This window comes from Methylosinus sp. RM1 (assembly GCF_011378635.1).
In the GTDB taxonomy this organism is placed as follows: domain Bacteria; phylum Pseudomonadota; class Alphaproteobacteria; order Rhizobiales; family Beijerinckiaceae; genus Methylosinus; species Methylosinus sporium.
Genome location: NZ_WOVC01000010.1, coordinates 55,087 through 112,757 on the forward strand (window position 1 = coordinate 55,087; position 57,671 = coordinate 112,757).

Below are 57,671 nucleotides of genomic sequence, written 5' to 3' on the forward strand. Positions count from 1 at the left end.
GTTCCGTGCGCCCAAGCCTTCGGAAGCGATCGGATCTTGCACGCGAAAGCCCAGGATTCGCGGGTCTGAATGCGCCTCGGGACGTCGACGAGAAGGCGAAGCCGCGTTTCGGGACGCTCCGAAACCGACAGAAATTTTATAGCGCTGCGGCCAAAGGGGCCGGAGCGTCCCGAACCGCCCCTCCTCTCCCGCCGCCGCGAGGCGCCGGGCGCTTCGGCGCGCCTTTGCGGCGCGCGGCGAAAAGGCGTAAACGGGGCCCGTCGCCCACAGCCGCAGATCGCTCCCCCATGAAGACTCGCCTCTCCGCCGCTCTGGCTCTCGCTCTCTGCTGCGCCTTTGCTGCGCGCGCCCAGCCGCAGGCGCAGGGCGATTGGCCCTGCCGTCAGGTGAAGGTGCAGAGCGTCGCCGTCGCCGGCGTCTGGACCGGCCCCTCGCTCGAGGGCGCGAAGGCCTGGCGCGACGATTTAGCGCTCGCCGATCTCGTCGCCCGCGTCAGCGCCCGGCGCACGCCGATCGAGACGGCGCAAAAGCTCGTCTCCGACTTCGCCGCGGCCGCCGGCGCCGGGCGCAAGGCGCGGCTGACGACGCTGTTCGCCGGCGTCTATGACACGCTGGAGGCCGAGCGCCGCGAGGTGCTCTCCGGGCTCGATCGCTATGGCGCGAAGCAGAAGCTGCTCGCCGAAAGACTGCGCGATGAGACGCAGGCGATGCGCGCCGAGCAGGACAAGAACCCGCAAGACGCGCAAAAGATCAAGGACGCCAGCGAGGCGCTGCAATGGGATTTGCGCGTCTTCGACGAGCGGCGCCATGCGCTGTCCTATGTCTGCGAGACGCCCGCGCTGATCGAGCAGAGGCTCGGCGCTCTGGCGCGCGTCATAGAGGCGGCGATCGATTAGAGCGCGGGTGGGGAAACGGCTCGCGCCCCGGCCCTGCCCTGCTGCGCGGGAGAGGGAGAAGATTCGGCGCTTCATCGAGATTTCGCGCCGCTCGGCGCCAGGGAGAATTGCGATGCAGGATCATAAAGACGCGCCTTCGCATCATCTCGTTTTCGCCGAGCGCTACGCCGCCGGCAAGGAGCGGCGGCGCTTCGTCCCGCGCGAGAGCCTCGCGGAATTCTCGCCCGTGGAGCGCGATCCCACCGCCATTCTCGCCGCGACGGACGAGGGCCGCGTCGCCTCGCTGCTGCCCATTCGCTATGAGCGCATGGCGCAATCCTCCTTCGCCTTTCTGCGCGGCGCGGCCTCGATCATGGCGGAAGACCTCGCCGCTCTGCCGACGCCGGGCCTTTCGACGCAATCTTGCGGCGACTGCCATTTGATGAATTTCGGCGCGCTCTTGTCCTCCGAAGGCAATGTGCTCTTCGACATAAACGATTTCGACGAGACATTGCCCAATGTCGATTTCACCGTCGATCTGCGGCGCCTCTGCGCGAGCTTCGCCGTCGCGGCGCAGGACGCCGGGCGCTCCGACAAGCGCGCGCGGCAAGCGGCCGAGCGCGCGGCGCGCGCCTATCGGCAACATATGCGCGGCCTCTCGCGCCTGTCGCCGTTGAAGGCGTGGCGCGACCGCATCGATCTCGTCCATGTCGCGGATGGGCTGGACGAGCGGCTCGCGCGCAAATTGCGCGGCCTCGTCGCGGCGACGCGGCCCGATCGCGAGGATGATAATTTCCCGCATCTCGAATCGACGCCCATAGGGCTGCGCATAGAGGAGCGGCCGCCGCTCATCTATCACATCGGCAATGGCGGCGGGGCCGCGACGCGTTTCGACATACCCGCGACCTTCGCGAGCTGCGGCGCGACGCTCAATCCGGAAGTCGTCGCGCTGCTGCGCCGCTATGCGCTGGCGGATACGGCGTTCAAGGTCGTCGGCATCGGCAGCGTCGGCACATTCTGCGCCATCGGCCTCTTCGCCACCGCGGATAGCGAGCCTTTGTTCCTGCAATTGAAGGAAGCGCGCCCCTCCGTGCTGGCGCGGCTCGCGCCGGAGGCCGCCGCGCAATGGAAGGACGCCGAGGGCAAGCGCGTCGTGCATGGCCAGCGCGTGATGCAGGCCTCGACCGATCTCTTCCTCGGCTGGGCCAAGGACGAATCGACGGGCCGTCACTTCTATGTGCGCCATTTGAAGAATCGTCGCCTCGGCTCGGTGGCGGAGCTGTTCGAGGAGCACGCGCTCGACGATTACGCCGCGCTCTGCGGCCGCGTGCTGGCGCGCGCCCATGCGCGCTCCGCCGATCCCGCCATCATCTGCGGCTATATGGGCAAGAGCGGCGCCTTCGACGACGCGATGGCGTCCTTCGCCATGCTCTACGCCGCGCGCAACACATGCGATCACGCGGAGTTTCTGGCTTGGCGCGCGCGGGCGAAAGACGAATCCGAAGGGAGCGACAAAGGCCGATGAATGATTCGACATCGAAGCTGCGCATCATCGTCGAGGACGGCGTCGCGCGCATCCTCATCGACAACGCCGAGCGCCGCAATGCTTTCGACTTCTCCATGTGGCGGGCGCTTCCCGATCTGCTCGCGTCGCTCGACGCGAACGAGACCGTGCGCGTCATCGTGCTGACCGGCGCGCCGAATCTGCCTTTCTGCTCCGGCGCCGATATTTCGGAATTCTCCACTGTCCGCGCGACGGCGGAAGGGGGACGCGCCTATGAGCAGGCCAATGTCGAAGCCTTCGACGCGTTGTCGCGATCGGGCAAGCCGGTGATTGCGGCGATCGCCGGCTTTTGCATGGGCGGCGGCATGGGGCTCGCGGCCGCCTGCGATCTGCGCATAGCGGCGGAGGCGTGCGTGTTCGGCATTCCGGCGGGACGGCTCGGCGTCGGCTATCCGCCGGAAGCGATGAGCTATGTCGTCGCCGCCGTCGGCCCGCAGAACGCCATGGATCTCTTCTTCACCGCTCGGCGCATAAACGCCGAGGAAGCGCGCGCCGCGGGCTTCGTCTCGCGCGTGCTGCCGAAGGACGGATTCGACGCGGCGATCATGACGATCGCGCGCGGGATCGCCGCCAATGCGCCGCTCACGCTGTGCGCCGCCAAGGCCGCGATAAGACGCGCCGCCGGCCTTCCTCACGCGCTCTCGGCGGAAGATTGCGAGAAGCTCACAGCCGCCTGTTTCGACAGCGCCGATTATGCGGAAGGCCGCACGGCTTTTCTCGAGAAGCGCGAGCCGAAATTCACTGGGAAATGAGCTGGGGAAATGACATGAGCGCGCCGCTCGCACTCGCCGATGTGGAAGCCGCAGCAGCGCGTATCGCTCCGCATGTGGAGGCGACGCCTCTGCTCGCGGCGCCGCTGCTCGACGAGGAGATCGGCTTTCGCCTTTTGGTGAAGGCGGAGAATCTTCAGCCGATCGGCGCCTTCAAGCTGCGCGGCGCCTTCAATCAAATATTGCAATTGACGGAAGAGGAACGGCGCCGCGGAATCATCGCGGTTTCTTCCGGCAATCATGCGCAGGCCGTCGCCTTCGCCGCGCGGGCCATGGGCGTTTCCGCGACGATCGTGATGCCGCGCGACGCGCCGCGCGTAAAGCTCGAGCGCACAAAGGCGCTGGGCGCGCGCGTCGAATTCTATGATCGGCTGAGCAATGATCGCGACGCGCTGACGCGCCGCCTCGCCGAGCAGGACGGGCTGCGCTTCATCCATCCTTACGACGATCCGCGCACCATCGCGGGCCAGGGAACCATCGGCCTCGAGATTTTCGCGCAGACACGCGCGAAGGACATTGCGCCGGATGCGATCATCGCCTCCTGCAGCGGCGGCGGGCTCGCCTCCGGCATAGCGCTGACCTTGCCGCTCTTTGCGCGCCCGCCGCAAATGTTCACGGCGGAGCCGGCGGGCTTCGACGATATGCGACGCTCGCTCGACAGCGGCGAGCCGCAGGTGAACGCCGCGCTCACCGGCTCGATCTGCGACGCGCTGCTGGCGCCGACGCCCGGCCGCCACACGCTGCCGATTCTGCTGGCCTGCGGCGCGCAAGGGATGACGGCGACAGATGCGCAAGTCGAAGCGGCGATGCGCGTCGCGGCCGAGCATTTCCGCATCGTGCTGGAGCCCGGCGGCGCCGCGGCGCTCGCCTGCGCGCTGATCGAGCGCGAGCGCTTCGCGGGAAAGACAGTGGTCGTCGTCGCCTCCGGCGGCAATGTCGATCGCGCGGATTTCGCGTCGATTCTCGATCGTTCGCGCTGAGGCGAGCGGCGCCGCGCGTCACGAATCCAGGCGCGCCGCGCCGCTCCTCCGCGCGCCGCGCGCGGGCGCTGTAAAGGTTTTCCCTTTCTCCTGCGCGGCCTCCTCCAAAAACCCCTCGAGCGCGCGGGCGAGGCGGCGGAAGGTCTCCTTGCGCGCCGAGGAGGCGCGAAAGACGAGGCCGATACGGCGGAAGGGCGCCTCGCCCGAGAGCGGCCGCACCACGAGATCGAGCCCGCGCAATATTCCGGCGTCCAGCGCCATTTGCGGCAGCAGCGTCACGCCGAGCCCATTGGCCACCATTTGCGCGAGGGTATAGAGGCTCGTGCCCTGAAAGGCGACATTGCGGCGCGCGCCCTCGAGCGCGCAGGCGGCGAGCGCATGATCGCGCAGGCAATGGCCTTCCTCGAGCAGCAGCAGATCCTCGGCCGCCATATCGTCATGGCCGACCGCCGACAGGCGGCTCAACCGGTGTCCCGGCGGGCAGACGACGACGAAAGGATCGACGCCTATGTCGATCGTCTCCATGCCGCGCGAGGGATAGGGCAGCGCCAGCACGGCCGCGTCCAGCTCGCCGGCGTCGAGACGCGCGAGCAGAGGCTCGGTCTGCTCCTCGCGCAGATAGAGCTTCAATTCTGGAAAGGCGGAGCGCAGCCGCGGCAACACGCGCGGAAACAGAAACGGCCCTATGGTCGGGATGACGCCGAGCCGCAGCGGCCCGGACATGGGCGCCTGGGCGGCGCGCGCCAGCTCGACGATATCCTGCGCCTCGCGCAGCAGCGTGCGGGCGCGCTCGGCCAATTCGCGCCCCACCGGCGTCGGCGAGACCTTGCGCTTGGTGCGCTCGAACAAGCGGACGCCGAGCAATTGCTCGAGCTCCAATATTCCGGCGCTGAGAGTCGATTGGCCGACGAGACAGACCTCGGCCGCGCGGCCGAAATGCCGCTCGTCGATGACAGCGACCAGAAAACGCAGCTGCCGAAGTGTGGGCAAAACCGCCATCGGTCCAATATAATCGCTAAATTCGATTAGTGAAGCCGGTTTTTTTCGCTTTTATCGATGATGAAACCCCTCTAGTTTCCGCGCGTCTTCCCCGAGGGCCCACGGACGATTTTTCTCCGGCGCGCCTTCACCATGAAGAGGAAAAATCGAATGTCTCTCATCGGCTCCGAAATCAAGCCGTTCAAGGCGACCGCCTTCCACGCCGGCAAATTCGTCGACGTCACCGAAGCCACGCTCAAGGGCAAGTGGTCGGTGTTCTTCTTCTATCCGGCCGACTTCACCTTCGTCTGCCCGACCGAGCTCGAGGACCTCGCGACCAATTACGCCGCCTTCAAGGCGATCGGCGTCGAGATCTACGGCGTCTCCACCGACACGCATTTCGCGCATAAGGCCTGGCACGACACCTCGCCGGCGATCGGCAAGATCGAATATCCGCTGGTCGGCGATCCGACGCTGACGCTGAGCCGCAATTTCGACGTGCTGATCGAAGAGGCCGGCCTCGCCGACCGCGGCACTTTCGTCATCGATCCCGACGGCAAGATCCAGATCGTCGAGATCAACGCCGGCGGCGTCGGCCGCAACGCGCTCGAGCTGCTGCGCAAGGTCAAGGCGGCGCAGTATGTCGCGGCGCATCCGGGCGAGGTCTGCCCGGCCAAGTGGGAAGAGGGCCAGAAGACCCTCGCTCCCTCGCTCGACCTCGTCGGCAAGATCTGATTTCGCATTCCGCCTCCGGCCGGTTCGCCGGCCGGGGGCTCTTCCAAGCCATCGAAAATTCCCCCGCCTCATCCTGAGGCGCTTTTTGCGGAACGCAAAAAGCCTCGAAGGATGCTCCAGCGCGCGAAATGATGCGTCCTTCGAGACGCCCGCTTCGCGAGCTCATCAGGACGAAGGGACTATTGTCGCAGCGAATGGCGCGCATAGCGCGCGACATTCCAAGATCGGGAGTCGAAGATGCTGGACGCCGCTCTGAAAACCCAGTTGCAGGCCTATTTCGCGCGCATCGTCACGCCCATCACGCTCCGCGCCTCGCTCGACGACAGCGAGAAATCCACAGAGCTCGCCGAGCTGCTGCAGGAGGTCGCGAGCGTCTCGGACAATATCTCCTATGTGCGCAGCGACGATGATTCGCGCCGTCCCTCTTTCGCGATCGCGCGCGACGGCGCCGATATCGGCCTGCGCTTCGCCGCCATTCCGGGCGGCCACGAGTTCAACTCCTTCGTGCTGGCGCTGCTGCATGTCGGCGGCCATCCGCCGAAAGAGGACGAGGAGACCCTTGCGCGCATAAGGGCGCTCGACGGCGAGTATCGTTTCGAGACCTATTTCTCGCTCACCTGCCAGAACTGCCCCGAGGTGGTGCAGGCGCTCGACACGATGGCGGCGCTCAATCCGCGCGTGCGCCATGTGGCGATCGACGGCGGCCTCTTCCCCGAGGAGGTGGAGGAGCGCGGCATAATGGCCGTGCCCGCGGTCTATCTGAACGGCGAGCCCTTCCAGCACGGCCGCGCGACGCTGGAGCAGATCCTCGACAAGCTCGACGCCGGCGCCGGCGAGAAGAAGGCCGCGTCCATTTCCGCCAAGGAGCCCTTCGACGTTCTGGTGGTCGGCGGCGGCCCGGCGGGCGCAGCGGCGGCGATCTACGCCGCGCGCAAGGGCGTGCGCACCGGCATTGTCGCGGAGCGTTTCGGCGGCCAGGTGCAGGACACGGCGGGGATCGAGAATTTCATCTCCGTTCCGCACACGGAAGGCCCGCATATGGCGGCGGCGCTGGAGCGTCACGTCGCGGAATATTCGGTCGATGTGATGAACGGCCAGATCGCCTCGACGCTGGTTCCGGCGGCGGAGGCCGGCGGCCTCGCGGAGCTGAAGCTCGCCAATGGCGCGACGCTCAAATCGAAGACGATCATTCTGGCGCCGGGCGCGCGCTGGCGGCGCATCAATGTGCCGGGCGAGACCGAATATATGACCAAGGGCGTCGCCTATTGCCCGCATTGCGACGGGCCGCTGTTCAAGGGCAAGCGCGTGGCGGTGATCGGCGGCGGCAATTCCGGCGTCGAGGCGGCGATCGATCTCGCCGGCCTCGCCTCGCATGTCACCTTGCTCGAGTTCGACGGCCGGCTGCGCGCCGACGGAATCTTGCAGGACAAGCTGCGCTCGCTGCCCAATGTGACGATTCTCGTCTCGGCGCAGACGATGGAGATTCTCGGCGACGGCGCCAAGGTGACAGGCCTCGCCTATCGCGACCGCGAGAGCGAGGCGACCCGCACTGTCGAATTGGAAGGCGTGTTCGTGCAGATCGGCCTGCTGCCCAATACCGAATGGCTGAACGGCGCGGTGACGCTCACGCAATATAAGGAAATCGAGATCGACCGCCGTTGCCACACTTCCACGCCGGGCGTGTTCGCCGCCGGCGACGCCACGACGGTTCCCTATAAGCAGATCGTCATCGCCATGGGCGAAGGCGCGACGGCGGCGCTGTCGGCCTTCGACCATCTGGTGCGGATGTGATGCGAGTTCGCTTCTCGGTCTATGCGAGAAGCGTGAGCCGCGAAGCAATCCAGAGCGCCCCTCGTCTCTGGGTTGCTTCGCTCCGCTCGCAAAGACGGCGCGCGCCGGTTAGATCTGACCTTTGATTTCCAATAGCTCGACATCGAAGATGAGCGTGGCGTTGGGCGGAATGACGCCGCCGGCGCCGCGCGCGCCATAGCCCATCTCCGGCGGAATGACGAGCGTGCGCTTGCCGCCGACCTTCATGCCGAGAATGCCCTTGTCCCAGCCGGGAATCACCTGTCCGGCCGAGAGGCGGAACTCGAAAGGCTGGCCGCGGTCGAGCGAGCTGTCGAACTTTTTGCCCTTGGCGCCGTTCTGCGAGACCCAGCCGGTGTAATGCATCTTCAGCATCTGCCCCGGCTCCGCGCCGGAGCCGGTCCCGACTTTCGTGTCGGTGATCTTGAGACCGTCGGCGGTCGTCGTCGTCGCGGGGCTCTGCGCGAGCGTCGGGACGGGCGCGACAACGAGCGCCAATGCGGCGAGAGCGGGCAGGACATGGAGACGGAAAGCGGCGCGCATGAGAATCCTCGAGGATAAAGCGCGGCGAAGCAGCTGCGCTCGCATCGGCGAAAAACGTCGATATCGCGTCGATTTTGGCAATATCGCCGCCGCGCCGCTGTCTGCCAGCGCCGCACGCCAGTGTCAACACGAGCGGCGCGCAGGGGCTCACCCCGGCGTGCGATCGGGTCTATAAGGGCGGCGGGCGCGGGGGCGCTTACTTCGGCTTAAGGCGCGGCGCTTAAGGTCGCGGCCCTGGTCTTTTCCCGGAGCCCCCATGGCCGGTTTCGCGCCCAATGTCGTCATCTGCATCGACCACGGCTCCGTCACCGGGGGCCAGGCCAAAGTGGCGATCGAGAGCGCGCTCGGCCTCGCCGCCCATGGCGCTCGGCCCATCGTCTTCGCCTCCGCCGCGCCGGTGGACGAGCGGCTCACCGCGGCGGGGATAGAGGTCGTCTGCCTCGGCCAGCATGATCTGCTCGGCAATCCATCGCGCATCGCCGCCGCCTTTCAGGGCACATGGAATTTGCGCGCGGCCCGTGCGCTCGGCGATCTGCTGGCCCGGCTGCCGAAGGACAATACGATCGTCCATGTGCATGGCTGGGCCAAGGCGCTGTCGCCGGCCATCGCCGCGCCGATCCGCGCCTCCGGCCTGCCGCGCGTCTACACGCTGCACGAGTATTTTTTGTTCTGCCCCAATGGCGGCTTCTACAATTACCAGAAGCACGAGCTCTGCCGGCTGGAGCCGCTCTCCGCGTCCTGCTGGGCGACGGCCTGCGATGCGGTCAATTATCCGCGCAAGATATGGCGGAGCGCGCGCCTCGCCTATGCGCGCGGTCCGGCCAAATTCGCCGAGCTCTTCGACGATTACATCTGCATCTCGAATTATCAGGAGGAGATCATCGGCCGCTATCTGCCGAAGGGCGTGCGGCTGCATCGCGTCTCCAATCCGGTGGACGCGCAGGACCTCGGCCGCAAGAGCGATCCCGCCTCCGGCGATTTCATCTTCGTCGGCCGCCTGTCGCCGGAGAAGGGCGCCTTTCTCTTCGCCGAAGCGGCGGCGCGCGCCGGGGTCACGCCGGTCTTCATCGGCGATGGGCCGATCGGCGAGGAGCTGCGCGCGCGCTATCCGCAGGCGCGCTTCCTCGGCTGGCTGCCGCCCGCCGAGGCGCGCGCGCATATGCGCGCGGCGCGGGCGCTAGTCTTTCCCTCGCTGTGGTACGAGGGCCAGCCGCTCACTGTAATGGAAGCCAAGGCGATGGGAACGCCCGTCATAGTCTCCGACGTCTGCGCCGGACGCGAGGAAGTGAGCGACGGCGAGACCGGGCTCTGGTTCGCGAGCGCCAATGTCGACTCGCTCGCTGGCGCGCTGACGCGAATAAAGGATGATGCGCTGGTCGCGCGTCTTTCAGCGGGCGCCCATGACGCCTATTGGCGCGATCCACCGACGTTGGATCGGCATATCGAGCGCATTCTCGCCGTCTATCGCGAGATCGCCGAGCGCCACAACACGGCGGCCTGAGGCGTAGCTCGTCCTGATTTCGTGATCCGTGATGATAATATTCGTCGCGAAGACGAGCTTGCCGAGACTTTCTTCTCTGTTCCGAGTCCCTGGTCTGGACTGAACTCCCGACGCCGACGGTATGAACGCAGCTTTCCCAGGCCCTGCGACCGTGGACGCATGAAAATTCTCGTATTACGGCGAATGATAGACGGAATTGACGAATAGCATCGCCTATTTGAAATAGCCGTTCGAAATATCCTCGATAATAATGGAATTAATTCTACAGATATCGCTATAGACATTGAATTGATTGGCAATTTTGTCTTGCATAAACTCTAGCACAGCGATTAGGCTACGAATAATTCAGCCAGAAGGCGGTCGATCGACATCGGCTGGCGCGAGTGTTCGTGCGTTCGCGGCAACACCAATTCGTTCTTTTCTGAGGAGAATAGCCATGACTTTCCTTCGCGCCGACCTCCACCCCGCTCGCGCCGCCTCTCCTTCGTTGCATCGGATGACGAAACGCCTCGGCGCGAGCGTGCTGGCGCTGGCGGCGGCGATCATGTCCCCGGCGGCGCGCGCCCTCGACGGCGGCGAGCAGAAACCGCGTGAGGCGGCGATCGAGGACGTCATCGTGACCGGCACGCGCGACTATGGCGTCAAGGCGCGCGAGAGCACGGCGCCGATCACTGTTGTGAGCGGCGAGAGACTGAAAGCGACGGGACGCACGAATCTCGTCGACGCGCTGCAGCGGCTCGATCCGTCCTATTCGATCTATGGCGTCGGCGGCGACATCAACAATCTGGTGCGCTCGCCGCGGCTGCGCGGCCTGACCGCCAGCCATGTGCTCGTGCTCGTCAACGGCAAGCGGCGGCATGGCACCGCCAATCTGTCCTCGAGCGGCTTCACCAAGGGCGCGGCCGGGGCCGATCTCGACCTCATTCCCGTGGCGCTCGTCGATCATGTCGAGATTCTCGAGGACGGCGCCGCCGCCCAATATGGGTCTGACGCCATCGCCGGCGTGATCAACGTCATATTGAAAGCCGATTCCGAGGGCGGCGGACTCTCCGCGCTCGTCGGCTCCTATGGGCAGAGCTACAATCCCAACACGCATGGCAATGGGCTGACGCGCAATCTGCAGGCGGACAAGAGCTTCGCGCTCGGCGAGCAGGGCTTTCTGACGCTCGGCGCCGACCTCACCTCGCATCTGCACAGCAATCAGACCGGCCCGGACCGCACGCAGGACGGGACCGGCCTGCGCGTCGGTCCCGGCACGCCCTACCCTTGGGTCGATCCCAATGTCACGGCGATCATCGGCGATCCCGCCTATATCACCGGCTCGGCCGGCCTCAACGCCGGATATGAGCTCGACAATGGCGTCCAACTCTATCTCTTCGGCACGGGCGCGGGCCGGCGCGGCGAATCCTTCCAGAACTATCGCGCGCCCAATCTCAACGGCACGGCGGCGAACAAGATCATCGACCCTTCCGGCTTCGTTCCGGCCGAGACGATCCACGAGGAGGACTGGTCGCTGAGCGGCGGCGCCAAGGGCAAGGCCTTCGACGATGTGCGCTGGGATCTCAGCCTGACCTACGGCTCCGACAAGATCGACGTCGGCCTGAACCAATCCGCCAATGTCGCGCTGTTCAACGACACGCTCAAAGCCTTCGGCGCCGGCTGGACGCCGCGGCAATTCTACATCGGCCAATATTTCCGCACGCTGCGCATCATCAATCTCGATCTCGGCAAGGAGTTCGCGCCGAGCTTCCTGCCCGCGCCCGTCAATGTCTCCATCGGCGCAGAGAATCGCCACGAGACCTATGCGGTTCGGCAGGGCGACTTCTTCTCTTATTACTCCTCTGGTCCGGCCGCCTGGGTCGGCATCCGGCCGACCGACGCGAGCGATCACAGCCGCGAATCCTTCGCCGGCTATGCGGACATCAGCAGCAAGCCGCTGCCCGATTGGAAGATCGACATCGCCGGCCGTTACGAGACGTTCAGCGATTTCGGCGACACGATCAACGGCAAGCTCTCGACGCGCTACGACATTTCTCCCGCGATCGCGCTGCGCGGCACCGTCAGCACCGGCTTTCGCGCTCCCACGCTCGCAGAGCAGTTCTTCTCGCAGACGACCGTCTCGCCGACCATCGCCAATATCGTCCTGCCGCCCAACTCTTCCGCGGCGAGCGTCGCCGGCGCGCAGCCGCTCAAGCCGGAAAAATCGACGAATATCAGCCTCGGCGTGGTGACCGAGCCGCTCCGCGATCTGCATGTCTCGGTCGACGCCTATCAGATCGACCTGCGCGACCGCATCGTCGCGACCGGCAGCCTCACCGGCCCGTCCGCGCTCGCCGCCATCGCCGCGAGCGGCAATACGTTGCAGGCGGGCGCGGCGGGCACGGTCAGCTTCTTCGTCAACGGCGCCTTCACGCGCACGCGCGGCGTCGATGTGAAGGCCGATTATGCTTACGATCTCGGCCCCTATGGCGCGCTGCGCTTCGACGCCGCGGCGAGCTTCCTCGAGACGACGATCCTCTCCGTCGCGCAGTCGCCGGCGGCGTTCAACGGCGCGCCGCTGCTCAACGCCGCGGCGCGATCGAACATCACCGATCTCACGCCACGAACCAAGGTCATATTCGGCGGGTCCTACAGCTATGACGCCTGGACCTTCTCGCTGCACTTCACGCAATATGGCAACGTCAGCTCGGTCGTCGCCTCGCCGCTCACCGGCGGCGCGCCCTTCTACACCAATGTCATCACGCCGAAATTCATCACCGACGGCGAGATCGCCTATGATTTCGGCTCGGGCCTGCGCGCGGCGATCGGCGGCAACAATCTCTTCGGCGTGCGGCCCGATCAGACCCTGCCCTGGACGCGCAGTTTCGGCGCCGCGATCTTTCCGGCCTTCTCGCCCTTCGGCGTCAACGGCGGCTACTACTACGTCCGCGCGTCGCTGAAGTTCTGACGCTCAGCTCGCGAGCCGCGTCGCATCCGCTTGCGCCGCGGCCTCTTCCTTCTCGGCCCGGCGCGGCAGGCGCGCCAACATGCCGAGCAGGGCGCGGTCGCCCAGCACGACGAGACGCTCGCCGCGATCGAGCCATTCGACCGCATCCTCGAGCGATTCGGCGTCGGCGAGCTTGGCTTCCGCCAAAGCGCGATCGGCCGAGACGACGCCGCGTTTGCGCGGCGGGCGCGCCGGCAGCCAGGCCTCATGCAGCGCGCGCAATTCGGGATCGCCATGAATGGCGACGAGGCAATTTTCTTCGTCCAGCCCGGCGCGCGCCAGCAGGCGATGCAGCGCGCGGCCCTTGCGCGCGATCTTGGGCGTCGTCGTCTCCTCCGGCGTGATCAGCACGCCCGCGCGGCGGAAGACGAGGCCGAGCCAGCGCTGGCCGGTGATGTAGGAAATGCCGATCGCCAATATGAGGCCGGCGATGGTCGGCGACATCCAGGCGACGAGCGAGGGCGAGATCATCAGGCCGGCGACCAAGGTCAGCGCGCCGAGCGCCACATGCCATTGATGGCGTCGCACGATGGCGTTGAAGGGAACCGAGCCGTCGTCGCGGCGCTGCGGGTCCCAGCCGGTGTCGAAGCCGAACAGAATATGGAAGACGTGGCCGGTCTGGATCAGCATCATGATCGGCGCCAGCAGCGCCGACATCAGCACCTCGAACAAGGTCGAGACCAGCAGCATGACGACGCCGCCAGAGCCGCGCCGCGTCTCGCGATCGATCATCGCGAGAATGAGGCCGAGGAATTTCGGCGCCAGCAATATCGCCATTGTGAGCGCGAACAGCGCCAGCGAGCGCTCCGCATCGAAGCGCGGCCACACGGGGAAGAGCGTGAATTTGGCGGTGAAATATTCCGGCCGGAAATAGCTCGCCTGAAAGACGAGCGCTATGCCTACGAGCAGCTGGCAGAGCCACAGCGGCGAGGTGAGATAGCCGAAGATTCCGGTGAGGAAATGCTGCCGCGTGGCCCAATGGAAGCCGCGCGCGCCCAATATGCGCGAATGCTGCAGATTGCCCTGGCACCAGCGGCGGTCGCGGATCGAGAGATCGATCAGCGATGGCGGGCTCTCCTCGAATGATCCGCCGAGCGTCGGCATCATATAGACCGAGTAGCCGGCCCGGCGGATGAGCGCCGCCTCGACGAAATCATGGCTGAGAATATGCCCGCCGAAGGGCGGACGGCCCTTGAGATCGGGCAGGCCGCAATGATGCGCGAAAGCCTGCGTGCGAATGATCGCGTTATGGCCCCAATAATTGCCGTCGCGCCCCATCCATTGCGCGAGGCCGGCGGCGATGACGGGACCATAGATGCGCGCCGCGAATTGCTGCACGCGCGCGAACAGCGTGTTGCGGTTGATGATGAGCGGCAGCGTCTGGATGATGCCGGCGTCGGGGTCCGCCTCCATCGCCGCGGCGAGCCGCACGATGGTCTCGCCGGCCATCAGGCTGTCGGCGTCGAGCACCACCATATGCTCATAGGCGCCGCCCCAGCGGGTGACGAAATCGGCGATATTGCCGGCCTTGCGGCTGACGTTCTTCTCGCGCCGACGATAATAGACGCGCGCGTCCGGCCCCAGCCGGCGGCGCATGGCGGCGAAGGCGCGCTCCTCGGCGACCCAAATATCGGGGTTGGTGGTGTCGGAGAGGAGGAACCAGTCGAAATGCGCGCCGAGGCCGGTCGCCTCCACATCTTGCAATATCGCCTGCAGCGCGCCGAAGACGCGGCTCGGCGCCTCATTGTAGATCGGCATCACGACGGCGGTGCGCGCGGCGAGCGATTCCGGCAGCGGCGGAGGCCGGCGCGAGAACAGCAGCGCGAAAAAGCCGACGACGGCGCTGGCGAAGGAGAGCGCGATCCAGGAGAAATTCAGCACGAAGAGCGCGAGCAACGCCCATTTCAGCGTGGTGACGCCGCCGACGTCGATGACGCGATACATCTCGTGTCCGCCATAGGCGGTGAGCGCGAGGCCGCCGCCGAAGGTGACGAAGCGCGAGATCCAGGGCGTGCGCCAGAGCTTCGGCGCCGCGCGCCGGCGGCGCTCCTTGGCCTTGAAGCGCCAGAAGGATTGCGTCGGCATGTCGAGCCGGCGCTCCGCCGGCATGGGCGGCGCGGCGGCGGGATCGACGGGCGGCGGCGGCGGGGCGGCGGCGTCCGGCGGAACGGGTTCGACGAGAGAGAGAGCTACACCGTCCATCTGTAGAGCCAGGTTTCGCTGATCGGCTCGTCGCCCGATTGGAGGACGAGGCGCAGCTCGCAAAAGGTCTCGCCGGCCGGATCGACGTCGAAGACGATCCGGCATGTCTTGGCCTTCGGATTGGGATAAGCGCGAATGTTCGTCGCCGATCCCGGCGAGGTCGTCAAGACGGGCCGCAAATTGGCGATTCGTTGCGGATCGCCGAAAGTGTCGCCCGCAAACTGGACGATAAAGCGGCGCAGTTTCGGCGCCGGCGCGCGACCGCCATAGGCCGCGACGGCGACCGCGAAAGGCGGACGCGCCGGCGGGCTCCAGCACCAGAACTGACGGTAGGCGAAAGTCGCCTCCTTGCCGGCGGCGAGCGGCTGCTTGGGCCGCCAATAGGCGACGATATTGGCGTTCACCTCCGATTCGGACGGAATCTCGACGAGTTGCACCGAGCCCTCGCCCCAATCGCCGATCGGCTCCACCCAGAGCGAGGGACGCCGCTCCCAATGCTGTATGTCGTCCTGATAGGTCTCTATGTCACGGTCCCGCGTCAAAAATCCGTAGCCTTTCGGATTGGCGTCGACGAAGGCCGAGATTTGCAGCGTGTCGCGATTGGAGACGGGGCGCCACAGCCATTCGTCCTTGCCGGTGAGCATTTGCAGCCCATTGGTCTCGGCGACGAAAGGCCGCGGATCGTCGGCGCGGCGATGGTCGAGCGGCGTGAACAATGAGGCCGCAGCCGCGCCGCCGAGCCCCAGATGATCGATGGCGACGCGCGGGAACAGCGTGAGTTCGGCGTCGATGATCGTCGCCTCGCCCGGCCGCAGCGTGAACAGATAAGCGCCCGTCACGCTCTGCGAATCGAGCAGAGCGTGAATGACGAGGGCGTTGTCGGCCAGCGTCGGCTTCTCGATCCAGAAGCTGCGGAAGATCGGAAACTCCTCGCCGCGCGGATCGGCGGTGCGAATGGCGAGGCCGCGGGCGGTGACGCCGAGCGTCTGCCCACGCGCCTGGGCGCGATAGAAGCTCGCCCCCTGGAACAGAGCGAGCTCCGTGTCCGGCGCGCCGGCGGCCTGAGGAGCGAGAATGCGAAAGCCGGAAAAGCCGATGTCCGGCGATTTGTCGCCGACTTTCAGACCGCCGTAATCGAATTTCCCCGGATCATAGCCGATGCGCCTGGCGATTTTGTCCTCGACGACGAAGAGCTCGACCGGCGCGCCGAAAATGAACCCCCTATGCAGCGGCTCGATCGAGAATCCCCGATTCTCGCCGCTCCATATGGCTGCGCCTTGCTTCGTCCTTATGCCGACATATTGCTCATAGCTCAGATTGGCGAAGGGCTCGCGCAATTCCGCCGCGGGCGCGGCGAAAGGACGCTTGGCGAGCGCGCGGGCGAGATCGAGGACGATATCGCGGCCGAAGACGGGGGGCGCCGGCGGCGGGGCCGGCGGAGCCGATTGAGCGAGGGCGCGGCCGCCGGGGACGCCGGCGACGAGCGCGGTGATCGAGGCTTTCAACAGGTCTCTGCGTACGAACATGCGGGACCGGGACCCGTGACTGACGAGCGAGGTGGGATTACGACGGACTTGTCTATCGGATATACCTGAAAGAACGATGTTCGAAATGCGAATCTTTCGTTTTTGATCGCAGAGCGGAAACCCCACGCCGAGGCGGCGCTTGCCGGCTCGCCCGCGAATCTGCCAAGACGAATATGAACGAGAGGAAAACAGCGCGGGGCGAAAACCCCTTACGTCCTCTCCCCCGCCCCTCGAGCCGAGGCCGCGCAGCAAGATGGAAGCTCGACCGACCGACCGCCGCTCCCTCGCCGTAATTCTCGCCGCCGGCGAGGGCACGCGCATGAAATCGCGCCGCCCCAAGGTCCTTCACGAGGTCGCCGGGCGGTCCATGCTCGGCCATGTGCTGGCCGCCACGACCGCTCTGGACGAGATCGCCGTCGTCATCGGCGCCGGCAAGGAGGAGGTCGCCGCCGAGGCCCGTCGCCGGCGGCCGGACGCGAAAATCTTCGTTCAGGAAAAGCAGCTCGGCACGGCCCACGCTGTGCTCGCGGCGCGGCAGGCCTTCGACGGAGCGGACGATATCGTCGTGCTCTTCGCCGACACGCCGCTGGTGCGCGCCGAGACGATCGCCGCTTTGCGCGCGGCTCTGGCCGAGGGCGCCGCCGTCGCCGTGCTCGCTTTCGAGGCGGCGGACCCTTTCGGCTATGGCCGCATAATCTGCGACTCGCAGCGACGACCGACGACGATTCGCGAGGAGAAGGATGCGAGCGAGGCCGAGCGCGCCTGCAAGCTCTGCAACGCCGGGCTGATGGCCATCGCCGGCGCGAAGGCGCTCGATCTGCTGGACGGGATCGACGCCACCAATGCGCAGAAAGAATATTATCTCACCGACGTCGTCGCCCGCGCCGCAGCGGCGGGGCTGGAGACGCGGCTCGTGGTCGCCGCGGAGGAGGAGGTTCTCGGCGTCAATGATCGCGTCCAGCTCGCCCGCGCCGAATCGCTCGCCCAGGAGCGCCTCCGCCGCGCGGCCATGCTGGGCGGCGCGACGCTGATCGCCCCGCAGACCATCTTTCTCTCCCATGACACGAAGATCGGCCGCGATGTGACGATCGAGCCCGGCGTCGTCATCAGCCCGGGCGTCGAGATCGCCGATGGCGCGGTCATTCACGCCTATTCGCATCTCGAAGGGGCGCTGGTGGGCGAGCGCGCCACGGTCGGCCCCTATGGGCGGCTGCGGCCGGGCGCAAAGCTCGCGGCGCAAGCCAAGGTCGGCAATTTCGTCGAGATCAAGGGGGCCGAGATCGGCGAAGGGGCCAAGGTCAATCATCTGACCTATATCGGCGACGCTTCCGTCGGCGCGCATTCCAACATCGGCGCCGGCGTCATCACCTGCAATTACGACGGCTTCTTCAAATATCGCACCACCATCGGCGAGAACGCCTTCATCGGCTCCAATTCGGCGCTGGTCGCGCCGGTCACGATCGGCGACGGCGCCTATGTCGGCTCCGGCTCGGTCGTCACCAAGGATGTCTCCGCCGACGCGCTCGCCGTGGCGCGCGGCCGCCAGATGGAGAAGGAAGGCTGGGCGGAGAGCTTCCGCCGCGTCCAGAAGGCGAAGAAGGACAAAAAATAGAGCGCTGTAGAGTTTTGCTCTATAGAGTTGTACCGTGATCCAGCGCCGACGCTCGAGATCGAGCGCGCCGACCGGATTTTTTCATGAATAGCGTCGAATCGGACCCGATGGATGACGGTCGAATCCTCGAACCCCGAGGATTGATCGCTGAAAATATTCTCATTCCCGAAAACGCGACCGGAGAAGAAGATCTGGTCGAGGCGGTCGTCGATTTCGTGAACTGGGCGATGGACGAAGCCCGTCTCGTCCCCGGCGAGATCGCGCAGCAAGCCTTCTGGAGCTATCACTCGGATTATTATCTCGCCCAGGTCAACAACGGCGGCCATCGGCAATTCGCCTTCAACAGCGGCATGTCCGGGCAGACGATCGAGAATTGCCGATGCGGCCTCGCTGCGATGAGCGCGTCGGACCATCTGCAAGTCTTCGAAGAATTTCTCGCTTTCTTGAGCGCCGAACCGGCGCGCCTCGCAGCTCTGAACGAAGAAGTCACGTCGGGAGGCCGGTTTTTCCGAGACTCACTCGCTCCCCTCGACCATCGCTTCTTCGCTCTCGAAGACATGAAGCGAATCCATGCGGCGTGGCTGCGCGCCCTTCCGATCATGCGGCCGCTGCCTCCCGATCGCCTCGCCGCCGAGCGCGACGCTCTGATGCGACGCAATTCTCTGCGCGAGACGCGCGCCGATCTTGTCCGGCGTCGAGCCGACGCCATCTTCGCGAAAGACCCTCTACATGTCGCGGCGCGTGCGACCTGCGCGCGGGACGGCGTGGCGTTTCAATATGTCGGCGTGGGCCAAAAAGCCGGACCGGACAGCATCGCCTGGACATTGGCGACATCCGGCGGGCCGCGCACGCTCGTCATGCGCGGCGACAAAGCCATGCTCTATGCGGGAACCTCTTTGCGGAGCGTGCATTTTTTCCGCGACCCCGCCTCCGCTCCCGTTCCGATCGGCGACGGAGCGGCGCGCCGCGCGCTGATGGAAGAGAAGCCGCGCAAAATTCGCGAGACGGCGCAAGCCGCTTTCACCGAGACGAGCAAGGAGGCGATGCTCGGCGAATTTTTCGCCCAGCCGATGAACACATTCTGTGACACATTGGCTGGGGCCTCGTCGAACGCGCGGGTCGCCATATACGCGCCCTATCTCGCCGAGAATGCGAAATTTCTCGCCCATGTGCCACGCGCCGCTTCGCCGCTTTTCGCGACGCGCGCGGATTACGGGCTGATCCGCCTCATAATCGCCGACACATTGCTCGACGTTGCGCTGGCGGATGAAGCTCTGCCGATCGCGATTCTGGAGCGGCCGGACAGAGGCGCGGCCATGCTCATCAACATAGGCGCGATGGCTGCGGCTGCGGCGGCCGGCTTACGCATCCTCGATCCCGAACGGCTCGCGGCGCTCTCGCGCATCGCGCCAAACGATTTCCTGCGGGAGCGCAACAATGTCGAGGCGCAGCTTTTCGAGATCGCGCATTGGTGGCCCAATGTCGTGCGCAACATCGCCGATGTTCTGCCCGGGACCGGCTTCACCGCTCTGCCCTCGCTCTTCTCCAATGTCCGGCTGCATCACGCCAAAGCGCTCGGCCGGCAATTGGCCCCGACTCTCGGTCTGCTCGTGGAGCATCTGGCGCCGTTCTGGCTCGACTATCCCAAACCGAAGGTCGAGTCCATGATCGAGGCCTATTCCAAAGGCGTCGTCGCTTTCGCGTCGCGATTCGCGAGCTCACGAGCGAAAGCCGAACGATGGACCGCGATCGTGCGTGTGATGCGCACGCGCGTCGCGCGAACGAAGCCGCCTGTCTCGGTCGGCGTGTCCGCATTCGACCCCGGCCGCTTCGGCCTCGAATCAAAAGAAAAATTGGTGGGCGTCGTCGCCGTGGTCGATGACGGGACAGCCTATCGACAAGGGTTTCGTTTACTAAAAGACGGCGAACGCGCGCTTTTGGGCGGGAGCGCCGCCTCGAAGAGCGCGTGAAACTGCTAAGCTCGTCAAAGGCCGGGCCGCGGGCTATGACGAAAGCGGCTGGGCCAACCGTTTTCGGAGAGCTTTCATGTGCGGCATCGTCGGCATTCTCGGACGCGAGCCCGTCGCGCCCTCTCTCGTCGAGGCGCTGAAGCGGCTCGAATATCGCGGCTATGATTCCGCCGGAATCGCCACGCTGGAAAAGGGCAGGCTCACGCGGCTGCGCGCCAGCGGCAAGCTGCGCAATCTCGAGGAGAAGCTTTCCGCCGCGCCTCTGCTGGGGACGAGCGGCATCGGCCACACCCGCTGGGCGACCCACGGCCGCCCGACCGAGACCAACGCCCATCCGCATACGAGCGGCGGGCTCGCCGTGGTCCACAATGGCATCATCGAGAATTTCCGCGAATTGCGCGAGGAACTGACCGGCAAGGGCCATGTCTTCGCCACCGAAACCGATTCGGAGGTGGTCGCCCATCTCGTCGCCGAGGAGCGCGGCAAGGGCGCCCCGCCGCGCGAGGCGGTCGCGGCCACGCTCGCTCGGCTCAATGGCGCTTTCGCTCTCGCCTTCCTCTTCGAGGGCGAGGAGGATCTGCTGATCGGCGCGCGCCGCGGCGCGCCGCTCGCCGCCGGCTGGGGCGACGAAGGCGTCTATCTCGGCTCCGACGCTCTGGCGCTCGCGCCTTTCGCGCGTCAGATCGCCTATCTCGAGGAGGGCGATCATGTCGTGCTGACGCGCGCCGAGATCACTTTCTACGACGCCGCCGGCAAAGTGGCGGAGCGCCGTCGCCAGCCGTTGCAGGCGGGCTCCTTCCTCGTCGACAAGGGCAATTACCGCCATTTCATGGCCAAGGAGATTCACGAGCAGCCGGAGGTCGTCGGCCGCACGCTCTCGCATTATCTCGATCTATCGGCGGGCGAGGTGCGCCTGCCCTTCGCTCTGCCCTTCGACCCGAAAAAACTGTCGCGCGTCACCATATCGGCTTGCGGCACGGCCTATTACGCCGGGCTCATCGCCCGTTATTGGATCGAGCGTCACGCGCGGCTCGCGGTGGATATCGATATCGCCTCGGAGTTCCGCTATCGCGAGGCTCCGCTGGCCGAGAATGGGCTGATGATCGTCGTCTCGCAATCGGGCGAGACGGCCGACACGCTGGCCGCGCTGCGCTACGCCAAGGCGCAGGGCCAGCACATTCTCTCCATCGTCAATGTCGAGACCTCGACCATCGCGCGCGAGAGCGACACTGTGGCGCTGACATTGGCCGGCCCCGAGATCGGCGTCGCCTCGACCAAGGCCTTCACCTGCCAGCTCGCCGTTTTCGCCTGTCTCGCCATAGCGCTCGGCCGCGCCCGCGGCGTGCTGAGCGAGGCGGACGAGAAACGTCTGGTGCGTGAGCTCGCCGCGACGCCGGGCCAGATGGCCGGCGCGCTCGCCCGCGAGGCGAAGGTGGAGCCCGTCGCGCGTGATGTCGCGCGCGCCTCCAGCGTGCTCTATCTCGGTCGCGGCGGCGCATTCCCGCTGGCGCTGGAAGGCGCCCTGAAGCTCAAGGAGCTGTCGTATATTCACGCGGAGGGCTATGCGGCCGGCGAGCTGAAGCACGGGCCGATCGCGCTGATCGACTACGCCATGCCGGTGATCGTGCTCGCGCCGCCGGACGCGACGCTGGAAAAGACCGTCTCCAATCTTCAGGAGGTCGCGGCGCGCGGCGGCCATCTCATTTTCATCGGCTCGGCGGCGGCGCGCGAGGCCGCGGCGGCCGAGCTCGCCGGCTTCATCGAGCTGCCGGAGATGAGCGGCGCCTTCGCGCCGCTGGTCTATGCCGTCCCCGTGCAATTGCTCGCCTATCATGTGGCGGTGTTCATGGGGAAGGATGTCGACCAGCCGCGCAATCTCGCCAAGAGCGTCACTGTGGAGTGACGCTCGGCGACGACGTCACAGCCGCTCGATCTTGCGCGCCGCCTCGTCGATGAGATCGGCGACCTGAAACAGCAGCTCCTTGTCCGGCTCGCCGGCGAGCCGCTGCTGCAGCACGGCCTTCAGATTGCCCATGGCCCGGAACACCGGCCCCGTGTCGACGCCCGCGCTTCTGGCGCGCAGCTCCTCGAAACGGGCGAGCGCCGCCTCCGCCTCCTTGCGATTCTCCGTGAGATGGGCCTTGCCCGCATCGGTGATCGCATAGAGCTTCTTGGCGCCCTCGGTCGGCTGGACCTCCACCTGCCCCAGCTCCTCGAGCAAAGTCAGCGTCGGATAGACGATGCCCGGGCTCGGCGCATAAGCGCCGCCGGTGCGGGTCTCGATCTCGCGGATGACGTCATAGCCATGACGCGGCTCGCTCTCCAGCAGCAGCAGGATCACCAGCCGCAGCTCGCCGCCCTCGAACATGCGCCGCCGTCCGCGGCCGCCGCCGCGCTCGCCGTCGCCATGCCGCGAGCCAAATCGCGACCCGCCATCTCCGCCGAAGCCGCGATGGCCGCCACGTCCGCCCCGGCCGAAAGTCTCATCCCCGCCGCCGCGCATCGCGCGCAGCGCAAAAGCCGGATGCTCGGCGGATCCCCAGAAGTGATGATGCTTCATAAACATGTCTCCTTTTGTTTAGACGCATCTAAGATATATCTTATAACGGTCTCGTCAACCCCTTCCTCGAAAGGCCGCGTCGAGCGCGAATCGCTTGACTCGCGCCCCCGCAATGCCCCACCCCACGCCGATGAGCACGCCCTTCGACGACATTCGCGATCTTTTCGCCGATCTCCCCGCCCCCTGCCATGACAGCGCCCTCGCCGTGCGGCGGCGCGACGCCGAACTGACCAAGCCGCCGGGATCGCTCGGTCGGCTCGAGGAAATCGTCGAATGGCTGGCCGCATGGCAGGGCCGCGCCGAGCCGCGGATCGAGCGGCCGCTCGTCGCCGTCTTCGCGGGCAATCACGGCGTCACGGCCAAGGGCGTCTCCGCCTTTCCCGCCGCCGTCACGCGGCAGATGCTCGACAATTTCACCGCTGGCGGGGCGGCGATCAATCAGATCTGCAAGGCCCATGGAATCGGCCTCAAGGTCTTCGAGCTGGCGCTCGACCATCCGACGCGCGACTTCACGGAAGCCCCCGCGATGGAGGAGCGCGAGGCCGCCGGCACTCTGGTCTATGGCATGGAGGCGGTGGACGGCGGGATCGATCTGCTCGCGCCGGGCGAGATGGGCATAGGCAACACCAGCTCGGCGGCGGCGATCTACGCCGCGCTCTATGGCGGGCCCGCCGCGCGCTGGACCGGGCGCGGAACCGGCCTCGACGATGAAGGGCTCGCGCGCAAGAACGCGGTCATCGACGCGGCGCTGGCCTTTCACGCCGGCCATTTGTCCGACCCTTTGGAGATTTTGCGCCGGCTCGGCGGGCGCGAGATCGCCGGCATGATGGGCGCCATTCTCGCGGCGCGACGCAATCGCGTCCCGGTTCTGCTCGACGGCTATGTCGCCTGCGCGGCGGCGGCGCTGCTGCACGCCATGAATGCGGACGCAATTTCCCATTGCTTCGCCGGCCATGTCTCGGCGGAAGGCGCGCATAGGGATGTGCTGGAGCGGCTCGGCAAGAAGCCGCTGCTCGATCTCGGCATGAGGCTCGGAGAGGGCTCCGGCGCGGCGCTGGCCATCGGCCTCGTCAAGGCGGCGCTGGCCTGCCACAGCGGCATGGCGACTTTCTCGAGCGCCGGCGTCAGCGGCAAGGACGCATAATTTCGCGGTCGAGCCGTCCTCGCAGACGCCCATTGGCGGCAAATTAATCTTTGTCCCCTTGCATGGCGGCGCCGCCCCTTTCAGCGGGGCGAAAGGCGATCTCGACAGCGATGACGCGCAGCAGAAAGAGACGATGCCTCGCCTTCATCATCGTCTTCACGGCGGCGGCGGGCGCGCTCTGGCCGCATGTCGCCGGGGTGGCGGCGATGGCGACGGCTTTCGTGGGCGTGCTGCATCTCGCCGTGCTGGCCTATGAGGAGATCGCCTTTCCGCAATATAGCGACGACATGAGCCCGGAGGATTACGAGCATTTCTGCGCGGCGCTGCTGCGCGAGGCGAGATGGAGCGCGCGGGTCACGCAGCTGAGCGGCGATCAGGGCGTCGATATCGTCGCGGAGAAACGCGGGCGCAGGATCGTCGTCCAGTGCAAGAAATATTCGAAGCCGGTCGGCAACAGGGCCGTGCAGGAGATCGTCGCCGCCATCGCCCATGAGGAGGCTGAGCGCGGAATCGTCGTCGCCACCAAGGGCTATACGGCGAGCGCGGTGCAGCTCGCCGCCTCCAATGAGGTGCTGCTGCTGCATCATTGCGAGCTGACGAAGATCGACCGGCTGCTCAGGCGGCCTCTTCTATCGGCGTGACGCTGACGCTGACGTCGAGCTTCTGCTTTCCCGCGGCGAAAATCACGCCGTCGATCGGCGAGACATCGGCGTAATCGCGGCCACGCGCGATGACGACATGATCGTTCAAAGCCAGAATGGCGTTGGTCGGATCGACGCCGAGCCAGCCGAACTCGCGCCCGCACCAGACCGAAATCCAGGCGTGCGAGGCGTCGGCGCCCTCGAGCTTCACCGCGCCCGGCGGCGGAATGGTGCGGATATAGCCGCTGACATAGGCCGCCGGCAGACCGAGGCCGCGCAGCGCGGCGATCATGATGTGGGTGAAATCCTGGCAGACGCCGCTGCGCTTGTCGAAAGCCTGCGCCAGCGGCATTGCGACATGGGTCGCGTTGGGATCGTAGAGAAAATCGCGATGGATCCGCCGCATCAGCTCGACCGCGCCAGCCAGCATCGGCCGGCCGGGCGGAAAGCTCTCGCGCGCATACGCCGTCGCGGGCTCGTAGAGCGGGGCGAGCCGGCTCGGAAAGATGAAATGCGCCGGCGCGTCGGGTCCGAGCGAGGGCGTCTCCAGCGCCTCTGCGCGCACGACCTCCCAAGGCGGCGTCAGCGCCTCGGCGGGCGGGGCGGCGCGCTCGACGCGCACGCGCGCGCTCATCGCTATGCCGAGCTTCACATGGGGCGCGTCGAGCTGCGCCTCGGCGACGCGATTGCCGTAGAAATCGACGCGCTCGCGCCAGTCGTGCGGCGCAGGCGTGATGTCGATGCGGCCGAAGACGACGCGCTGGCCGGCGTCGTCGCGCGGCAATAAGCGCAAAGCGCAGCGCGCCGCGGCGACGGGCGCCTCGTAGCTGTAGGTCGTCACATGGGTGATGTCGTAGATCACGCTAACCGGATCGGCTCTTCGAAATGGGCCGCATTGGAGCCCTGCAGGAAGTAGCGGGCGGCGAGCGCATCCGCAAGGCTCATCAAGCGCTGCTCCAGGGTGAAGATTTTGGCGGCGTCCAGCTCGGCGGCGTTCGCCACCTCTATCTCCGCGCGCAATTTCACGGCGAGACGGCGCGGCGCCTCCAGCAATCCGTCGTGACGCAGGGTCGGCAGAGAGGAGAGATGCTCCTCTATCTTGGCCACCTGAAAGCCGACCGAGCGTGGATTATAGGGATCGAGCACCGCCATATCGAGCACGGGCGCGAGAGCGGCGCCGGCGAGATAGCGTGAGCGATAGGTGATCTGCGAATCGATCAGCTCGAGCAGAGTGTCGAGGCTGTCGATGGTCGCGCCCTCGTCGGCGAATTGGCGGGAGAAGCGGCAGGCGTTGATCGCCCGCTCGACGCGCTTGCCGAGATCGAGGAAGCACCAGCCGGCGACGCGGTTGAAATTCTCGTCGATGAGGCCGGAGAGCGCCGCCAATATATGCAGCGATTGCTCGACGCCCTCGAGCACTTCCGGCTCCGAGGCCGGGCCGTGAGAGAAATCGTCGAGCCGCGCCTCCAGCAGGCGGACGAGATGCCAAATATCCTGCGACAGGCGCTCGCGCACGATGGAGGCGGCGTGCTTGGCCGCGCGGGCGATGGAGAGGGCGGAGCCGGCCGTCTCGGCGCCGCTGGCGGCGGCGAGGGCGAGCTCGGCCGCCGAGAGGCGCGGGTCGCGCGTCGGCGCGGCGCCCCAGGCGAGCAGCACGCGCTCCAGCCGCTCGATCGGCTGGCGGCCGCTGTAATTGGGCGCATCCGCCTCGGTGAGGCGATTGCAGAGCGAGCGCACCAGCCGCAGCGTCGCCTCGGCGCGCTCGAAATAGCGGCCCATCCAGAAGAGATTGTCGGCGGCGCGGCTCGGCAGATCGCCGACCATGCGGACGATCTCGACATCGTCGCTCGTCGGCAGCAGAGTGGAATTGTCGGTCGGCCGATCGCCGAGCACCCAGACATCGGCCGATTGCGCGCCCGCCCCCATGGAGATGGCGCGCACATCGAGACGATCCGACACGCGGCAGAAGCCGCCCGGCATCACCCGCCAGCCATCCGCCGTGGCGGCGGCGAAGACGCGCAGCGCGAAGGGGCGCGGAACCAGCGCGCCATCCTTCCAGACCGGCGTCGTCGAGAGCTGCACGACCTCCTGGCCGACATAATCCATGCCGCGGGCGCGCATCGCCTCGGTGAGACGCGCCCGCTCGGCGGCGTCGAACTCGGCCCCCAGCGCCACGCGGCGGCCGGGAAAGCCGGCGAGATGCTCGCCGAAGGCGGGGGCGACGGCGCGGTCCTCGAGCGAGGCGAGCACGGCGTCGCGGGCCTCGTCCTGGCCACACCACCATGTCGCGATATTGGCGAGGCGCAGATCCTCGCCGAGCAGGCGGCGGGCGATGGCCGGCAGAAAGGAGAGCAGAGCGCGCGATTCGATGAGGCCGGCGCCCGGCATATTGGCGATGGTGACATTGCCCTCGCGAATCGTGTCGAGCAGTCCCGGCACGCCGAGATGCGAGGCGGCGTTCAGCTCCAGCGGATCGCACCAATCGGCGTCGACTCTGCGCCACACCACATCGACGCGCTTCAGCCCGGCGATGGTGCGCACATGCAGCTTGCGCTCGCTGGTGACGAGATCGGCGCCTTCGACCAGCAGAAAACCGAGATAGCGCGCGAGGCTCACCTGCTCGGAATAGGATTCGCTGAACGGGCCGGGCGTCAGCAGGCAGATGCGCGGGTCCTTCTGTTGCGCGGCCTTGGCGAGGGCGGCGCGGAAATCGCGGAAGAAGGGCGCGAGCCGCTCGACCTTCATGTCGCGATAGAGGCGCGGGAAGGTGCGCGCCATCACCAGCCGATTCTCCAGCGAATAGCCGGCGCCCGAGGGCGCCTGGGCGCGGTCGCCGAGCACCCACCAGCGTCCGTCCGGGCCACGGCCGATCTCGGCGGCGTAAAAGCGCAGCCAGCGTCCGCCCGGCGGCGTCGCGCCGCTCATCGGGCGAATGTAATCCGGCGAGCCGGCGACGACCGCCGCCGGCAGCGCGCCCTCCTTGACGAGGCGCTGCTCGCCATAGGCGTCGCGCAGCACCATGTCGAGCAGCTCGGCGCGCTGGGCGACGCCCGCGGCGATCTCGCGCCATTCGGCCTGCGGCAGCAGCAGCGGCAGCCGGCTCAGCGGCCAGGTGCGCTCTTTGTTTTCGCCGAGCACGCGATAGGAGACGCCCATGTCGCGGATGCGACGTCCGGCGGCGGCGAAACGATCGTCTATATCCTCGCGGCTGAGGCCTCCCAGCGTGTCGAGCAGGCTCGCCCAATGGGGACGCACGCGTCCGTCCGGGCCGACCAGCTCGTCCGGCACGCCCTTCGGCGGCGCATAACGGGCGATCCAGGAGGCGACTCGCCGCGCCGCTTCTCCCGTGCTCGCATCGATCGTCCGCTCAGCCGGCACAACTCCTCCGCAGGTCCAAAGTCAGCGGGAACTCTCCCGCCGGCTCCTCGCGCGGCGGCCTCACCCTGCCGGGCGTATGGCCGTGATCCTGGAACCGCGCCAGCCTGCGAGCCTCCGCCTCATGGGAGTTTACCGGAAAAGTGTCGTAGCTGCGACCGCCCGGATGCGCCGTGTGATAGACGCAGCCGCCGAGCGAGCGCTCGCTCCAGCTGTCTATCACGTCGAAGGTCAGCGGCGAGTGGACTGGGATGGTCGGCTGCATTCCCGAGGCCGGCTGCCAGGCCTTGAAGCGCACGCCCGCCACCGCCTCCCCCGAGGCGCCGGCGCTGGCCATGGGCACGCGGCGGCCGTTGCAGGCGATCACATGGCGGCCGGGGACGAAGCCCTTGGCCTTCACCTCGACGCGCTCCACCGAGGAATCGACGAAGCGCGCCGTGCCGCCGGCGACGCCTTCCTCGCCCAGCACATGCCAGGGCTCCAGCGCCTGCCGAATCTCGAGCTCCACCCCGCCATGTTCGACGCGGCCGGCGAGCGGGCAGCGGAATTCCTTCTGCGCCTCGAACCATTCCGGCTCGAAAGCATAGCCCGCCCCCTGCAGATCGCCGAGCACGTCGAGGAAATCGCGCCAAACGAAATGCGGCAGCATGAAGCGGTCGTGCAGCGCCGTTCCCCAGCGCACCAGCCCGCCCCTCTGCGGCTCGCGCCAGAACCAGGCGACGAGCGCGCGCAGCAGCAATTGCTGCGCGAGGCTCATGCGCGCGTCCGGCGGCATCTCGAAAGAGCGGAACTCGACGAGGCCGAGGCGTCCGGTCGGACTGTCCGGCGAATAGAGCTTGTCGATGCAGATTTCGGCGCGATGCGTGTTGCCGGTCACGTCGACGAGCAGATTGCGGAACAGGCGATCGACGATCCAGGGCGGGAAATTCGTCGTCCCCGCCTCCGGCACATTGGCGAGCGCGATCTCCATCTCATAGAGCGAATCGTGACGCGCCTCGTCGAGCCGCGGCGCCTGGCTCGTCGGACCGATGAAGAGGCCCGAGAAGAGATAGGAGAGCGACGGATGGCGCTGCCAATAGAGCACGAGGCTCTTGAGCAGATCCGGCCGGCGCAGGAAGGGCGAATCGAAAGGCGTGCGGCCGCCGAGCACGACATGATTGCCGCCGCCGGAGCCGGTCTGGCGGCCGTCGATCAGGAATTTATCGGCCGTCAGCCGCGATTGCCGGGCGTCCTCATAGAGGCCCGTGGTGGTGGCGACGGCGTCGCGCCATGTGTCGCCCGGATGGATGTTCACCTCGATGACGCCGGGGTCCGGCGTGACCTTGATGACCTCGAGGCGCGGATCGACCGGCGGCGGATAGCCCTCGATGTGAACCGGCAGATTCATCGCCTTGGCGGTCGCCTCCACCGCGGTCAGCAGCTCGAGATAATCCTCGAGCGTCGAAACCGGCGGCATGAAGACGCAGAGCACGCCGTCGCGCGGCTCGACGGCCAGCGCGGTGCGCACCGCGCCTTCGACGATGAATTGCTCGCTCTGCTCCTGACGATCATAGAGCGCGCTGCTCTCGTAGATCTGCTGGAATTGCGCGGGATCGGGCAGCGGCGCGCGCGGCTCGCTCGGATCCTGCTGCCAGCTATAGGGATAGGCGCTCGGCGGAATCCACGGCAGCGAGCTGATCGGCAGGCGCAGGCCGATCGGCGAATCGCCCGGCGCGAGAAAGAGCCGTCCGCGCCGCAGCGGCCAGCGCTCCGACACCCAGCGCCGCTCGGCGCGGGCGTTCCAGCGCTGGACGGGCAGAACGAAGCCCGCGGGCTTGGACAGGCCGCGCTCGAAGGCGCGCAACATGCGGGCGCGCTCCTCCGCGTCGTCGATCTTCGAATCGAGCGGATCGACATTGACAGGGAGCGAGCCCTCCTTCAGCAGCCAATGAGAGGGGTCCTCGAAGGCCGGGATCACATAGCGCCGGCCGAGCCCCAGACGCTCGGAGAGATCGACGACGAACTCCTCGCCCTGCTGAATCGTCGGGATTTGGGTCGAGCCGATGCGGGTGACGAGCTCGGGGTCGCGCCAGACCGGCTTGCCGTCCTTGCGCCAATAGATCGCGAAGGCCCAACGCGGCAGGCTCTCGCCCGGATACCATTTGCCCTGCCCGTAATGCAGAAAGCCGCCTTTGGCGAAACGCTCGTGCAGGCGCCGCACCAGATCGTCGGCGCGGGCGCGCTTGGTGGGGCCGACGGCGGCGGTGTTCCATTCCGGCGCCTGGAAATCGTCGATGGAGACGAAGGTCGGCTCGCCGCCCATTGTGAGGCGCATATCCTGAGCACGGATATCTTCGTCGACCTTCTCACCGAGCGCGTCGAGCCTCGCCCAGGATTCGTCCGAGAAAGGCGCGGTGATGCGCGGCGCCTCGCGGATGCGCTGCACCCTCATCTCGAAACCGAACTCGACCTCCGCCGGCTCGACGACGCCGGAGAGCGGCGCGGCGGAGCGATAATGCGGCGCGCTGCACAAAGGCAGATGCCCCTCGCCGCAGAAGAGGCCGGAGGTGGCGTCCATGCCGATCCAGCCGGCGCCGGGAATATAGACCTCGGCCCAGGCGTGCAGATCGGTGAAATCATGATCGGTTCCGGTCGGGCCCTCGATCGGATCGACGTCCGCCTTCAATTGAATGAGATAGCCGGAGACGAAACGCGCCGCGAGGCCGAGGCGGCGCAATATCTGCACGAGCAGCCAGGCCGAGTCGCGGCAGGAGCCGGTCCCGGCGGCGAGCGTCTCGTCCGGCGCCTGCACGCCGGGCTCCATGCGGATCACATAGCGAATGTCGCGTTGCAGCCGCGCATTGAGCGCGACGAGGAAGGGAACGATCGCGACCGCCTCGCGCGGGCGCACGGCCTCGACGAAGGCCTCGGTCAGCGGCCCCAGCTCCTCCGCCTCGAGACAGGAGGCGAGCTCGGTCCGCAGCTCCTGCGGATAGGCGAAGGGAAAGCTCTCGGCATAAGGTTCGACGAAAAAGTCGAAAGGGTTGTAGACGGCGATTTCCGCATGGAGGTCGACCTCGATGCGGAATTCCTCCGCCTTCTCCGGAAAGACGAGGCGCGCCAGCCAATTGCCATGCGGGTCCTGCTGCCAGTTGATGAAATGCTCGGCGGGCGCGATCTTGAGCGAATAGCTCGGCACGCGGGTGCGGCAATGGGGCGCCGGCCGCAGCCTTATCACCTGCGGCCCGAGCGCGACCGGCCGGTCGTATTTGTAATGGGTGAGATGGTGGAGCGCGACCTTGATCGACACGGGAGCTGCTGCGCCTCCTCGAAGCGACGCCGGAAAGGGCGACGGGCGATTAGCTTATGCGCTCGGCGCCCTGTCAATCGCGCGAGCGGGAAAGCGCGGCTGTTTGCCGGAAATTGCCGCATGACGCATTCCGCCGGGGCGGCGGGCGCCGACCAATTCGGCGCCCTTTTTCACGCTCACGAATCATTGGCGGCGGAAGGCGGCGGCGGCTCGTCCGCGAAGACGACGCCGCCGCGCCCGCTGCGTTTCATCCGGTAGAGCGCGGCGTCGGCGCGGGCGATGAGCTGCTCGAGCGTCATGCCGTCGCGGGGCGCGATCGCCACGCCTATGCTGACGCCGATCTGAATTGTGCGCCCTTCGATCTCATAAGGCGCGCCGAGGGCGCGAATGATGCGATGGGCGAGCAGCAGCGCCTCGCCCGGCCGCCGAAGCTCGGTCTGCAGCACGACGAATTCGTCGCCGCCGAGCCGCGCCGCCGTATCCTCCCGGCGCACCGCCGACGACAGGCGGCCTGCCGCGGCGCGCAGCAGCATGTCGCCGGTCAAATGGCCGTAAGAATCGTTGACGGCTTTGAAGCGGTCGAGATCGAGGCAGAGGATCGCCAGAAGATCGCCCTCCTCGCTCAGGCCGGCGACGGCGGCGTCGAATCGGTCGCGCAGTTCGACGCGATTGGAGAGGCCGGTCAGATCGTCGCGCCGCGCCATAATGGCGAAATCGAGCTTGGAGACGATCTGCCGGACCGCCCCCTCGTAAGTCACCGAGGCCCAGCCGAGCCCGGCGAGCGCGAAGCCGGTCAGCAGCAGCGCCTGCAAGGCGAAGCCGACAGCGACATGAATGTCGGTCGCCTGCGCCGCGCGATCGAGGCAGCCGGCGATGGTCGGCGTCGCCGACAGAGCGATGCCGATGCCGCATAGTCGCGGTCGAAAGGCGACATTGGAGAGCACGCCGCCGGCAAAGACGAAGGCCATGCCCGAGGTCAGCATCGGCACCAGCGCCGAATCGACGGGATGCGCCGAGAACAAGCCGCGCGCATTGATCGCGCCGAGCAGCGCGGCGAAGGAAAAAAGCCCGAGGGCGAAGCGCCTCTCCCAGAGCCGCGCCTCATCGGCGACGATCGTCGCCTCGGCCGTGCGCCGCCGATAGGCGAGCACCATGAAAACGCTCGCGACATCCACAGCCATGGCGGCGAAGGTCAAAACGAGCAGCACGATATCCTGCTTGCGCGAGGCGAGCAGCAGGCCGACGCAGGCCAGAGCGACGCCCATGAAGACCACGGGCAGCGCCGGGCGCACGACCATATCGACGAGCTCGACATAAGCCGCGTCGGGTAGCCGCTCCGAGCTTCGAGAAGTTTGTCCTAACCGCCGCCACATGCGCACCGCCAACGCGGTCTCATCTATGGCCGACGAAATCGAAGTCCAGCCCTGCCGGGGGAGCCGCCGCGCGTCTTGATTTTCGTAGAGACGACGCATATAGATATCTTTATATCTAATCAGTCGAGCCCCCGACAAAGGCCAAATGACCGAGTCTCGCCCTCTTTTGCTCGAGCCCGCGCTCGCCGCCCTCAATGCGGCGGGCGAGGAGACGCGTCTGCGCCTGCTCGGCCTGCTGGCCGAGACGGAGCTGACGGTGAGCGAGGCCGTGGCCATTCTCGGCCAGTCGCAGCCGCGCGTGTCCCGCCATTTGAAGCTTTTGGTGGAGGCCGGGCTGGTGGAGCGCCGCCGCGAGGGCGCCTGGGCCTTCTTCCGCCTCGCCTCGGCGGATGCGCCCGGCGAGATCGCCCGCAGCGTCGTCTCCTGGCTCGATCCGCTGGATCCCCGCATCGCCGGCGACCGCGCCCGCCTCGCCGAGGTGCGGCAGGCCCGCGCCGACGCCGCCGCCCGCTATTTCGCAGAGCATGCGCCCGAATGGGACGCGATCCGCTCGCTGCATGTGCCGGAGGCGCAAGTCGAGGCCGCCATGCGCGAGGCGGTGGGCGAGAAGCCGCTGCGCCGCCTGCTCGATCTCGGCGCCGGCGCCGGCCGCATGCTGGAGCTGTTCGCGCCGCAGGCGGAGCAGGCCATCGGCGTCGATCTCTCCTCCGCAATGCTCGGCGTCGCGCGCGGCCGGCTGGAAAAAGCCGGCGCGCGCAATGTGCAGCTGCGCCAGGGCGACATGTATGCGCTGCCGATCGAACGGGGCAGCTGCGATCTCGTCATCGTGCATCAGGTTCTGCATTATCTCGACGATCCCGGCCGCGCCTTGCGTGAGGCGGCGCGCACGCTCGCGCCCGGCGGCAGGCTGCTGGTCGTCGATTTCGCGCCGCATCGCGAGGAGACCTTGCGCGACGAGCATGCGCATCGCCGCCTCGGCTTCTCGCAGCAGGAGGTCACGACTTTGCTGGAGCAGGCCGGCCTCGAGATTCTGCGCCATCGCGATCTCGCGCCTTCCGCCGACGACGGCGCGAAGCTCACCGTATCCCTGTGGCTGGCGCAAGATCCTCGCGTCATCGCCGATCCCCTGCCCAAAGCCAGCTTCGAGACCGCATGATGTCCGACAATCGCAGCCTGTGGCCTCCGGGCCATTTCGATATTTCTTACGAATTCTTCCCGCCGAAGACGCCGGAGATGGAGGCGCAGCTCTGGGATTCGATCGCGCGGCTCGCGCCTTTGAAGCCCAAATTCGTGTCCGTCACTTACGGCGCCGGCGGCTCCACGCGCGAGCGCACGCACAACATCGTCGCGCGGCTCGCCGCCGAGACCGACATTCTGCCCGCCGCGCATCTCACCTGCGTCTCCGCCGCGCGCGCGGAGATCGACGAGATCGTGCGCGACTATCGGAACGCCGGCGTACGGCACATCGTGGCGTTGCGCGGCGATCCGCCGACCGGCGTCGGCACGCGATTCGAGCCGCACCCGCAAGGCTATCGCAGCTCCACCGAGCTGGTGCGCGGCATTCGCGCCATAGGCGATTTCGAGATTTCCGTCTCCACCTATCCAGAAGGCCATCCCGAGAGCCGCACGATCGAGGACGATCTCGATGCGCTCGAAGCCAAGATCGACGCCGGCGCGACGCGCGCCATCACGCAATTCTTCTTCGAGAACGACGTCTATTTCCGTTTTCTCGACAAGGCGCGCGCGCGGGGCATAAAGATTCCGATCGTGCCCGGCATCATGCCGGTGCAGAACTTCAAGCAGACGGCGAATTTCGCGCGCAAGGCGGGCGCGAGCGTGCCTGATTGGCTCGCGCATCGCTTCGAGGGATTGGACGACGATCCGGTCACGCGCCGGCTCATCGCCGCCGCGGTCGCCGCCGAGCAGGTGCTCGGCCTCGCCGAAGGCGGCGTGAAGGAATTCCATTTCTACACAAACAATCGCGCCGATCTCGTCTTCGCGATCTGCCATCTTCTGGGCGTGCGCCCCGTCACCGAGAAAGTCGCAGCATGAGTTTCGACAAGAACCACGGACCGAAGATTCTCGCAGCGCTGGAGAAGGCGGCGAGCGAGCGCATTCTCGTGCTCGACGGCGCCATGGGCACGATGATCCAGCGCCACAAATTCACCGAGGCCGATTTTCGCGGCGAGCGCTTCAAGGATCATGCGAAGGATTTGCGCGGCGACAACGACCTGCTGACGCTGACGCAGCCGGCGGCGATCAAGGCGATTCATCGCGCCTATCTCGAAGCCGGCGCCGACATTATCGAGACCAACACTTTCTCCTGCACCTCTATCGCGCAGGCCGATTACGGGCTCGAGCATATCGTCTATGAGCTCAATTACGAAGGCGCGCGCCTCGCTCGCGCAGCGGCCGACGAGGTGGCGCGCGAGACGGGCGTGCCGCGCTTCGTCGCCGGCTCCATGGGGCCGACCAATCGCACCGCCTCCATCTCGCCGGATGTCTCCAATCCCGGCTTTCGCGCCGTCACTTTCGACGATCTGCGCGCCGCCTATCTCGAGGAAGCGCTCGGCCTGTTGGAAGGCGGCGCCGATATTCTCTTGATCGAGACGATCTTCGACACGCTGAACGCCAAGGCGGCGATCTATGCGGTGGAGGACGCATTCGAGAAGGTCGGCACGCGCTTTCCGGTGATGATCTCCGGCACCATCACCGATCTCTCCGGCCGCACGCTCTCCGGCCAGACGGCCGCCGCCTTCTGGAACTCGATCGCGCACGCGAAGCCCTTCTCCATCGGCTTCAATTGCGCGCTCGGCGCGCGCGAGATGCGCCAGCATATCGCGGAAGTCTCGCGCATCGCCGACACGCGAATCTGCGCCTTTCCCAACGCCGGCCTGCCCAATGAATTCGGCCTCTATGACGAGAGCCCGGAATATATGGCCGAGCTGGTCGGCGAATTCGCGAAGTCGGGCCTCGTCAATGTCGTCGGCGGCTGCTGCGGCACGACGCCGCCGCATATCGCCGCCATCGCCGGCGCCGTGAAGGGCGTCGCGCCGCGCGCTGTTCCGACGATCGCGCCGCTGCTGCGCCTCGCCGGCCTCGAGCCTTTCACGCTGACCAAGGACATTCCCTTCGTCAATGTCGGCGAGCGCACAAATGTCACCGGCTCGGCGAAGTTCCGCAAGCTCATCACCGCCGGCGATTACGCCGCGGCGCTGGATGTGGCGCGCGATCAGGTCGCCAATGGCGCGCAGGTCATCGACGTCAATATGGACGAAGGCCTGCTCGATTCCAAAAAGGCGATGGTCGAGTTCTTGAATCTCCTCGCCGCCGAGCCCGACATAGCGCGCGTGCCGGTGATGGTGGATTCGTCGAAATTCGAGGTGATCGAGGCCGGCCTGCAATGTCTGCAGGGCAAGGGCGTCGTCAACTCCATCTCGCTGAAGGAAGGCGAGGAGAAATTCATCGAGGCGGCGACCAAGGTGAAGCGCTATGGCGCCGCGGTCGTCGTCATGGCCTTCGACGAGGCGGGCCAGGCCGACACTTTCGCGCGCAAGGTGGAAATCTCCGGCCGCGCCTATAAGATTCTCACGCAGGAAGTGGGCTTTCCGCCGCAGGACATCATCTTCGATCCCAATATTTTCGCCGTCGCGACCGGCATCGACGAGCACAGCAATTACGGCGTCGATTTCATCGACGCGGCGCGCGCGATCAAGACGACTCTGCCGCATGCGCATGTCTCCGGCGGCGTGTCGAACCTCTCCTTCTCCTTCCGCGGCAATGAGCCGGTGCGCGAGGCGATGCACTCCGTCTTCCTCTATCACGCCATTGCGGCGGGGATGGATATGGGCATCGTCAACGCCGGCCAGCTCGCCGTCTATGAGAAGATCGACCCCGAGCTGCGCGAGGCCTGCGAGGATGTGGTGCTGAACCGCCGTCCCGACGCGACCGAGCGCCTCGTCGAAATGGCCGAGCGCTTCAAAGGCGCTGGCGCCAAAGCGGCGGAGAAGGACGCCGCATGGCGCGAGGCCGGCGTCGAGAAGCGTTTGGAATATGCGCTGGTCAATGGCGTCGCCGATTATATCGAGCAGGATGTGGAAGAGGCGCGCCTCTCGAGCGCGCGTCCGCTCGATGTGATCGAAGGTCCGCTGATGGCCGGCATGAATGTCGTCGGCGATCTCTTCGGCCAGGGCAAAATGTTCCTGCCGCAAGTCGTCAAATCCGCGCGCGTGATGAAGCAGGCCGTGGCGCATCTCCTTCCCTATATGGAGGAGAACAAGGAGACGCGCTCCACCGCCGGCAAGATTCTTCTCGCGACGGTGAAGGGCGACGTTCACGACATCGGCAAGAACATCGTCGGCGTCGTGCTCGGCTGCAATAATTTCGAGATCATCGATCTCGGCGTGATGGTGCCGACCGCCAAAATTCTCGAGACGGCGAAAGCCGAGAAGGTCGATATCATCGGCCTCTCCGGCCTCATCACGCCCTCGCTCGACGAAATGTGCTTCGTCGCCTCGGAGCTGGAGCGCGAAGGTTTCGACGCGCCGCTGCTCATCGGCGGCGCCACGACGAGCCGCGTGCATACGGCGGTGAAGATCAGCCCCAATTACACCAAGGGCCAGGCCGTCTATGTGACCGACGCCTCGCGCGCGGTGGGCGTCGCCCAGGCGCTGATGTCGCAGGCTTCGCGCGCCGAATATGTCGCCAAGACGCGCGAGGAATATGAGAAGGTCGCCGACGCCCATGCGCGCGCTCAAGCGGACAAGCAGCGCGTTTCGCTCGCCGCCGCGCGCGCCAATGCGTTGAAGATCGATTGGGCCGCCTATGCGCCGCCCAAGCCGACCTTCCTCGGCGCGCGCGTCTTCGCTTCCTATGATGTCGCGGAGCTGGTTCCTTATATCGATTGGACGCCCTTCTTCCAGACATGGGAGTTCAAGGGCCGCTATCCCGCTCTGCTCGACGATCCCGAGCGCGGGCCGGCGGCGCGGCAATTGCTCGAGGATGCGCAGGCGATGCTGACGCGCATCGTGGAGGAACGCTGGTTCAATCCCAAGGCGGTCATCGGATTCTGGCCCGCCAACGCGGTGGACGACGATATCGCGCTCTACACGGGCGAGGGACGCGTCGAGAGGCTCGCGACGCTGCATACGCTGCGCCAGCAGCTCACGCGCCGCGACGGCAAGCCCAATGTCGCGCTGAGCGATTTCGTCGCGCCGGAGGGCTCCGGCAAGGCGGATTACCTCGGCGCCTTCGTCGTCACGGCCGGCGCGCAGGAGGCGAAAATTTCCGAGCGCTTCGCCCGCGCCAATGACGATTACGGGGCGATCATGGTGAAGGCGCTGGCCGATCGCCTCGCCGAAGCCTTCGCCGAGCGCATGCATGCGCGCGTGCGCCGCGAGTTCTGGGCCTATGCGGCGGATGAGACGCTGACGCCGGAACAGCTGGTCGGGGAGGATTATCGCGGCATTCGCCCGGCGCCCGGCTATCCGGCGCAGCCCGACCATACGGAGAAGGCGACGCTCTTCAGCCTGCTGGAGGCGACGAAGCGCACCGGCGTCACGCTGACGGAGAGCTACGCCATGACACCGGCCTCATCGGTCAGCGGCCTCTATTTCGCGCATCCGCAGGCGCATTATTTCGGCGTCGCCAAAGTGGAGCGCGATCAGGTCGAGGATTACGCCGCCCGCAAGGGCGTCTCCGTGGCCGAGATCGAGCGCTGGCTCGCCCCCGTGCTCAACTATGAGACGCGCGTGGCCGAACCAGCGGAGTGAGGCGCGCTCACCCTCCCCTTCAGGGGGAGGGTCGGACCGCGAAGCGGTCCGGGGTGGGGTTTCACTGCAGAGATTCGGGGCGTCACCCCCTCCCGATCGCCTTCGGCGCTCGACCTCCCCCCTCGAGGGGGAGGTGGAAACGCCTCTCCGAGCGGCGCTCCTCGATCACCCGATTGCTCTCAGCCGCCGAGCGCAGCCTTGACCGCGGCGCTCGCCTTGCCGAAGTCGATGCGGCCCGTATATTTCGCCTTGAGCGCGGCGACGACCTTGCCCATGTCCTTGATCGAGGCGGCGCCGGTCTCGGCGATGGCGGCCTTTATCGCCTCCGCGACCTCGGCCTCGGAGAGCTGCTGGGGCAGATATTCCGCGATCACGGCGATCTCGGCGCGCTCCTTCTCGGCGAGCTCGGGGCGGCCACCCTTCTCGTAGATTTCCACCGATTCCTGTCGGCTCTTCACCATTTTCTGCAGCAGAGCGAGAATATCGTCGTCGCCCAGCGTCTTGCCCGTGGCGCGCGCTTCGATGTCGCGATCCTTGAGCCCCGCGGTGATCATGCGGATCGTCTCGACTTTCTGCTTTTCGCCGCTCTTCATCGCCGCCTTGAGGTCGGCCGTGAAACGTTCGCGCATTGTATTTCCACTTCGCAGTGAAATGTTCTAGACGTGCTTGCGATCCGAAAGGATCGCGGCAATCTAGATTTTTCGAGGGATGGCGGGCGCCCGATGGCGGCGCGCCGGCGGATGAGGGTGAGGCATAGAGCGCGGATGAGCCCGGATCAAGACGCAGCGACGGGTTGGACGGTTCCGGTCCACACGGGGGTTCTGGTCCTCGCCAGCGGCGAGGCGATTTTCGGCTTCGGCTTCGGCGCCGTGGGCTCGGCCGTCGGCGAGGTCTGCTTCAACACCGCCATGACCGGCTATCAGGAAATCCTCACCGATCCCTCCTACGCCGGGCAGATCGTCACCTTCACCTTTCCGCATATCGGCAATGTCGGCGTCAATGACGAAGATGTCGAGACCGTCGATCTCGAGAGCCGCTCCGGCGTGCGCGGCGTCATCGTCGCGGCGCCCTCGAGCGACCCGTCCAATTATCGCGCGCTGCGGCCGCTCGGCGAATGGCTCGCGGCGCGTGGGATCATCGGCCTCTGCGGCCTGGACACGCGCGCGCTGACGGCGCTGATCCGCGAGAAGGGCATGCAGAACGCCGTCATCGCCTTCGCGCCGGACGGCGTGTTCGATCTCGCAGCGCTGCGCGCCGAGGCCGCCGCCTGGCCGGGCATTGATGGCATGGATCTCGTGCCCTCCGTCACCGCGCCCGCGCGCTATGAGTGGGACGAGACCGTCTGGCGGCAAGCCTCCGGCTATGGCAAGCGCGACGGAAAGAAGCTCCGCGTCGTCGCCGTGGATTATGGCGTGAAGCGCAATATTCTGCGGTTGCTGGCCGAGGCCGGCTGCGAGGTGATCGTCGTGCCGGCGACGACCAGCGCCAAGGATATTCTCGCCCTCTCGCCCGATGGCGTGTTTCTCTCCAATGGGCCGGGCGATCCGGCCGAGACCGGCAAATACGCCGTGCCAACCATTCGCGAGCTCTTGGCGGCGAAGGTTCCCACCTTCGGCATTTGCCTCGGCCATCAGATGATGGCGCTCGCCGTCGGCGCGAAGACGCAGAAAATGCCGCAGGGCCATCACGGCGCCAATCATCCGGTGAAGGATTTCACCACCGGCAAGGTGGAGATCGTCTCGATGAACCACGGCTTCGCCGTGGATCGCGACAGCCTGCCGGCCAATGTCGCCGAGACGCATCGCTCGCTGTTCGACGGCTCCAATTGCGGCATTGCCCTCGCCGATCGCCCGGCCTTTTCCGTGCAGCACCACCCCGAGGCCTCCCCCGGCCCGCAGGACAGCCATTATCTCTTCGCGCGGTTTGTGGATATGATGGAGAAGGCGCGGGCGTGAGCCTATAGCGAGAGCCATGAGACGCGACGAGGCCATGGAACGACTGAGAGCGCACGAAGCCGAGCTGCGGCGGCTCGGTGTGCTCAGTCTCTATTTGTTCGGCTCCACCGCTCGCGACGAAGCCGGCTCGACATCGGATGTCGATTTGTTTTTCGACTATCGAAAAGGCGAGCTCGGCCTTTTCGAACTGATGGACCTAAAGGATTATGCGCGCGACCTTCTCGGGACCCCAGTCGACATCATGACTCGCGACAGCTTGCACAAGGCGTTGCGGGAACGGATCGAAGTAACCGCGTTGCGTGTGTTCTGATGGCGATCCCTTCGAATGTTCCGCGCCTACAGGACATCCTCGAAGCCATAGAGCGCATTCACGAATGCATGGCTGAGGCCTCGCTCGACGATTTCGAAGCCGATTGGCGACGACAATGGCTCGTCGAACGAGGCGTCGAGATCATTTCCGAAGCCAGCCGGCATCTCGATGATGAGCTGAAAACGCGTCATCCGGAAATTCCTTGGCGGAAAGTGGCCGGCATCGGCAATGTGCTCCGGCACAGCTACGAAACAGTCGCCGCCGCAGTCCTGTGGAAGCTCGCGCAGAGCGACCTCCAACCATTGGAGAAAGTCTGCCGCGCGGAACTCGAATCCATACGAAAAAAGCCTGTTTCTGATTAACAGGCGTAGCCGATCGCGATCGCCGACACCAGCCGCCCGTAATCCGGCTCCTTGCGATGCACGCTGCGGCGATAGCTGAAGCAGCGGGCCTCGTCCGCATAAGTGTCGATGCGCAAATTCTCGAAGGAAGCGACATTTGCCGCTTCGACGCGCCGCGTGATGAAAGCCGGCAGATCGAACATGGAATGACCTTCGCGCGTCGAAGGCGTGAAGAAGCGCGCGAAACCCGCATCCTCGGCCAAAAACCGCGCGACGAACTCGCCCCCCACCTCATAGCTCTCGCGGCCGATCGCCGGGCCGAGCGCGACATGAATATCGGCGCGATGCGCGCCGCGCGTCTCCATCGCCGCGATCGTCGCCTCGATCATGCCGGCGAGCGCGCCCTTCCATCCCGCATGGCAGGCGCCGATGACGCCGGCGCGCGCGTCGGCGAAGAGCAGCATTCCGCAATCGGCGCCGGTGACGCCGAGCGCCAGACCTTCCACATCGGTGACGAGGCCGTCGCAGCGCGGCCGCTCCGCCTCGGTCCAAGGCTCAGCGACATAGAGCGCGTCGCGCGAATGAATCTGATAGGGCACGAGCAGACGATGCGTCTTTGCGCCGAGGCGTTGCGCCATGCGCGCGCGATTCTCGGCGACGCGCGCGGAGTCGTCATTGGAGCCGACGCCGCCATTGAGCGTAGCGTAGACGCCTTCGGACACGCCGCCCGCGCGCGTGAAGAAAGCGTGGCGCACGCCGGGCAGAGCGAGGTTGCCGGCGCCGAGCGCCTCCAATGCTTCACTCATTGGAAAAACCCTGGCAGAAGCGGCATGTCTGGATGCGTCACGGCCATGACCTTGAACAATTCGCCCATGTCGCGCTCGGGGTCGCCGTCGCCGATGAGCCGCTTCAGCGCAATGTCGATCTCGGCGCGCTGCTCCGATGTCGCGCGCTTCTTCAACGCTTCGGCGCGCTCGACGACGCCGAGCTGCTTCAAAAAGGCGCCTTGCGTCACCGGCCCTTGCACTTTCGCGCCGACCGCCTTTGCAGCGCGCGTGAGCGCGGCGAAATCGACATGCGTCGTGAGATCGGCCTCGCCCGGCGCCTCCAGCGGATCGACATAGGCGTGACGCGACACGGCCTGCAATGTCTCGCCCAGCGCCGTCTGCGTATAGCCATAGTCGATGACGAGCAGCGCGCCGCCCTGCGCGACGAGACGCGCGGCGATAGCGCCCATGATGCGCGCGCCGATCGCGCCGATCTCTATGATCGAGCCTTCCGGCGCCGCGATGGTGAGATCGGGCTCCACGCCCTCGCCGACGCCGAAGGCGAGCGCGCCGCTCTCGTCCAGGCCGACGAGGCGCTCGCTCCAGCCGCGCTCCGTCTGCACGAAATGGCGCACCGGCAGCGCATCGAAAAACTCATTGGCGATGATGATCGCCGGCCCCTCTGGAACGCGCGCGACATCCGCGCTCCAGGACGCCGAGATCGGCGCATTGGCCAAGGTCTGCCGTTGCCGCGCCTCGAGCAGAGAGCTCGTCTCGACGAGATGCACATCCAAAGCCGAGAGAAATTCCGGCGCGATGCGCGCGACGCGCAGCGCATCGCTCATCAGCGTGCCGCGACCGGGGCCGAGCTCGACGAGGCGCAGCGGCGAAGGCGATTGCGCGGCGCGCCACGCCTCCTGCGCCCAGAGGCCGATGAGTTCGCCGAACATTTGGCTGATCTCCGGCGCGGTGATGAAATCGCCGCCCGCGCCGAAAGGATCGCGCGTCATGTAATAGCCCTTGGCGGGATGCGCCAGGGCGAGCGACATATAGCGCTCGAGCGTGATCGGCCCGTCTTGCGCGATGAGCTCGACGATATCGTCGCGCAAGGAACTCATGCTTCGACTTTCTGCGGGCGCAACGCATAGATCATGAGCGCCGCGCCGACCACGATCATCGGCGCAGACAGCGCCATGCCCATTGTGAGGCCATTGTCCAACGCCTCCGAATGATCGGGCTCACGGAAGAATTCGCTGACGATGCGCGCCACGCCATAGCCGACGCCGAAGAGACCCGTCGCGAGGCCAGGACGTTTCAGCGCGCCGCGCTGCACGGCGACGGCGAGCAGAATATAGAGCGCGACGCCCTCGAGCCCCGCCTCATAGAGCTGGCTCGGATGGCGCGGCGCATCGCCCGCGCCGGGAAACACCATGGCCCAAGGAACGTCGCTCTCGCGGCCCCACATTTCCGGCTTGATGAAATTGGCGAGGCGGCCGAAGAAAATTCCGATCGGCGCGACGGCCGCACAAATGTCGCTGATGGTGAGCGCGAAAATCTTCTCGCGCCAGGCGAAGAAGGTCATGGCGACGATCGCGCCGATGAGCCCGCCGTGAAAGGCCATGCCGCCTTTCCAGGTTTTCACGATCTCTTCTGGGTGCTGGAAATAAAAATCGCGCTCATAGAAGAGCACATGGCCGAGCCGTCCGCCGATGATGACGCCGAGCGCGACATAGACGAGGAGATCGTCGAGACTCTCGCGCGAGGGATGTGCGATCTCGCCCCACAAATGCTCGCGCGAGACGAGCCGGCGCGCATAGAGCCAGCCGAGCGCGAGCCCGGCGATATAGGCCAGCGCATACCAGCGTATGGGCAGCGGTCCGAGCTCGACCAGAACCGGATCGATCATCGGAAAGGGAAGCGCGAGGATTGGCATGACGACTCGTGGTTGCAGCGAATGGCCGCGAGCTTAGCGCGCGATGGCGCGTCTGTCATGACCGCTTCATTTCGGCTCGAATGGCGCAGGACGGCGAAAGGCGCCCTGACGCTCGAGCATCCAGCCCGGATATTCCTTCGGCAGCGCGCTCACCGCGTCGAGCCGCGCGAGATCATCGGCCGTGAACTGCAGCTTCGCTGCGGCGAGGTTTTGCTCGAGCTGATCGATGCGCCTCGCGCCGATGATGACGCTGGTGACGAAAGGCTTAGCGAGAACATAGGCGAGCGCGACCTCGGCGACGCTCGCGCCATGCTTCGCGCCGATCTCGCGCATTGCCGCGACGCAAGCCCAGGCGCGATCCTTGTCGACGGGCGGGAAATCGAAAGAGACGCGGCGTCCCTCGGCGCCTTCCGGCGCGCCCGGTCCATATTTGCCCGAGAGCAGGCCGCCGGCGAGCGGCGACCACACCATGAGGCCGAGCTTTTCCTCTGTGAGAAGCGGGACGATCTCGCGCTCGAGATCGCGGCCGGCGATGGAATAATAGGCCTGCACCGTCTCGTAACGCGCATAGCCCAGCCGCTCCGAGACGCCGAGCGCCTTGGCGATGCGCCATGCCTGCCAATTGGAGAGGCCGATGTAGCGCACCAGCCCGCGCGAGACGAGATCGTCCAGCGCGCGCAATGTCTCCTCTATCGGAGTCACCGCGTCATTGCCGTGGATCTGATAGAGATCGATGTGATCGGTCTGCAGACGCTCGAGACTCGCCTCGACGCTGTCCATTATATGCCCGCGCGAGGCGCCGCGATCATTGGGACCGGCGCCGGTCTCGCCATAGAATTTGGTGGCGATGACGACATCCTTGCGCTTCACGCCGAGATCGACGAGCGCCTGCCCCACCATTTTCTCCGAGCGGCCGAAGGAATAGACATCGGCCGTGTCGATGAAATTGACGCCGGCCGCGAAAGCGCGCTCGACGATGCGCGTCGCCGCCTGCTGATCGACATCGGCGATCGCGCCCCAGATTCCAGCGCCGCCCGCCTCGCCGAACGTCATCGCGCCGAGGCAGATTTCCGAGACGAAGAGGCCTGTGCGGCCGAGCTGATTGTAACGCATCACGCCGCCTTCGCCTGCGCGCCATATTTGCCGTAGAAGCTCTCGCCCTTCTTCGCCATCTCGCGCAACTCGGCGGGCGCGGCGAAGCGCTCGCCATATTTCTGCGTGAGCTCGTCGCAAATTGCGACGAAGGCCGCCGTTCCGACGCCGTCGATATAAGACAGCGTGCCGCCGGTGAAAGGCGCGAAGCCGAAGCCGAGAATGGAGCCGACATCCGCCTCGCGCGGATCGGTGACGACGCCCTCGAACAAGACGCGCGCCGCCTCCACCGCCTGCACGACGAGGAAACGCTGCTTCAGCTCCTCCACATCTATGGCGTCGGGATCGAGCTTCTTGTCGGCGAGCGCCGAGAGGCCCGGCCACAGGCTCTTCTTGCCGCTCGCCGGATAATCATAGAATCCCTTGCCGTTCTTGCGGCCGAGACGCCCTTCCTGCTCCACCATGAAATGCAGCACGCGCTCCTGCGTCGGATCGACGGCGGCTGCGCCGAGATCCTTCTTGGTCGCGAGATGGATTTTCCAGGCGAGATCGAGCGCGATCTCGTCATTGAGCGAGAGCGGGCCGACCGGCATTCCGGCCATGCGCGCGGCGGTCTCGATCATCGCCGGCGGCACGCCTTCGGTGAGCATTATGTGCCCTTCGCGCACGAAATTGAGCACACAGCGATTGGCGTAGAAGCCGCGTGAATCATTGACGACGATCGGCGTCTTCCTCAGCACGCGCACGAAATCGAGCGCCGTCGCCACGGCGCGGTCATTCGTCTTCTTGCCGCGGATCACCTCGACGAGCAGCATTTTCTCGACCGGCGAGAAGAAATGAATGCCGACGAAATTCTCCGGCTTCAGCGAGGTCTCGGCCAGCGAGCTGATCGGCAGAGTGGAGGTATTGGAGGCGAAGATCACATCGGGACCGACGACGGCCTGCGCCTTTTTCGTCACTTCCGCCTTCACGCCGCGCTCCTCGAACACGGCTTCGACGATGAGATCGGCGCCGGCGAGCTTCTCATAATCGGGCGTCGCGGTGATGCGCGAAAGCAGCGCCTCCTTGTCCGCCGCCGTTGCGCGGCCGCGCGACACCTGGCCGGAGACGAGCTTGTCTATGACGGCCTTGCCCTTGTCGGCGCTCTCCTGATCGCGATCGATCAGCACCACTTCTATGCCGGCGAGCGCGCTGACATAGGCGACGCCCGCGCCCATGAAGCCGGCGCCGAGCACGCCGATCTTGGCGAATTTCGCCGGCGGAATTTCCTTCGGCCGATGCGCGCCCTTCTCCAGCTCATTCTTGGAGAGGAAGAGCGAGCGGATCATCGCCGCCGCTTGCTTCGAGCGCAGAATATGCGCGAACCAGCGCGCCTCGACGCGCAGGCCGAGATCGAAAGGCAATTGCAGCCCCTCGAACACGCTGTGCAATATGGCCTTGGCGGCGGGATAATTGTCGAAGGTCTCGCGGCGATAGATGGCGTTGGCGGCGGGCCACACCATCATGCCGCCCGGCGAGAACACACGGCCCGACGGCGGCTTGAAGCCGTCGACGTCCCAAGGCGCCTTGCCCTTGCCGCCATTGACGATCCATGCGCGCGCCCGCTCGACGATTTCGCCTTCCGGCGCGAGCTCGTGAACGAGTCCGGCGGCCTTGGCTTTCGCCGCCTTCAATTGTTCGCCCTTGAACAGCAATTGCAGAGCGTCGCCCGTCTGCATCAGCCGCGCGACGCGCTGCGTGCCGCCGGCGCCGGGGAAGAGGCCGACCTTGATCTCCGGCAGGCCGACCTTGGTCTTGTCGGAGTCGGAGAGCACGCGATAATGGCAGGCGAGCGCCAGCTCGAAAGCGCCGCCGAGACAGGCGCCGTGAATGGCGATGGCGAAGGGTTTGCCATTGGTCTCGAGCTTGCGATAGAGCAGCGACAATCTGCGCGCGCCTTCGAAGAACTGCTTCATCGCAGCCTCTTCGCCCTGCTCGCGCACCGCTTTGGCGTATTCCACCGCGCTCTTCTGCAGCATGGAGAGATCGGCGCCGCCGGAGAAAGCCGGCTTGCCCGATGCGATCACGCAGCCCTTGATCTCAGGATTTCTCGCCACCTCGTCGATGACTTTTTCCAATTCGTCCATCACCTCGAAGGTGATGACGTTCATCGAGCGGTCGGGGCTGTCCCAGGTGAGCAGAGCGACGCCGTCGGCGCCGGTCTCGAAACGGAAATTGACGAGGTTCATCGGGTCGCTCCCGCAGGCTTGAAATTCACACGCGCTCGATGATCGTCGCGGTTCCCATTCCCGCGCCGATGCAGAGCGTCACCAGCGCCGTGGACTTGCCGCTGCGCTCCAATTCGTCGAGCGCCGTACCGACCAGCATCGCGCCCGTCGCGCCGAGCGGATGGCCGAGCGCAATGGCGCCGCCATTCACATTCACTTTTGCATCGTCGAGGCTGAAAGCCTGCATGAAGCGCAGCACCACAGCGGCGAAAGCCTCGTTCACCTCTATGAGGTCTATGTCGGAAAGGCTCATGCCTGCCTTGGCGAGCAGCTTCTTCGTCACATCGACAGGACCGGTCAGCATCAGCGCCGGCTCGGAGCCGATATTGGCGAAAGCGCGCACCCTCGCACGGGGCTTCAGCCCATGGCGCTCGCCCGCCTCGCGCGAGCCGAGCAGCACAGCGGCGGCGCCGTCGACAATGCCGGACGAATTGCCGGCGTGATGCACATGATTCAATTTCTCGACGTCGGGATGCGCCTGAATGGCCACCGCGTCGAAGCCCGCCTGCTCGGCGAAGAAAGCGAAGGACGGCTTCAGCGCGGCGAGCGACTGCATGTCGGTCGCGGGTCGCATATGTTCGTCGCGATCGAGAATGGTGAGGCCGTTGACGTCCTTCACCGGCGCGATGGATTTCGAAAAGCGCTTCTCCTCCCAGGCGCGGCCGGCGCGCTGCTGCGACTGCACCGCATAAGCGTCGACGTCGTCGCGCGAGAAGCCGTATTTCGTCGCGATGAGATCGGCGGAGACGCCTTGCGGCATGAAGTAGGAGGGAATGGCGATGGTCGGATCGACCGGCCAGGCGCCGCCGGAGGCGCCGATGCCGACGCGGCTCATGCTCTCGACGCCGCCGCCGATGGTCAGCTCGTGCTGGCCGGACATGATCTGCGCGGCCGCGAAATTCACCGAGTCGAGGCCGGAAGCGCAGAAGCGATTGATCTGCACGCCGGGAACCTCATAGCCATAGCCGGCGGAGATCGCCGCGGCGCGGGCGATGTCACCGCCGGCCTCGCCGACCGGATCGACGCAGCCGAGGATCACATCATCGACCGGCGCGCCGTCGAGATTGCTCCTCTCCTTCAGCGCGGAAAGAGCGGTGACGGCGAGGCCGAGGCTCGACACCTCATGCAGCGAGCCATCGGGCTTGCCGCGACCGCGCGGCGTGCGCACGGCGTCGTAGATATAGGCTTCGGGCATGAAGCAACTCCGTTGCTGGGCGAATAGCGAATAGGGAGTAGCGAATAGCTCGTCTCTCTCTATTCGCTACTCCCTATTCGCTATTCGCTTTATCAAAACATCTCCGCCGGCAGGCTCATCAGCGTATCGACGCCCGCCGTGATGCGCGCCAGACGAAAGCCCGTCTCGGGCAGCATCTTCTCCATATAGAATTTGCCCGTCGTCAGCTTGGCGTCGAGCCATGCGCCGTCGCCGGGCGCCTCCTTCTTCTTGGCGAGCGCCGCGCGGGCGATGCGCGCCCATGTGTAGCCGAGCGCCACGCGGCCGAAGAGATGCATGTAATCATAAGATGCGCCGGCGCCATTGTCGGGCTTGGCGAGCGCATTCTGCATCAGCCAGATCGTGGCCTTTTGCAAATCGCCGAGCGCGGCCTTCAGCGGCTCCACGAAAGGCTTCATCTCGTCGGAACTGTCATGGGCGATAAAGTCGCTCACCTCGGCGAAATAGGCCATTGCGGCGCGGCCATTGTCCTTGGCCAATTTGCGGCCGACGAGATCGAGCGCCTGAATGCCGTTTGCGCCCTCATAGATCATGGTGATGCGCGCGTCGCGCACGAATTGCTCGACGCCATTCTCGTCTATATAGCCATGCCCGCCCCAGATCTGCTGCGCCTTCACCGCGCTCTCGAAGCCGAGATCGGTGAGCACGCCCTTCAGCACCGGCGTCAGCAGCCCGAGACGATCCTCCGCGATCTGACGCGCCGCCGCGTCCTCCGAGCGATGCGCAATATCGCTGTCCAGCGCGGTGGCGAGGGCGAGGCCGCGCGCCGCCTCGTTGAAGGCCTTCATCTCCATGAGGCCCCGCCGAATATCCGGATGCACGATGATGGGATCGGCGCCGCCGCCGGCGTTCTTCGCGCCGGTGAGCGCGCGTCCTTGCAGGCGTTCCTTGGCGTAGGCCGCCGCATTCTGATAGGCGACCTCCGATTGCGCGAGACCCTGCACGGCGACGCCGAGCCGCGCCTCGTTCATCATCACGAACATCGCATTGAGGCCCCGATTGGGCTCGCCGACGAGAAAGCCCCTGGCGCCGTCATAATTCATCACGCATGTGGCGTTGCCGTGAATGCCCATCTTATGCTCGAGCGCGCCGCAGCGCACGGCATTGCGCGCGCCGAGCGTCCCATCGGGATTCACCTCGTATTTCGGCACGATGAAGAGCGAGATTCCCTTCACCCCGGCCGGCGCGCCTTCGATGCGCGCGAGCACGAGATGGATAATGTTCTCGGCGAGATCATGCTCGCCGGCGGAGATGAAAATCTTCTGCCCGCTGATAGAGTAGGAGCCATCCTCGCGCGGGCTCGCCTTGGTGGTGAGCAGGCCGAGATCGGTGCCGCATTGCGGCTCGGTCAGATTCATCGTGCCGGTCCAGCGGCCCGCCGCCATGGGCGGCGCGAAGAGGCGCTTCTGCTCCTCGCTTCCATGGCGCAGCAGCGCGGCGAGCGCGCCTTGCGTCAGGCCCGGATACATGGCGAAGGACATATTGGCCGCCGAGGCGAATTCATTCATCACCACGGCCAACGTATAAGGCAGGCCTTGTCCGTCATATTCGGGCGGAACCGCCAGCCCCACCCAGCCGCCGGCGACGAACTCGCGATAGGCCTCCTCGAAGCCGGCCGGCGTCGTCACCTCGCCAGCAGCATTCAGCCGGCATCCTTCCGCATCGCCGCTGCGGTTCAAGGGCTGCAGCCGCTCCTCGCAGATTTTGCCCGCCTCGCCGATGATCTGCGCCAGAACGTCGGGCGTGGCGTCGGCGAATCCAGGCAGATTGCCATAGCGCTCGAAATGCAGGACGTCGTTCAAGAGGAAGAGAGTGTCGTCCACCGGGGCCTTGTAGATCGGCATGAGAGCCCTCCCTGCGCGGATCCGTTAGGTGATATCTCGATATAGGCGTTTTCCCGGGGTCGGCCGGCTCCTCGACGATCATGCGCCTGTCTCGGTTACGAAAACGCAACGTCGAACGCGTTTGGACGCCGAAAGACAAGTCGTTCATAATGCGTGCGAATCGGGGGTTCGTTACGTGCGTCCTGCGCAGCAATAGGTAGAGAGCCGGCCGCTCCCGCGCAATAGGGGAGCCACGCGGTCGGCTCCGCGCAAGCGTTTACCCTTTATTTACCTTCTTCGAAGGAAAGTCCCCGGCGACGGCGTACCCCGCCCTCACAGCGTTCCGGCGCGATTCGCGCCTCTCGAGTCGTCGCTCGTCCAGTTTTCCCCAGGCCAACACGGGTCGAGCCCGCCGGATATCCGATGACAGAGGCATTTCCCTGGAGCTTCAAGGGTATAGATCACGAGACCCGCGATGTCGCGCGCGCCGCCGCACGACGATCGGGCAAGAGCCTTTCCGCTTGGCTCGACGATGTGATCCAAGAAAAAGCCAATTTCGACGACCGCTCTTCCGCCGTCGATGACGAGGAGCCGAGCGCTCCGGCGCGCCGACGCGCGCTGCGCTCGCGTCTCTACGGACGCAATGATCGCGGCCGCATGCGCCGCGACGCCGCGCCGAGACGCGACCTGCGCGACGAGGAGCCGGAAGACGATTTCCGCTCGCTCGCGCCGCGCGGCCGCGCCGAGGTCGACGCCAAAGCCATCGTCGACGACGCCGTCGCCCTCTTCGAGCGGCGCTCGGCCGAGAGCGAGCGCAAGACCGCCAACGCCCTCTCCGGCCTCGCCAAGCTGATCGACCGCAATCATACCAGCCGCGCGCGCCTCGGCGACGATATCGGCGCGGTGATGGATCGGCTCGGCCGCATAGAGGAGCGCATCGCCACCACCCGCCCGGATGAAGGCGTGCGGCCGATCCGCAACGCGCTGGCCCGGCTCGAGGCGCGCATCGACAGCCTCTCCAACGACGATCGCGCCTATGAGTTCGAGAATGCGCTCGGCGCGCTCGATCAGCGGCTCGCCGAAATTGCGGCGCGGCTGGACGAGGAAGCCGAGGAGCGCCGCGCCGCCGAGCTGCGCCGGCGTCAAGAACGAGAAAAGCAAGAGCGCGAGAATTCGGAACGCGAGAGACAGGAGCGCGACAGCCGGCAGGAGCGCGAGCGTCGCGCCGCCGCGCGGCGTCCATTGGCGGAAGCCGTCGCCGAGATCACCGAGCGCCAGCGCGCGCTCGAGGATCAGGCGGGCGGCGATTTCGTCGCCAGAGCGGCGATCGAAGCGCGGCCGGCGATCTTCGACGGTCTCGCCGAATCGATCGAGTCGCTGTCGCGCCAGCTGATGTCGGCCCGCGCCGAGCAGAGCGTGCAGGGCGAGCAGCAGGCGGCCGTCGTCGCCCAGATCGACCTTTTGCGCTGTGATCTCGAAGGCCTCTCCCGCGCCCTCGTCGATCTCGCGCCGCGCGCCTCCGTCGCCGCCGTCGAATCGGCGCTGCGCGAGCTGACCGAGCGCGTCGAGGCGCAGCGTCTCTACGGCGTCGAGGAGATGGTGCTGGCGCCGGTGGAGCGTCTCACCGCCGATCTCGCCTCCATCCTGCGCGATCTCGATCCGAGCCGCATCGTCGCCGTCCTCTATGAGGAAGTGCGCGCGCTGAACGACAAGCTCGCCGAGCATCATGCCGCCGGCGGCGCCGATCGCGCCGCCATCGACGCGATCGCCGGCGAAACGCGCGAGATTCACGAGCTGCTGAAGGCGGTTTCCCGCCGTCCTCTGCCGATCGAGAAGCTCGAGGCCGGCATCGCCGCGCTGACGACGCAGGTCGATGAGTTCAGCGCCGGCGTCAATGTCGCGACGGCCAAGGATGTGAGCGAGCTCGTGCAGAGCATTCGCTCCATCGTCTCCACCGAGATCGGCGGCTCCTTCGCCGCGCTCGAGCGCCGGCTCGAATATTTCGCAGCCAAGCTCGACAACATCTCGACGAAATCGGGCGGCGGCAAGCGCTTCGACGAGATCAACGAGCGCATCGAGCAGGTCCACAAATCGCTCGCCGCGCGCATAGAGCGCAGCGGCGCGGGCGTCGACGTCGATCAGGTCCAGCAGCTCTTCGCCTCCTTCGCCAAAAAGATCGATGCGGCGGCCGAAGCCAAGATCGTCCATCCCGTGGACGAGCTCGGCCGCAAGATCGAGAAGCTCGAGCAGCGGCTCCACCAGCCCGCCGCTCCCACGCAGCAATCCGCCGATGCGGAGCAATTGCGTGAGATCGCCAAGAATATGGACGAGCTGCGCGCGGAGATGAAACGCAAGCGCGGCGGCTCCGGCGTCGATCCCAATCAGTTCGAGCGGCTGTTCGCCTCGCTGGCCGAGAAGATCGACGCGGCGACAGAGGCAAGAATCGTTCATCCGGGCTTCGACGAGCTCGGCCGCAAGATCGAGAAGCTCGAGCAGCGTTTGCAGCCGGTCGCCGCCGGCGCGCAGAAATCGGCGGGCTCGGAGCAATTGCGGGCGCTCGCCGAGCGTATCGACCATGTCCACGCCGAGCTCGCCGCGCGCATCGATTCGACTGCGCGCCGGCGCGCCGACGACGCCAATCTGCAATTGGCGGAGCTGGTCGGGCAGCTCGCGCAGAAGATGGACGCGGCGCTCGATCCGGACGCCGACCGCACCACTTTCACCGCGCTGGAAGCGCAGATCGGCCGACTGGCGGAGCGGCTCGACCGCTCCGATATCAACGCCGATTCCTTCTCCGCCATAGAGCGCGCGCTCGGCGCGCTGGCGACCAAAGTCGAGGAGACGCGCAGCTCCACCATGCGCGTCGCCGAGATCGCCGCCCGCGAGGCCGCGCAGGATGCGCTGCGCGACGCGACCGCCCTCAGCGGCGTTCCTGGCGGATTGCAGGAGGCGCTGGAAAAGGAGCTCTCCGAGCTCCGCAATTTCCAGGACGAGGCCGGCCATCGCACCAATCAGACGCTCGCCGCCGTCCATGAGACGCTGCAGCGCGTCGTCGAACGTCTCTCCATGTTCGAGGACGAGCTGACCAATCTGCGCAAGGCCAAGCCGGCCGCCGCCGAGGCCCCGCCCCGCGCCGCGGCGCGGGTGAAGCCGGCGGCGCCGGTCGGCGACGTCGAGGACATGCTGCTGGAGCCGGGCGAGCGCCGTCCGCGCCGCGAGCCGACGATCTCCCGCGAGAATGATCGCTCCGGCTCGGTGCAGCAAGATTTCATCGCGGCCGCGCGCCGCGCCGCCCAGCAGGCCGCGGTCGACGCCCAGGCCGCCGCGGCGCAGGGCAAAGCGGCGCAAGGCAAGGCGGCCAAGAAGATCGCCGCCGAGCAGAAACAGGAGCCCGAGCGAGTCGCGGCGACGGGCGGCGGAGTGGGCGCGGCGCTGCAATCGCGGCGTCGGCCGCTGCTGCTCGGCGTCGGCGTGCTGGTGCTGCTCTATGGCGCCTATCAGATCGCCCGCGTCACGCTCGACGATCCGGCGCCGCAGGCCTCCGCCATTCAGGCGGAGCCGAGCGAGGCGACGGCCTCCGTCCCGGCCGAGAAATCGGCGCCGGAAGCCGCCGCGCCCGCGCCTTCCGCCAAGGACGCCGCCGCCGCGGAGCCGAGCGCGCCCGCCGCCGCGACTTCCGCTCCCGCGGCGCTCTCCGCGGCGGAGCCCGCCGCCAAAGCGCCGGCCCTCTCTCCGAAACCGCTCGGCGTCCCCTCGCTCGCGCCCGGAGCTTCGGGCGTCGGCTCCTTCTCGCCTAATCCGCAGGCTCCGGCCCCCGGACGTTTCGGCGCGCAGACCATCGATCCTCTGCCGGTCGGCGCGATCGGAACGCCGGCGGCGACCGCCCCCGTGACGCCGCGCCAGGATGTTTTCGCGACCATCAAGGAGATCGCCGCCTCCGGCGACGCCCATGCGCAATATGAGCTCGGCCTGCGCTATGCGGAGGGCCGCGGCGGCGCGCCGCGCGATCCCAAGCTCGCCTTCCAATGGTTCGAGAAGGCGGCCGACAAGGGCTTCGCCCCGGCGCAATATCGGCTCGGCTCCATCTATGAGAAGGGCATGGGCGTCGAGCGCGACTACGCCAAGGCGCTCTCCTGGTACAAGCGCGCCGCCGACGCCGGCAACGCCCGCGCCATGCATAATCTCGCCGTGCTCTTCGCCGGCGGCGGCGACGGCAAGCCGGACTACGACCAGGCGGCGCAATGGTTCCGCAAGGCGGCCGAATATGGCGTGCGCGACAGCCAGTTCAATCTGGCCATTCTCTGCGCCCGCGGCCTCGGCGTTCCTCAGAATCTGGCGCAGGCATATCTTTGGTTCTCGGCCGCCGCCGCGCAGGGCGACGAGGACGCCGGCAAGAAACGCGACGAGGTGCGCGCCCGGCTCGACTCCAAGGACATGGCGGCCGCCAAGGCGCTGGTCGACGGCTTCCGCCCCAAGCAGCCGGACAGCGCCGCCAATGACGCGCCGCCGCCCCCGGGCGGCTGGGAGAACGCCAAGGCGCCCGCCAAGCCGGAAGGAAAGCCCGTCGGCAAGCCGAAAGTCTCGGCGCTCTGAAAGTCCCTGTGTCGCCGCGGCGACAGGCGGACGGATTTCGACGCCTCGCGCCAGGCCGAGAACGGGCGACGAGCTGAAGACCGCGGCGGTCGCGCTCGCGGCGGCTCCGGCGACGGCTCGCGCGAGACGGGCTATGCCCGCTCCTCGACGTCGAGCGCCACGCGGACCGACACGCCGCTCATCGACACGCCGCAATCGGTGCAGGCGGCGCCGAGCGAGGTCATTCGCGACCGGCAGATTCTCGACGTGCTCGAGGCGGCGCATGGAACGGCAAGGGACGCCTTCCTACGCTGGCAATGGCCGCGTCATTCGGGACAGGCTTTCGGCATGACGGGCACTGATGATGATGGCGAGCGGATTGCTCTGTCCGCTGCTGTTCGTCACCGGACTCATCCGCTGGCTGCAGAAGAGACGCGCCCGGCGCGCTCGTGCGCAGGCGGGATGAATTTCGCGCGCAGTCCGCTTCTGCTATAAGACGGCGCCCGCGCGGCGCCCGTCGCGCGGGCGAGGAGCCCTCATGTCGGATCAGGACAAGCTCGCATTGCTCGAGCGCATCGCCGCCGCGCTGGAGCGGCTCGCCCCGCCGCCGCCGCGCGCGCCGGATTTTTCCTGCGCGGAAGCCTTCGTCTGGCGGGCGGCGCGCGGCGAATTCTCGGCGGTCGCGCAGATCAATCGCGTCGATCTCTCGCTGCTCGAGGGCGTGGCGCGGCAGCGCGATCAGCTCATCGACAATACGCGCCGCTTCGCGCGCGGGCTGCCGGCCAACAACGCTTTGCTGTGGGGCGCGCGCGGCATGGGCAAATCCTCGCTGGTCAAGGCCGTTCATGCGGCCGTCGCGCGCGAGAAGGATTGTTTGCGGCCGCTGAAGCTCATCGAGATTCATCGCGAGGACATAGAGAGCCTGCCGACGCTGCTCGCCATTCTGCGCGAAAAGCCGTTCGGCTTTCTGCTGTTTTGCGACGATCTCTCCTTCGACGGCGCCGAGACGAGCTATAAATCCTTGAAGTCCGTGCTGGAGGGCGGCGTCGAGGGGCGGCCGCGCAACGCCCTCTTCTACGCCACCTCCAACCGGCGGCACTTGTTGCCGCGTGACATGATGGAGAACGAGCGCTCCTCGGCGATCGATCCCGGCGAAGCGGTGGAGGAGAAGGTCTCGCTCTCCGATCGTTTCGGCCTCTGGCTCGGCTTCCACAATTGCTCGCAGGACGATTATCTCGCCATGGTGTTCGGCTACGCCCGCCATCATGGGCTCGATGCGCCGCGAGAAGAGATCGCGCGCGAGGCGTTGGAATGGTCGATCACCCGCGGCGCGCGCTCGGGGCGCGTCGCCTGGCAATATGTGCAGGAGCTCGCCGGACGGCTGGGCGAGCGCCTCGACGGCTGATCAGCTCGCGTCGCGGAGCGGCAGCGCGATGAAGAAGGTCGCGCCGACATCGGGCTGCGCCTCGACGCTGAGGCGCCAGCCATGGCGATCGGCGATCGCCTTGCAGATGGCGAGGCCGACGCCCGAGCCCGGATAATCGACCTTGCTGTGCAATTGTTTCAGCGGCTCGAATATCTTGTGCGCATATTGCGCCTCGAAGCCGATGCCCTCGTCGGCTATGGCGAGGCAGAGCGAATTCTCGTCGCGAAAGGCCCTGACGTCGATCGTCGCCGGCAATCCGGGCTTTCTGTATTTGATGGCGTTGGCGAGAATATTCTGCACCAGACGCTGAAATTGCGTGGCGTCGGCCTCGATGGCGACATCGGGCAGATCGATCTCCACCTGCGCTCTGGTCTCGGCGATCGTCTGCGACAAGGCCGCGAGCGCGAGCTCGATCGCCGCGCGCAGATCGAACGAGGCGAGCTCGAGCTCATCGTTCACGATGCGCGAGAAGGACAGAAGATCCTGCACCAGCGCGCGGGCGCGCAGCGCGGAAAGCCGCATCACCTCATTGGCGCGCAGAATCTCGTCCGTGTCGCGGCGCAGAATGGCCTCCTCCATCAGATCGCCGAAGACCGCGATCTTGCGCAGCGGCTCCTGAAGATCCTGCGAGGCGACGAAGGCGAAACGCGCGAGACGCTCATTGACGCGCTCGAGCTCCTCGGCGCGCACGATGAGCGCCGCCTCCTCGGCGTTGGTTTCGCGCAGATCGACGATCATCGCCAGAAGGATCGTCGCGCCGTCGCGCGCGAGCGAGGAGAAATGCGTATCGACCGGAAAACGCGCCCCATCGCGGCGAAGGCCTTGCAGGCCGAGATCGGAGCCGCCGGCGACCGGCGACGCTCCCGGCAGCAGAAGGGAGAGCGGCAGGCCGACGATCTCCGCCTCGGCGACAAAGCCGAACATGCGCCGCGCCCAGGCGTTGGCGCCGATGATCTTCCCCAATTGGTCGACGAGCAGAAACCCCGCGACTGTCTCATCGAACACGAGTCGACGCCAGTCGTCGGCCGTCGCGGCCTCCGACATTCTCCCTCCTTATGATCGTATCCGGCCGCAGCGCGGTTTCTCCGCGCGCATTATCGAGCTCTCGTCTCTCCGAATACAGTCTCCCTTTGCGAATACTGGCCTGAGGCCACGCCGAGGTAAAGAAAAAATTGACACGACACTCGCTCGATTTGCCGAATAGCTAGGACTGTGCCGAGTCGAATGTGTTTTGAAGCGCTGACAATTCGATTAAATTCGGTTCTATTCTCTCGAACGTCTTCGGCTCGGCCCGCCTGTATTGCGGGGCGGAGTGTGAGCGCCCTTCGTGGCGTTCCTCCCGATCGGGGGCGCGCCGCGCGTCACACCTTGCCGCCCCGATAGAGAACGAGCTCCGGCCGCCCCGCCGCGGCGGGGCGCACCACGCGCCGGCTGGCCGGCTCCAGCAGACGAAAGCGCGCCTCGCTCGGCGCGATGATGCGAAAGGATTTCAGCCGCAGCGGATCGGCCGGGGCGACGCCGAGCCAGCGCGGACGACGGGCGGGCGCGAGAGCCCCGAGGACGCGGGAGTGCGTCTTGCCGAAATGACGCAAGGGCAGCAGGAGCAGCTCGAGCTCCAATAGGTCGCCGTCGTCGCCGGCGCGCCCCTCGACTCCGGCGACCACAGGCGCCACCCCGTCGATGACGGTCAGCATGACCGAGGCGAGCGTGCGACGGTCGTCGGGAGACCACAGATCGAGAAAGGACT

The 57,671-nt window shown here is 66.5% G+C and carries 40 protein-coding genes (1 of these 40 running past the window's edge); 21 read left to right on the forward strand and 19 right to left on the reverse strand.

Annotated elements, in window-relative coordinates:
• Nucleotides 1-287 precede the first annotated feature (287 nt).
• The 4 genes from FMZ75_RS09335 to FMZ75_RS09350 all read left to right on the forward strand — a co-directional run bounded on the left by FMZ75_RS09335 (nucleotide 288) and on the right by FMZ75_RS09350 (nucleotide 4,189).
• Nucleotides 288-896: a hypothetical protein gene (locus FMZ75_RS09335; RefSeq protein WP_166142398.1), complete on the forward strand. Its 609-nt coding sequence runs from the start codon at nucleotides 288-290 to the stop codon at nucleotides 894-896.
• Between the two features lie 112 nt (nucleotides 897-1,008).
• Nucleotides 1,009-2,400 (forward strand): DUF2252 domain-containing protein, encoded by a 1,392-nt coding sequence (locus FMZ75_RS09340; RefSeq protein WP_166142400.1) that lies wholly within the window; start codon nucleotides 1,009-1,011, stop codon nucleotides 2,398-2,400.
• Nucleotides 2,397-3,191 (forward strand): enoyl-CoA hydratase, encoded by a 795-nt coding sequence (locus tag FMZ75_RS09345; protein WP_166142402.1) that lies wholly within the window; start codon nucleotides 2,397-2,399, stop codon nucleotides 3,189-3,191. Before FMZ75_RS09340 ends, FMZ75_RS09345 begins: the two co-directional genes overlap by 4 nt.
• 14 nt (nucleotides 3,192-3,205) lie before the next feature.
• Nucleotides 3,206-4,189, forward strand: a complete 984-nt coding sequence (locus FMZ75_RS09350; RefSeq protein ID WP_166142404.1) for a threonine/serine dehydratase — start codon at nucleotides 3,206-3,208, stop codon at nucleotides 4,187-4,189.
• Between the two features lie 18 nt (nucleotides 4,190-4,207).
• On the opposite strand, the gene FMZ75_RS09355 is transcribed toward FMZ75_RS09350, so the two are convergent.
• On the reverse strand, nucleotides 4,208-5,188 hold the full coding sequence (locus FMZ75_RS09355; protein ID WP_108917685.1) for a hydrogen peroxide-inducible genes activator: 981 nt from the start codon (nucleotides 5,186-5,188) through the stop codon (nucleotides 4,208-4,210).
• Nucleotides 5,189-5,338: 150 nt separating this feature from the next.
• On the opposite strand from FMZ75_RS09355, the gene ahpC reads away from it, so the two are divergent.
• Together ahpC and ahpF are read left to right on the forward strand one after the other, a co-directional pair.
• Nucleotides 5,339-5,902: an alkyl hydroperoxide reductase subunit C gene (ahpC, locus tag FMZ75_RS09360; RefSeq protein WP_018266702.1), complete on the forward strand. Its 564-nt coding sequence runs from the start codon at nucleotides 5,339-5,341 to the stop codon at nucleotides 5,900-5,902.
• Between the two features lie 237 nt (nucleotides 5,903-6,139).
• Nucleotides 6,140-7,693, forward strand: a complete 1,554-nt coding sequence (gene ahpF, locus FMZ75_RS09365) for an alkyl hydroperoxide reductase subunit F (RefSeq protein WP_166142406.1) — start codon at nucleotides 6,140-6,142, stop codon at nucleotides 7,691-7,693.
• Nucleotides 7,694-7,801: 108 nt separating this feature from the next.
• Here the strand turns inward: ahpF and FMZ75_RS09370 are convergent, their stop codons facing one another.
• Nucleotides 7,802-8,254, reverse strand: a complete 453-nt coding sequence (locus FMZ75_RS09370; protein ID WP_142864596.1) for an FKBP-type peptidyl-prolyl cis-trans isomerase — start codon at nucleotides 8,252-8,254, stop codon at nucleotides 7,802-7,804.
• A gap of 256 nt (nucleotides 8,255-8,510) precedes the next feature.
• Here FMZ75_RS09370 and FMZ75_RS09375 point away from each other — a divergent pair, with 256 nt between their 5' ends.
• Together FMZ75_RS09375 and FMZ75_RS09380 are read left to right on the forward strand one after the other, a co-directional pair.
• Complete coding sequence (locus FMZ75_RS09375) at nucleotides 8,511-9,755, forward strand: glycosyltransferase family 4 protein (RefSeq protein WP_142864597.1); 1,245 nt, start codon at nucleotides 8,511-8,513, stop codon at nucleotides 9,753-9,755.
• A gap of 436 nt (nucleotides 9,756-10,191) precedes the next feature.
• Nucleotides 10,192-12,702 (forward strand): TonB-dependent siderophore receptor, encoded by a 2,511-nt coding sequence (locus FMZ75_RS09380; RefSeq protein ID WP_142864598.1) that lies wholly within the window; start codon nucleotides 10,192-10,194, stop codon nucleotides 12,700-12,702.
• A 3-nt stretch (nucleotides 12,703-12,705) separates the two neighbouring features.
• Here FMZ75_RS09380 and mdoH read toward each other — a convergent pair whose 3' ends face one another.
• Nucleotides 12,706-14,943, reverse strand: a complete 2,238-nt coding sequence (gene mdoH, locus FMZ75_RS09385; RefSeq protein WP_166142407.1) for a glucans biosynthesis glucosyltransferase MdoH — start codon at nucleotides 14,941-14,943, stop codon at nucleotides 12,706-12,708.
• Nucleotides 14,931-16,469 (reverse strand): glucan biosynthesis protein, encoded by a 1,539-nt coding sequence (locus FMZ75_RS09390; protein WP_166142409.1) that lies wholly within the window; start codon nucleotides 16,467-16,469, stop codon nucleotides 14,931-14,933. The genes mdoH and FMZ75_RS09390 overlap by 13 nt, the downstream gene beginning before the upstream one ends.
• Nucleotides 16,470-16,722: 253 nt before the next feature.
• Here FMZ75_RS09390 and glmU point away from each other — a divergent pair, with 253 nt between their 5' ends.
• From glmU to glmS, 3 genes are all read left to right on the forward strand, one after another.
• Nucleotides 16,723-18,081 carry a bifunctional UDP-N-acetylglucosamine diphosphorylase/glucosamine-1-phosphate N-acetyltransferase GlmU gene (gene glmU, locus FMZ75_RS09395; RefSeq protein ID WP_166142411.1) on the forward strand — a complete coding sequence of 453 codons (1,359 nt, stop codon included), beginning with the start codon at nucleotides 16,723-16,725 and terminating at the stop codon, nucleotides 18,079-18,081.
• 140 nt (nucleotides 18,082-18,221) lie between these two features.
• Nucleotides 18,222-20,051, forward strand: a complete 1,830-nt coding sequence (locus FMZ75_RS09400; RefSeq protein WP_166142414.1) for a DMP19 family protein — start codon at nucleotides 18,222-18,224, stop codon at nucleotides 20,049-20,051.
• Between the two features lie 76 nt (nucleotides 20,052-20,127).
• A complete protein-coding gene (glmS, locus tag FMZ75_RS09405) occupies nucleotides 20,128-21,954 on the forward strand; it encodes a glutamine--fructose-6-phosphate transaminase (isomerizing) (RefSeq protein ID WP_166142416.1) in 1,827 nt (608 codons plus the stop codon).
• 15 nt (nucleotides 21,955-21,969) lie between these two features.
• On the opposite strand, the gene FMZ75_RS09410 is transcribed toward glmS, so the two are convergent.
• Entirely contained in the window at nucleotides 21,970-22,611 is a 642-nt protein-coding gene (locus FMZ75_RS09410) for a PadR family transcriptional regulator (RefSeq protein WP_166142418.1), read from the reverse strand.
• A 112-nt stretch (nucleotides 22,612-22,723) separates the two neighbouring features.
• Here FMZ75_RS09410 and cobT point away from each other — a divergent pair, with 112 nt between their 5' ends.
• Nucleotides 22,724-23,755, forward strand: a complete 1,032-nt coding sequence (gene cobT, locus FMZ75_RS09415; protein WP_246659649.1) for a nicotinate-nucleotide--dimethylbenzimidazole phosphoribosyltransferase — start codon at nucleotides 22,724-22,726, stop codon at nucleotides 23,753-23,755.
• A gap of 110 nt (nucleotides 23,756-23,865) precedes the next feature.
• Nucleotides 23,866-24,396, forward strand: a complete 531-nt coding sequence (locus tag FMZ75_RS09420) for a restriction endonuclease (protein WP_246659650.1) — start codon at nucleotides 23,866-23,868, stop codon at nucleotides 24,394-24,396.
• On the opposite strand, the gene FMZ75_RS09425 is transcribed toward FMZ75_RS09420, so the two are convergent.
• The 4 genes from FMZ75_RS09425 to FMZ75_RS09440 form a co-directional block, all read right to left on the reverse strand.
• Nucleotides 24,371-25,258 carry a transglutaminase family protein gene (locus tag FMZ75_RS09425; RefSeq protein WP_142861292.1) on the reverse strand — a complete coding sequence of 296 codons (888 nt, stop codon included), beginning with the start codon at nucleotides 25,256-25,258 and terminating at the stop codon, nucleotides 24,371-24,373. The two genes, FMZ75_RS09420 and FMZ75_RS09425, sit on opposite strands and share 26 nt — an antisense overlap.
• Nucleotides 25,255-27,774, reverse strand: coding sequence for a circularly permuted type 2 ATP-grasp protein (locus FMZ75_RS09430; RefSeq protein WP_142861293.1), 2,520 nt, complete (start codon nucleotides 27,772-27,774; stop codon nucleotides 25,255-25,257). The genes FMZ75_RS09425 and FMZ75_RS09430 overlap by 4 nt, the downstream gene beginning before the upstream one ends.
• Nucleotides 27,764-31,060: a transglutaminase family protein gene (locus FMZ75_RS09435; RefSeq protein WP_166142420.1), complete on the reverse strand. Its 3,297-nt coding sequence runs from the start codon at nucleotides 31,058-31,060 to the stop codon at nucleotides 27,764-27,766. Before FMZ75_RS09435 ends, FMZ75_RS09430 begins: the two co-directional genes overlap by 11 nt.
• A gap of 176 nt (nucleotides 31,061-31,236) precedes the next feature.
• Nucleotides 31,237-32,358, reverse strand: coding sequence for a GGDEF domain-containing protein (locus FMZ75_RS09440; protein WP_246728876.1), 1,122 nt, complete (start codon nucleotides 32,356-32,358; stop codon nucleotides 31,237-31,239).
• 220 nt (nucleotides 32,359-32,578) lie between these two features.
• Here FMZ75_RS09440 and FMZ75_RS09445 point away from each other — a divergent pair, with 220 nt between their 5' ends.
• From FMZ75_RS09445 to metH, 3 genes are read left to right on the forward strand one after another with little or no spacing between them, the layout of a single operon-like run.
• Nucleotides 32,579-33,589 (forward strand): metalloregulator ArsR/SmtB family transcription factor, encoded by a 1,011-nt coding sequence (locus FMZ75_RS09445; protein WP_142861295.1) that lies wholly within the window; start codon nucleotides 32,579-32,581, stop codon nucleotides 33,587-33,589.
• Complete coding sequence (gene metF, locus FMZ75_RS09450) at nucleotides 33,589-34,485, forward strand: methylenetetrahydrofolate reductase [NAD(P)H] (RefSeq protein WP_166142492.1); 897 nt, start codon at nucleotides 33,589-33,591, stop codon at nucleotides 34,483-34,485. The genes FMZ75_RS09445 and metF overlap by 1 nt, the downstream gene beginning before the upstream one ends.
• A complete protein-coding gene (gene metH / locus FMZ75_RS09455; protein WP_166142422.1) occupies nucleotides 34,482-38,204 on the forward strand; it encodes a methionine synthase in 3,723 nt (1,240 codons plus the stop codon). The genes metF and metH overlap by 4 nt, the downstream gene beginning before the upstream one ends.
• 179 nt (nucleotides 38,205-38,383) lie before the next feature.
• Here the strand turns inward: metH and FMZ75_RS09460 are convergent, their stop codons facing one another.
• Nucleotides 38,384-38,833: a GatB/YqeY domain-containing protein gene (locus tag FMZ75_RS09460; protein ID WP_166142424.1), complete on the reverse strand. Its 450-nt coding sequence runs from the start codon at nucleotides 38,831-38,833 to the stop codon at nucleotides 38,384-38,386.
• A gap of 135 nt (nucleotides 38,834-38,968) precedes the next feature.
• Here FMZ75_RS09460 and carA point away from each other — a divergent pair, with 135 nt between their 5' ends.
• From carA to FMZ75_RS09475, 3 genes are all read left to right on the forward strand, one after another.
• Complete coding sequence (gene carA / locus FMZ75_RS09465) at nucleotides 38,969-40,159, forward strand: glutamine-hydrolyzing carbamoyl-phosphate synthase small subunit (RefSeq protein ID WP_166142426.1); 1,191 nt, start codon at nucleotides 38,969-38,971, stop codon at nucleotides 40,157-40,159.
• Nucleotides 40,160-40,193: 34 nt separating this feature from the next.
• Nucleotides 40,194-40,469, forward strand: a complete 276-nt coding sequence (locus tag FMZ75_RS09470) for a nucleotidyltransferase family protein (protein ID WP_370464694.1) — start codon at nucleotides 40,194-40,196, stop codon at nucleotides 40,467-40,469.
• Nucleotides 40,470-40,537: 68 nt separating this feature from the next.
• The gene (locus FMZ75_RS09475; RefSeq protein ID WP_246728879.1) at nucleotides 40,538-40,831 is read left to right on the forward strand and encodes a DUF86 domain-containing protein; all 294 of its coding nucleotides are present in this window, start codon (nucleotides 40,538-40,540) and stop codon (nucleotides 40,829-40,831) included.
• Here FMZ75_RS09475 and pgeF read toward each other — a convergent pair.
• The 7 genes from pgeF to FMZ75_RS09510 form a co-directional block, all read right to left on the reverse strand.
• Nucleotides 40,828-41,616 carry a peptidoglycan editing factor PgeF gene (pgeF, locus tag FMZ75_RS09480; protein ID WP_166142428.1) on the reverse strand — a complete coding sequence of 263 codons (789 nt, stop codon included), beginning with the start codon at nucleotides 41,614-41,616 and terminating at the stop codon, nucleotides 40,828-40,830. The two genes, FMZ75_RS09475 and pgeF, sit on opposite strands and share 4 nt — an antisense overlap.
• A complete protein-coding gene (locus FMZ75_RS09485; RefSeq protein ID WP_166142429.1) occupies nucleotides 41,613-42,695 on the reverse strand; it encodes a class I SAM-dependent methyltransferase in 1,083 nt (360 codons plus the stop codon). The genes pgeF and FMZ75_RS09485 overlap by 4 nt, the downstream gene beginning before the upstream one ends.
• Entirely contained in the window at nucleotides 42,692-43,510 is an 819-nt protein-coding gene (gene lgt / locus FMZ75_RS09490; RefSeq protein WP_166142431.1) for a prolipoprotein diacylglyceryl transferase, read from the reverse strand. The genes FMZ75_RS09485 and lgt overlap by 4 nt, the downstream gene beginning before the upstream one ends.
• A gap of 66 nt (nucleotides 43,511-43,576) precedes the next feature.
• A complete protein-coding gene (locus FMZ75_RS09495) occupies nucleotides 43,577-44,623 on the reverse strand; it encodes an aldo/keto reductase (RefSeq protein WP_166142433.1) in 1,047 nt (348 codons plus the stop codon).
• Nucleotides 44,623-46,830, reverse strand: coding sequence for a 3-hydroxyacyl-CoA dehydrogenase NAD-binding domain-containing protein (locus FMZ75_RS09500; protein WP_166142434.1), 2,208 nt, complete (start codon nucleotides 46,828-46,830; stop codon nucleotides 44,623-44,625). The genes FMZ75_RS09495 and FMZ75_RS09500 overlap by 1 nt, the downstream gene beginning before the upstream one ends.
• A gap of 25 nt (nucleotides 46,831-46,855) precedes the next feature.
• Nucleotides 46,856-48,064: an acetyl-CoA C-acetyltransferase gene (locus FMZ75_RS09505; protein WP_166142436.1), complete on the reverse strand. Its 1,209-nt coding sequence runs from the start codon at nucleotides 48,062-48,064 to the stop codon at nucleotides 46,856-46,858.
• 92 nt (nucleotides 48,065-48,156) lie between these two features.
• Nucleotides 48,157-49,947 (reverse strand): acyl-CoA dehydrogenase C-terminal domain-containing protein, encoded by a 1,791-nt coding sequence (locus tag FMZ75_RS09510; RefSeq protein ID WP_166142439.1) that lies wholly within the window; start codon nucleotides 49,945-49,947, stop codon nucleotides 48,157-48,159.
• Nucleotides 49,948-50,349: 402 nt separating this feature from the next.
• Between FMZ75_RS09510 and FMZ75_RS09515 the strand changes: the two genes are divergently transcribed.
• The gene (locus tag FMZ75_RS09515) at nucleotides 50,350-54,519 is read left to right on the forward strand and encodes an SEL1-like repeat protein (protein WP_166142441.1); all 4,170 of its coding nucleotides are present in this window, start codon (nucleotides 50,350-50,352) and stop codon (nucleotides 54,517-54,519) included.
• 517 nt (nucleotides 54,520-55,036) lie between these two features.
• On the forward strand, nucleotides 55,037-55,903 hold the full coding sequence (locus tag FMZ75_RS09520) for an ATP-binding protein (protein ID WP_166142443.1): 867 nt from the start codon (nucleotides 55,037-55,039) through the stop codon (nucleotides 55,901-55,903).
• On the opposite strand, the gene FMZ75_RS09525 is transcribed toward FMZ75_RS09520, so the two are convergent.
• Both FMZ75_RS09525 and FMZ75_RS09530 read right to left on the reverse strand, forming a co-directional pair.
• Nucleotides 55,904-56,968, reverse strand: coding sequence for an ATP-binding protein (locus FMZ75_RS09525; protein WP_166142445.1), 1,065 nt, complete (start codon nucleotides 56,966-56,968; stop codon nucleotides 55,904-55,906).
• Nucleotides 56,969-57,285: 317 nt separating this feature from the next.
• Nucleotides 57,286-57,671 carry the 3' portion of a PAS domain-containing protein gene (locus tag FMZ75_RS09530; protein ID WP_108917727.1) on the reverse strand. The gene runs 211 nt beyond the window's last position, so 386 of the gene's 597 nt are visible here — the last part of the coding sequence; its start codon lies off the right edge, out of view — the gene reads right to left on this strand; it ends in the stop codon at nucleotides 57,286-57,288.

Bases quoted from the DNA above. Each gene is read 5' to 3' on its own strand.
- FMZ75_RS09350 (WP_166142404.1), top strand. From the start codon at position 3,206: ATGAGCGCGCCGCTCGCACTCGCCGATGTGGAAGCCGCAGCAGCGCGT.
- FMZ75_RS09370 (WP_142864596.1), bottom strand. From the start codon at position 8,254: ATGCGCGCCGCTTTCCGTCTCCATGTCCTGCCCGCTCTCGCCGCATTG.
- metF (WP_166142492.1), top strand. From the start codon at position 33,589: ATGTCCGACAATCGCAGCCTGTGGCCTCCGGGCCATTTCGATATTTCT.
- mdoH (WP_166142407.1), bottom strand. From the start codon at position 14,943: ATGGACGGTGTAGCTCTCTCTCTCGTCGAACCCGTTCCGCCGGACGCC.
- FMZ75_RS09410 (WP_166142418.1), bottom strand. From the start codon at position 22,611: ATGAAGCATCATCACTTCTGGGGATCCGCCGAGCATCCGGCTTTTGCG.
- ahpC (WP_018266702.1), top strand. From the start codon at position 5,339: ATGTCTCTCATCGGCTCCGAAATCAAGCCGTTCAAGGCGACCGCCTTC.
- glmU (WP_166142411.1), top strand. From the start codon at position 16,723: ATGGAAGCTCGACCGACCGACCGCCGCTCCCTCGCCGTAATTCTCGCC.
- FMZ75_RS09345 (WP_166142402.1), top strand. From the start codon at position 2,397: ATGAATGATTCGACATCGAAGCTGCGCATCATCGTCGAGGACGGCGTC.
- FMZ75_RS09335 (WP_166142398.1), top strand. From the start codon at position 288: ATGAAGACTCGCCTCTCCGCCGCTCTGGCTCTCGCTCTCTGCTGCGCC.
- FMZ75_RS09495 (WP_166142433.1), bottom strand. From the start codon at position 44,623: ATGCGTTACAATCAGCTCGGCCGCACAGGCCTCTTCGTCTCGGAAATC.
- lgt (WP_166142431.1), bottom strand. From the start codon at position 43,510: ATGCCAATCCTCGCGCTTCCCTTTCCGATGATCGATCCGGTTCTGGTC.
- FMZ75_RS09340 (WP_166142400.1), top strand. From the start codon at position 1,009: ATGCAGGATCATAAAGACGCGCCTTCGCATCATCTCGTTTTCGCCGAG.
- glmS (WP_166142416.1), top strand. From the start codon at position 20,128: ATGTGCGGCATCGTCGGCATTCTCGGACGCGAGCCCGTCGCGCCCTCT.
- FMZ75_RS09375 (WP_142864597.1), top strand. From the start codon at position 8,511: ATGGCCGGTTTCGCGCCCAATGTCGTCATCTGCATCGACCACGGCTCC.
- FMZ75_RS09380 (WP_142864598.1), top strand. From the start codon at position 10,192: ATGACTTTCCTTCGCGCCGACCTCCACCCCGCTCGCGCCGCCTCTCCT.
- metH (WP_166142422.1), top strand. From the start codon at position 34,482: ATGAGTTTCGACAAGAACCACGGACCGAAGATTCTCGCAGCGCTGGAG.
- FMZ75_RS09475 (WP_246728879.1), top strand. From the start codon at position 40,538: ATGGCTGAGGCCTCGCTCGACGATTTCGAAGCCGATTGGCGACGACAA.
- FMZ75_RS09460 (WP_166142424.1), bottom strand. From the start codon at position 38,833: ATGCGCGAACGTTTCACGGCCGACCTCAAGGCGGCGATGAAGAGCGGC.
- FMZ75_RS09440 (WP_246728876.1), bottom strand. From the start codon at position 32,358: ATGGTCGTGCGCCCGGCGCTGCCCGTGGTCTTCATGGGCGTCGCTCTG.
- carA (WP_166142426.1), top strand. From the start codon at position 38,969: ATGAGCCCGGATCAAGACGCAGCGACGGGTTGGACGGTTCCGGTCCAC.
- FMZ75_RS09505 (WP_166142436.1), bottom strand. From the start codon at position 48,064: ATGCCCGAAGCCTATATCTACGACGCCGTGCGCACGCCGCGCGGTCGC.
- cobT (WP_246659649.1), top strand. From the start codon at position 22,724: ATGCCCCACCCCACGCCGATGAGCACGCCCTTCGACGACATTCGCGAT.
- FMZ75_RS09355 (WP_108917685.1), bottom strand. From the start codon at position 5,188: ATGGCGGTTTTGCCCACACTTCGGCAGCTGCGTTTTCTGGTCGCTGTC.
- FMZ75_RS09390 (WP_166142409.1), bottom strand. From the start codon at position 16,469: ATGTTCGTACGCAGAGACCTGTTGAAAGCCTCGATCACCGCGCTCGTC.
- FMZ75_RS09470 (WP_370464694.1), top strand. From the start codon at position 40,194: ATGGAACGACTGAGAGCGCACGAAGCCGAGCTGCGGCGGCTCGGTGTG.
- FMZ75_RS09485 (WP_166142429.1), bottom strand. From the start codon at position 42,695: ATGAGTTCCTTGCGCGACGATATCGTCGAGCTCATCGCGCAAGACGGG.
- pgeF (WP_166142428.1), bottom strand. From the start codon at position 41,616: ATGAGTGAAGCATTGGAGGCGCTCGGCGCCGGCAACCTCGCTCTGCCC.
- FMZ75_RS09445 (WP_142861295.1), top strand. From the start codon at position 32,579: ATGACCGAGTCTCGCCCTCTTTTGCTCGAGCCCGCGCTCGCCGCCCTC.
- FMZ75_RS09500 (WP_166142434.1), bottom strand. From the start codon at position 46,830: ATGAACCTCGTCAATTTCCGTTTCGAGACCGGCGCCGACGGCGTCGCT.
- ahpF (WP_166142406.1), top strand. From the start codon at position 6,140: ATGCTGGACGCCGCTCTGAAAACCCAGTTGCAGGCCTATTTCGCGCGC.
- FMZ75_RS09525 (WP_166142445.1), bottom strand. From the start codon at position 56,968: ATGTCGGAGGCCGCGACGGCCGACGACTGGCGTCGACTCGTGTTCGAT.
- FMZ75_RS09515 (WP_166142441.1), top strand. From the start codon at position 50,350: ATGACAGAGGCATTTCCCTGGAGCTTCAAGGGTATAGATCACGAGACC.
- FMZ75_RS09420 (WP_246659650.1), top strand. From the start codon at position 23,866: ATGACGCGCAGCAGAAAGAGACGATGCCTCGCCTTCATCATCGTCTTC.
- FMZ75_RS09520 (WP_166142443.1), top strand. From the start codon at position 55,037: ATGTCGGATCAGGACAAGCTCGCATTGCTCGAGCGCATCGCCGCCGCG.
- FMZ75_RS09510 (WP_166142439.1), bottom strand. From the start codon at position 49,947: ATGCCGATCTACAAGGCCCCGGTGGACGACACTCTCTTCCTCTTGAAC.